This is a genomic window from Paracoccus sp. SM22M-07, from assembly GCF_001887735.1.
Taxonomy (GTDB): Bacteria; Pseudomonadota; Alphaproteobacteria; order Rhodobacterales; family Rhodobacteraceae; genus Paracoccus.
This window is the reverse complement of sequence record NZ_JPKW01000014.1, coordinates 1-53,939: the sequence shown is the minus strand read 5'-3', so window position 1 is coordinate 53,939 and position 53,939 is coordinate 1. Positions and strand designations below refer to the sequence as shown.

The window sequence follows — 53,939 nt, the reverse complement described above, 5'->3', positions numbered from 1 at the left end:
CGAGCTTCTTGACGGTAATGGCGCCATCGACCACCGCGACGACGATGCGACCATGGCGGCGCTTGCCCGCGCGATCCACGGCGATCAGGTCGCCGTCCAGGATGCCCTCGGCTTCAAGGCTGTCGCCCGACACCCGCCACCAGAAGGTCGCATGCTCATGCCGCACCACCCACTTGATCGGGTCGATCGTATCTTCAAGATCATCCGCGGCGGGTGACGGAAAACCGGCCGGAACCGGCATGGATGCCAAAGGCACATGCCTGTCGATGAGCGTGATTGTGATAGAACTGAGGTGCACGGTCATGATCATTAGAACAATACAGGAACACCCGCCATAACCCGAACACCCCCTGCGGCGTCAAGGACGGATCGAGAAAATTAGCTCCTAAAAACACCTTATATATCTCAGGTCTACTACATTAGCTCCGTCGCGGCTCCCGGCCAGGGGCTGCGGACGGGGCGGGATACAGCGCTGCACACCTTGTGGCCTGAATTGCCCCGCCCGAGGGCCGACCGAGAAAAGAGTGGGCTTTTCCGTCGAAATCGTAACTTTTGGGCACACCCGTGAGGGACGCATGAATGTGACAGCAGAAAATGTCACAAATGAGTGGCGCAACAGGCATTGTGACAGTATCAGGAATATAGCCACCCTAAAGTGACATTTCTACATGCCCAAGATCGGTTACGCCCGCGTCAGCTCAACAAGTCAGGATCTCGAAATCCAGAAAGCCAAACTGAAGGCGGCAGGCTGTGAAATTGTCCGCGCCGAAACCGGCTCTGGAGCATCCCGTGACGGTCGCACCGAACTGGCAACCGTCCTGGAGTTTTTGCGTGCAGGTGACGAGCTGGTCGTGCATCGCCTCGACCGCCTTGGGCGGTCAACCCGAGACGTTCTGAATCTGGTGCATGAGTTGGATGCGAAGGGCGCGTCGTTGCGTATCCTTGAACCCGAGGTGACGACGGCCGGCGACATGGGGCGCATGGTGATCACTGTCCTCGGCATGGTCGCTGACATGGAGCTGAAGTTCATTCGCGACCGCCAACGCGCAGGGATCAACGCCGCAAAGGGCAAGGGGATCTACAAGGGGCGGCAGAAGAAGGTCGATGACGCTGAAATTCAGAGACTGGCTGCAGCGGGCACATCCAAAGCCCAGATTGCCCGAGACCTGGGGGTTTCGCGCATGACCGTATATAGAGCGCTGGATACAGGAAGTGCCAAAGCGGACGCAGACCCGGATTAGGTCCGCTGGCTGCTATGCGGGACGAAGGGGCCGTTCAGAGGTCTGAATTCAACGGCCTCTTCAGATACCAACCTTTCGCTGATTTCTTAGGAATCTAGACAGTAAGTATGGCTCGGGTCTGCGAAGCCGCGGCCAAGCCTCCCCCATCGTTCGGCATTGTGATCGGCGACGGTTTGCTTCATATCAGCGGTTGCTGATACCTTATTCCTTCCAAGCATTGATGGCAGGCTATGAGTTCGAAGGATAACCAAGAACAGCGGCGCCGGAGCGGACGGCCGCTCATGATTTTGCCTATTCTTCTGTTTGGGTTGCTGGGCGTAGTCTTCTACTGGGGCCTCTGGAACAACGACGACCGGTTGCCCTCGACGCTGATCGGAAGACCAATCCCGGAATTCGCGCTCCCGCCCATCGAAGGGCGGCAGGACGGCCTAGCCTCGGCGAACCTGCTAGACCAGGTTTCTCTCGTCAACGTCTGGGCGTCGTGGTGCGTCCCCTGCCGCACGGAGAACCCGCTTCTCGTCAATCTTGCCGAAGCGGGCACCGTTCCGATCTACGGTATCAACTACAAGGACAATGCCGAGGAGGCGCTGGGTTTCCTCGAAGAGCTCGGCGATCCCTTCACCCGCATCGGCGCGGACCGATCAGGCCGCGTTGCGATAGACTGGGGCGTCTATGGAGTGCCGGAAACATACATAATCGACGCCGAGGGGCGCATTGCATACAAGCATGTCGGCCCCTTTGATCAGGCCTCGCTTGAGGAGGACATTCTGCCGGTCGTGCGCCGGTTGCAGGCTGAGAGCGACCCGTGAGGCGACGTGACGTCCTTGCCGGAGTCTTGGCGCTTGCGGCAAGCCCTGCCTCCGCCCGACCACCGATCCCTAATCACGGGACTCCGCGTGATCTCCTGTCGCCGCCTTTCGTGGATGGAGATGGACGGAATCTGACGCTGGCGGACTTCGAGGGACGTGTCGTGCTTCTGAACATTTGGGCGACCTGGTGCCCGCCTTGTCGCGAGGAGATGCCGACGCTCGACGCGCTGCAAGCGCGCCTCGGCGGATCGGATTTTCATGTTCTGCCGCTGTCGATCGATCGGGCCGGTCTCGAACCTGTGCGCCGCTTCTACCGAGAGACCGGCATTCGCAACCTCGATCTCTATATCGCGGAGGATACGCGCGCGATGCTGGCCTTGGCCGTGGTGGGCCTGCCGACAACGATTCTGATCGACCGCATTGGGCGCGAGCGCGGGTGCCTCGCAGGCCCGGCCGAATGGAACAGCCCCGAAGCCGTTGCGCAGATAAGCGCTCTTATTGACGAACGTAAGCAATAGGACATGGAAAAGCACGACGACCGCGCCAGCCGTTCCGCTCCGTGCGCACACGTGGTGGCGGTCTACCGATCAGTTTGGAGATGTGGATTTGATTGAACTTTCCGCTCTTGGACTAATGGCGGCATTGCTGGCCGGTGCCGTTTCCTTTCTGTCGCCCTGCGTGCTGCCGCTCGTGCCCGGCTACGTATCCTACGTTGCCGGACGTACGGTCACCGGCAGTGCAGCGCCTTCGAAGGGGCGGGCCGTCTGGCTCAGCTTCTGTTTCGTCCTTGGCTTCTCCACGATATTTATCGCGCTTGGGGCCTCTGCCACCGCGCTCGGTCAGGCGCTGCTGCAGTGGCGCTACGAACTCAACCTCGTCGGCGGCGCGATCGTGATCCTGTTCGGTCTGTTCATGATCGGGGCAGCGCGCCTGTCGGCCATGGAGCGCGACCTGCGTTTTCATCTCGACCTGCCGGGCGGGCAACCGGTCGCCTCCTACGTGCTCGGACTCGCCTTCGGTTTCGGCTGGACACCGTGCATCGGGCCGATCCTCGGCGCCATCCTAACCGCCAGCGCGACAAGCGCGACGATTGGCGAGGGCGTCGCATTGCTTGCCTTCTACTCGGCCGGCCTTGGGATCCCGTTTCTGGTCGTCGCGGGGTTCACCGACAGTATTGCCGGCAGGCTGCGCGGCATCGGTCGTTGGGGTCGCCGCCTGCATCAGGCTGCGGGCGGCGTCATGATCCTGATGGGCCTGGCGATGATGACCGGGCGGTTGAGCGCACTGGCCTACTGGCTGCTGGACACCTTCCCTGTCCTTGCGCGGATCGGGTGAACAGATGCGACTGTACGAGAAACATATCCTCCCTCGGCTGACGCATCTGGCGATGGGCCAGGATCAACTTCTTCCCTACCGGCGCCGCGCCGTCTCCGGGCTGCATGGACGTGTGCTGGAGATCGGGATCGGCTCGGGCCTGAACCTTGCGCTCTACCCTGAGGCCGTGCGTCAGATCATCGGTGTTGACCCGTCGCCCGAACTCCTCTCTCGGGCCGCGCAAACCTCCCATGGCCTGATGCCCGCGGCCGAGATGATCGAGGGCGTGGCCGAAGCATTGCCGCTGGAGGATCGCAGCGTCGACTGCGTCGTCGCCACCTGGGCGCTCTGCAGCGTGTCGGAGCCGGAGAAGGCGCTCGCCGAGATCCGGCGCGTTCTCAAGCCGGACGGCATCTTCCGCTTCGTCGAGCATGGTTTGGCGCCGGAGCCCGGTGTCCGGCGCTGGCAGCGCTGGCTCACGCCCGTCTGGAAACACTGCGCCGGGAACTGTCACCTTGACCGTCCAACGGCCGGCTTGATCGAGACAAGCGGCTTCCGAATGGAGCGGCTCGACACCGGCTACGCGACAGGTCCGAAGCCCTTGGTTTTCATGTATGAGGGGCAAGCTCGCCTCTACTAAGGAAGCTTGGAAAAAGAACAACATCGGCTTTCGATTCGTGGCGCAACACTAATGGCAAGGCAATCAATTCCCGCCTCGAACTTTTGCTGCAGGCTCCGCATTATGAGGTATTATGAGTAGTCAGAAAGATAACCGGCAGGCCAATCTGACGCGCGGCATCCGCGTCGAGATCGCCAGCCTCGTCTACAACATCATCGAGGTCGTCGTATCCGTCACCGTGGGACTTCTGACCGGCAGCGCGGCACTGGTAAGCTGGGGTCTCGACAGCACGGTCGAAGCCACCTCAGCCGCGACGCTGATCTGGCGCTTGAAGGGGGAGAAGGACGGTGCCGGCAAGCGCACGGTCCTGCACCGCAAGAAGGTCGCGCTCTACGTGGTTGCCTGTGCCTTCTGGATCGTCGTCGCGGCGATCCTCTACGAGGCGGTCTCCGCCTTCATTTCGCAGAAGGCGCCGGGCTTCAACTGGTGGGGTATCGCGATTCTGGGTGCTTCGCTCGTGGTCAACCCGTTCCTCGCCTGGGGCAAGTATCGCTATGGCAAACGGCTCGATGCGCCCGCCCTGAAGTACGATGCCAAGGACACCATGATCTGCCAGTATCAGACAATCGTGGTGTTGGGCGGGATCGGTCTGACGCAATGGATGGGCTGGTGGTGGGCCGACCCGGTCGCGGCGCTTCTGATCGTGCCCTACGTTGCGTGGGAAGCGTTTGAGGCCACCAAGGATGCGCGGTCGGTCGAGCCGGAGGAGGCCGACGCTACTGCCGACGCCTGACGTTGCGCATGATGAACCGGGATTTAGGCATGGGCGGCAGTTCTTCGGTTTCCAGATCCAGATCCTGATCTGGCACTTCGTAGTCGATGGCGTTCACGAAGAAACTGCAAAACGCCTTCATCTGGCTGATCGCGATCCACTCGCCCGGACAACGGTGGTTCCTGTGGTGATCACCACCGCCCTGCGGAATGAAGTCGTAGGGGGTGACCTCCCGATCGTGAAACCGCTCGGGCCGGAACTCTTGCGGCGCGTCCCACGAGCGAGCGTCGGTATTTGTGCCGTAGAGGTCGAGCAGAACCCTGTACCCTTTGGAAAAGCGATATCCGCGCCACTCGAAATCACTCTTCACCCGTGCCGCGACCGCGGGAAAGAACGGATACAGACGGCGGACCTCTTGCACGAAAGGTTCGAGCTGTCCCTCGTCGTCCTTCAGCTTTTGCCGCCACTCGGGATGCCGATGCAGGGCATGCGCCGCCTGGGCGATGAACGCAGAGACGGCGACGATCGGGCGTACTACGTTCAGAAGCTCCACGGCGGCAACCTTGGAGGTCAGCAGCTCCCCATTCAGATCGCGCCACGTCGCGACGACATGGGCGGCGCTTTCCTGTCCTGTCTGAAGGCTTCCGTCGCGCAGCCGTTCAATAATCCCGGCTATCCAACGCTCTGCGCGATGCCGCGCCAGACGCGCACCCCAGTGCTTCCAGCCGACCGCCCCGGCGTCTTGGAAGAGCGCCGTCATCTGCGCCGTCCGCGTCTCGACCTCCGCTTCGGGAAGCGGCACGCCCGACCAGGCGCAGGCAGCTCTGGTGAGGATTTCGCGCACTTCGTCGTAGAGAACGACCTTCTCCGCCGCTTGCCAGTCCCGTGCGTAGCGGTCCAACAGGTCCCGCGTCGTGTTTTCGAGAGCTTCGATCCGCTCCGACGCCATGAGTGACATAAACATCCGCTTCCGATGACGGTGGGCCTCGCCATCGAGCCCCTGGATGCCCTTTTCGCCGAGCAGGGTTCTCTGGATACGCTTCGGCATCGAGCCTGCGCGCACGAGCCCATCCTCGGAATAGAAGACCTCCGCAGCTGCGGCACCAGTCATGCAGATCGTCTTTTGAAAGAGGATGCGGGTCTCGAACAGGTCGCCCTCAAGATCGCGGCATGTGTCCGGAATGAACCCATATGGGTTGCGCAGCAGGGCAAGCGTGCTGTCGATGCCCTTTGCGGATGGAATGCTGGACATCGATTATTTCCCCGTAACGTTTTCTTCTCGGTGGTTACGTTCGGGCTTGTTCTGCGCCGAGCGGAAGCTGTCCCAGAACAGCAGGACTGCACCGCAGAAAATCGCCACATCCGCAAGATTGAAGGACGGCCAGTGGTATGTTCCGTAATGGAAATCCAGAAAGTCTGGGACGGCCCGATAACGCAGCCGGTCGAGGACATTGCCGAGCGCGCCGCCGATGATCAGACCGAGAGCGGCAGCCGTCAGCCTGTCCGGCGCGCGCCACAACCAGATCAGCAGCCATGCCACGATCACGCCAGCAAGCGCGATGAGACCCCACCAAGGCACGATCCCGCCCAGCATACCGAAGCTGACTCCATCGTTCAGAACCCGCACGAGATTGAGAAAGGGTAGAACCTCGACGCCGCGCTCAAGCGCCGGTGTGTTCAGCGCAAGCGCCTTGGTACCCTGATCGAGGCCGAACGCCGCGATCGCGCAGAGCCCGCCCAGAACGCGGCTGTTCATGCCGCTGCCTTCAGATCGGCCCGCGCATCGCGGATGATTGCCCAAGACGAGTGCAGGAACAGTCCGGCGATGCCGAAGGCGACGATGAGGTCCGGCCAGGCGCTGCCCAGCCACGCCACGAGACCGGCGGCAACGACAACCGCCGCATTGCCGATGGCGTCGTTGCGCGAGAATAGCCAGACGGCCCGCATGTTCGCGTCGCCCTTGCGGAACCGCAGCAGCGGCAGAACGGAGATGACGTTGACGACAAGGGCAATCATGCCAAGCAGGCCCATGAGACCCGCATCCGGCGTCGTCCGTTCGAAGATCCGGACGATGGTCGTGCCGAGGACGCCGAGACCGAGGAGCCCGAGGAAGATGCCCTGGATCAAGGCCGACCGTGCCCGCCAGGCGAGGCTCCAGCCGATGGCCAGCAGGCCAAGGAAGGTGATCGCGCCGTCGCCGATGAAATCGAGCGCATCGGCTTTCACGGCCTGTGACCCGGCGATGAACCCGCCGATCATTTCAACGACACCGTAACCCACGTTCAGGATCACGACGATCCAGAGCGCGCGTCGGTAGGCCGGGTCCTGATGGGCGGGATTCGGCGGAATGTCTCCATCGCCTTCGATCCGGTCGAAGCCGTAGCCGGTCACCGCAACGGCCTTTTCGATGTCCGGCAGGCGCGCTTCGGGGGCGCTCAGTGTCATGATGTGCGTCGCCGCCGACACCTTCACATCGTCAGCCGCGACTCCGGCCGACTGCGCCGCCCGCTCGATCTGCGCGGCATCCTTCGCGCAGTCCATACCGGAAACCCGGTAACGGACGGGCGGAACATCTGCCGTCGGTCCGGCACTTTCGGTGTTGGCCATGGTCGCGCTATTCCTGCTAGAATGAATTGAAGAAAAACGTATCAGCGAGGAGTGATATGGCCCAAATCGTCGATGACCGCAAGAGCGCGACCATCGAGCGACGGGCGAAGCTGTTCCGCGGCTTCGCGGACCCGAGCCGCCTGGCCATCCTCGGTGCACTTTGCAACGAGCCATTGGCCGTTCACGAGATCGTCGAGCGGACCGAACTATCGCAACCCAACGTCTCCAACCATCTGAGGTGCCTGCTGGACTGCGGGCTTGTCGCCAGCGACCGCGAAGGGCGCTTCATCCGTTACCGTATCAGCAACCCGCGCATCACGGTCCTTCTGAACGATGTGGACGCACTTCTCGACGTGGTCGCAAAGGGTGTTGAGGCGTGTGACAATTATCGTGAGGCGTGAGTCAGAACGGACGGCCGGTCGACTCGGCGCAGATCGGTTGGAAAGATGTTGTCCGTGTGCAGGGTCCGACCGGAATCCTGCTGAGGTTCGACAAGCTGGCTTCGGAAGAGACACCATTCATGTATCACTGCCACATCCTCGAACACGAGGATGCGGGCATGATGGGGCAGTTTACGGTCACATAACAGGACCCCACCCGCTCGACACCGGGCGTCGTCAAGAGCTTACGTCTTCTTGCGGCGTTCTATCAGGTGCCGGTGTCGCCTTGTTGAAACGCATTACGGAGTATGTCTAGACCCGAACGGAGAACACCTCGCTAAGCTGCGGGTCCGCCGAAGCGGCCGTCCAGTCGCTCGGCAGCATTCGTCAAAAAGGGCTCCCTCAAGCCGTTCGCTGCGATCTGCGCGAACGGCTGCTTCGACGCTGCGGCCGTTCACTGAACCGTCTGTGACAGGCTGCTGAACTTATTTGTGAAAAACGACACCATTGCTTCATCCATGATCTGCTTCCCAAAGGTGTCCGCAAGGGGAACGCTGAGCGGACGCCGTCTCGCCTCGGGCCCACACCTTATATTTAAGGGGAAAATCGATTCTCATTTAGTTGGTACGGTGATAGTATCATTTAACGGGCCTTTTTCGTTACAATTCTACATGGGTCCAGAATAATTTTTCCGAAGGACGCCCCCATGTCTGAAACTCGTATTGGATACGCCCGATGCTCGACCGATAAACAGGACCTTGCCGCTCAGAAGGCAACCCTCCTGCATCTCGGTGTGGCTGAGGACCGCATCTATACTGACCATGGCTTGACCGGAACGAACCGCGAGCGGCCAGGACTGGCGCAGGCCTTGGCCGCCGTAAGAGCCGGCGACACACTGGTGGTCCCAAAACTCGACCGGCTGGCAAGGTCGGTTCCGGACGCTCGCTCTATCGCAGACGAGTTGGCAAAGCGCGGGGTTAGGCTTGCCTTGGGGGCGTCGGTCTATGATCCGCACGATCCGATGGGAAAGATGTTCTTTAACATTCTTGCCACCTTCGCCGAGTTCGAGGCTGACCTGATCCGCATGCGCACCAAAGAGGGCATGGCAGTCGCCCGCGCTAAGGGGAAGCTGAAGGGCAAGAAGCCCAAGCTGTCGGATCGCCGCCAGACAGAGTTGCGGCGCATGTATGACACGGGCGACTACTCCATCAGCGATCTGGCAGAACTGTTCGATGTTTCGCGGCCGACAGTCTATCGCGTCCTACAACGGACGCCGAGCGCCGAAGTATCCATCGAAGCGCGCTAGCTGACCTTCGCCGCGCTCTACATCAACAACTGCTCTGCGGACGAAGCAGACCCCTAGCTTACAATGATGAATGGTTGTTTTTGGACAATTTCAATCCGAGAATTAATTGCCGATGCATGTCACATGACAATTGTAAACCTTCTGTTATGTTGCAGAGATGACATCTGTTGCAGACACACACAGCCTGACTTGGCAGGTTTCACCCGACCTACTGGGTATCGTCAATCAGTCGGGGGTTTTCGTGGAAACCAATCCGGCTTGGCAAGCTGTTCTCGGTTGGTCTGAGGCCGAAATAAGAAGCATGGTCTTCACCGACTTTCTTCATCCCGACGACCTGGATCGTACGCTGGCGTTGTTCTCCAAGATGAAGAAGGGTGAACCTGCTCTGCACTTTGAGAACCGATACAGACGCAAGGATGGCGACTACCGATGGCTGTCATGGGTGGCCGTCCCTGAAGGGGACATCTTCGTGTGCAGTGCACGAGATGTGACACGGGACAAGGCGAACGCCCGCGCCCTACAATCCTCCGAGGATGAAGCACTCTTGCGCGAACAGTTCATCGCTATCCTGGGACACGACTTGCGCAATCCTCTGGCGGCCATTGGGTCGGCTGTTCGCATAGCTTCACGCCAACCCCATGACGAAAAGATCGCCGCGATGTTTGCAGCCATAGATGGAAGTGCGGGGCGGATGGCAAAGCTGATCGACAGCATCATGGACTTTGCGAGGGCTCGCCTTGGCGGCGGTATCCCTGTCGATTTGAAACGGGTGGAGAACCTTAATGACGGCTTCGAGAATGTGATCGACGAAATCCGCCTCGCACATCCCGAAAGGCTCATTCAAGTATTATTCGCTTTCGAAAATGTGTTGATCTGTGACGCTGCGCGACTGGATCAGCTTCTTTCGAATTTGCTTGCCAATGCCGTGACTCATGGTTCGAGGGACAAACCCATTACTGTCGCAACATTTGAGGAGGATGGTTATTTCGTTTTGTCAGTAACAAATTCTGGGAAGGTGATCTCCCAGGATACACTTGTGAACCTTTTCAAGCCATTTGAACGCGCGGACGAAAGTGACTCTCTCCAAGGTCTGGGTCTTGGGCTTTATATCGCAGACCAGATCGCGAAAGCCCATTCCGGCAAGATCGCTGCGACGTCGAATGAAGCGGCCACTGTTTTCCGACTGGACATCCCACTGGAACAAAATAGCTGACTTTCGTGCATGCTCGCAGCATCGTTCGAATTGGGCTCAAACCGGACTTTTGCCGCGCAAAGCGCGGATGACAGCTACGCTGCTTCCAGCACCAGCCTACGCCACTTGGCCATAAAGAAAGTGCGCCAAACATCGCGGAAGATCACAGGCGGTCGACCCGAGACGTTCTGAATCTAGTGCATGAGTTGGATGCGAAGGGTGCGTCGTTACGGATCCTTGAGCCCGATGTGACGACGGCAGGCGACATGGGGCGCATGGTGATCACCGTCCTCGGCATGGTTGCCGACATGGAGTTGAAATTCATCCGGGACCGCCAACGCGCAGGGATCGACGCCGCGAAGGACAAAGGGATCTACAAGGGGCGGCAGAAGAAGGTCGATGACGCTGAAATTCAGAGGCTGGCCGCAGCGGGCCTATCTAAGGCCCAGATCGCCCGAGACCTGAGGGTTTCGCGCATGACCGTGTATAGAGCGCTGGATACGGGAAGTGCCAAAGCGGACGCAGACCCAGAGTAGGTTAGCTGGCTGCTATGCGGGACCAAGCAGTTGTTCGCTTCACCTGCAGTATCGGATTCATGGTCTGTGTTCGAATGGCGCCGAAGGGCGGGAAGAAGACCTTCGCCGCACGTGTTATGGACGTCCGCTTCCGGACTACCCGTGCTTGGGCTAGGCAGCCCACAGGTTTACAGACTGGGTCACGGTTTTCAGCGCTCGTCGCCAGGACTAAAGGTCACCACGTCAATCAACATGCAGCGTTGAGTCCTGCGCCAAACTCACTATTTTGAGGTGATGGTCTTTAGGATTCTTTGTCTATCAGGGGGCGGCTACAAGGGCCTCTATACCGCGCAGTTCCTTGCGGGGCTCGAAGCAGAGAACAATGATATTCCACTGCATCGGCGGTTCGACTTAATTGCTGGGACGTCTATCGGTGGAATCCTCGCCCTCGCGATTTCGTCGGGCCAAGCAACCATGCGAGAAATAGTCGAAGCTATGTCGTCTCGCGGTACGGAGATTTTCGGAACAAAAGCACCGCCCTCATCACAGCTCGGCATCATATGGGACCTTATCGCGCATCGTTCGAAAGCGCGGTATTCAGCTGAACCTCTACGTAAACTTATCTGCGAGATCGTCGGTGACGACGCCTTCGTTGGCGATCTAAAACAAAAGACAATCGTTCCAGCAGTCAACGTCACCAAGGGTAGTCCGCAAGTCTTTAAGACACCGCACCATGCGAGCTTTCAAAGGGACTGGAAGGTACCCGTCGCAGATGTAGCGTTGGCGACTTCCGCAGCGCCTACATTTTTTCCACTTCACACCATCGGCAGTGAACGCTTCGCCGATGGTGGCGTATACACAAATAGCCCTGATGAGATTGCGGTTCACGAGGCGCTTCATTTTCTTGGACAAAAGATCGCCGACCTCGAAATTCTTAGTATCGGCACGACAACCGCAAAATTCAGCTTCCCCGGCAAGCTCGCCAGTAATATGGGCCTCAAAGATTGGCTAACAGACCAACGGTTGATTTCAGTGATGATCGCGGCGCAACAGATGAACACCGATTTCATAATGCGGCATCGCTTTGGCGAAAGATATCTGCGGGTAGATTCTTCGCCTTCGGCAAGTCAGCTTCCGGATATGCGTTTGGACAATGCCAGCAAAAGTGTGAGCGATGACCTCAAGGGTCTCGCAGATGCTGCCTTGCGTGAACACCTTCCTAGGCTCAAGGCGTCTGGCTTTTTCGACCACGACGCTGGGGAAGAGGATTTCATGCAAAAGGAAGAAGTTGCTAGATTTTTTCACGAGTTGAGAGGTAACAATGGGCATAGCGGCTAAGCTTTTCCACAATCCAGAAGATCGTGAGAACTCGTTGGCGTATCGCGTCCGACCATCGGACGAGCAAGTCGAGGAACAAAGAGAGCGATGGAATGATCTTGCCGAAGTCTTGAAGGAGGGCTTGCGCGATGTCTTCGACAAGCCCGTCACCTCTTGGCTGCAAGGTTCATATAAGTTCGGTACGCAAATTAGACCCGCGCGCATGGGCGAGGAATTTGATATCGATCTGGGTGTCTACCTCGAATGGCAGGGTAGTGCCGAGTCTGGTGATGTGGAGCCTTTGGAGTTCAAAGACAGAGTTCAATTGATCCTTGAAGACTATGCGGCTGCCGAAGCGAACGACGCTATCGGTACGGCTGACCCGAAGGCACGATGTAATCGGATCCACTTCTCTGGCGACTTCCACATCGACGTGCCTTGTTATCACCTAGACCGCGCTGCCGATGCGCGCGACTTAGCCACACAAGACGATGAATGGGAGAACAGTGATCCTAAGGCCATCTATGTGTGGTGGAAGGGACAGTTCGAGGGTGGCGAACGCGATAGAGCGCGCCGAATGGTACGCTATCTCAAAATGTGGGCCGCTCTGACGTTCGAAAATTCATCCCGTCCGTCCTCTATCCTTCTCTCAGTGTTGGCCGCAAAGGCCATAAAAGCTATCGACACTGAAGGTCTGGCTGGCGACGACGAGTACTTCCGCGCAGTTGTTGATGACTTGGAACGGAGATTGCGGCGAACAGTGGTGGTTCGGAATCCGGTCAACACTTCCGAGAACCTCAATCGACTGACAGAAGATGATTGCGCCGCTGTCATTGACAAACTTTCAGACCTTCTGAGCGTCGCAGACCGCGCACTAGACGCGGCCGACGAGTACGAGAGTGCAGATATTTGGTCGGAGGCTTTCAAGCATTTCTTCCCGTTTCCAGAAGAAGAGGAAGAGGCCGTCGCCAAGGCAACGGCGGATACCGCACGGAACGTGCTCGCAGTTATTCGTCATGACCCTGATGTGCATATTGTCGCTACGTCTGGAAAACGACGTTGGGAAGGTCTCAACGCCATAGGGCCGATTCCGAAGGGATGTGACATTCGGTTCACGATCGTTGATCCAAAGGCGCTTCCGGAAGGAGCGAAGGTCAACTGGACCGTGCGGAACGAAGGCGCTGAGGCTGAGTGGACAAACGATCTCGGACACGTTGCGGGATCCGGTCTATCTAATTGTGAAAGCAGCGCCTATCGGGGAAGCCACTTTATGGACGTTGTCGTGAAACTCAATGGTAGAATAATCGGACAGCGAAGAGTGAAAGTTCAAGTTTCAGCACTCGGGATTCCAAAGCGGAACTCTGCCAGGCCAGCTTGGACAAGGCTGCGCTGAAGGCAGTGAAGGGCCCAGGGAGAGATAGTGCATCCGACCTGTTCTGCCGAGCTTTGGCCACCAGAAGTTATGCAATTGCGGCGAAAGTCCGCTTCCACGGGCCACAGCGCGTCTTGACCGACTATGGGCGAAAGGCAGGTTTGGGCCGTTCGTTGCAGTTTGCGCGAACAGCTGCAGCCGGTCACTGAACCAGCTGTCACAGGCTTCTGAACTTCTCTGTAAAAAAGCAACAGCGGGCATAGGCAAAAACGTGGCTTTATTCTGACATTGGACGCCCTGCTATGTTGAAAAACTCTGTCCAGAAGTAAGAGGTCGTTCAAAAATTAAAACACTGGTTTTTGGACAGATCATTTACAGGCGTGCAAAAATGACCCTTTTTGAACATGGGGCAGGGAGGTCATTGATCCGTCGAGCAGCTACTTTTTGACGGCACTAAGTAGCTGAGGAAAGCTACGATGCCATTTTGGCTGATATGATAGACTTACTGGCTAACTGTTTTGGAAAAATGGAACATCTTCTTCTATCCCCAGAAATGTCCACGAAATATGTGGATAACTTTGGGTTGCGGCGAAGCGATGACAATGACCAAAAACTGCAAGTTGTTACATAACATAGCTTATTGAGGTGTCTGATCTAGAAGGTGGAGTCTACGAACGTTTTCGGGGACAGACAGAAATATAACGACAAATTGAGATACTTGATATAATAAATTCACTGGAAGACGCACCAGTGAGCAGTACTCATCCAAAGGGCAACTCTTGGAAGCTCAGGTCGCAGACCCGAACATTCTCATCCCCTGCGGCGGGAGCCGCAAAGGCTGCGCGCGTCGTGCAGCGCGCCTATGAGATCTTCCCCGCCCAATTGGTGCGCAATCCTTGTCGCGTGATCAAGACGATGGGTTCCAGGAGCCTACCCGGCGAGCTTGTGCGCAGCGATGTTGAATGCGAAAGATATGCTCACAAGGCGAACGCGCACGAGGACACAGAAATGAACAATAGATCCTTCATGGTCTTGGCAGCTGTTTTGATCACCGCCGGTTGTGGAAACATGACAGCCCGGACAGCAGCGCCGGAAACCGATATCCAAAATCTTCCGCCAACCCTCATAGCTCTCGTCGCGCCGGGGCAGGACGTTGCCACGGCGCGGCTTCTCCCGGATGATAACTGCTATTGGTACGAACATCGCGGACAGGTCGAAACAACCCTGCTTCCGCTGACTACAGCTGAGGGTCGTCCGATTTGCATGCAATCACAGGGTTCAACCTGATCGGGTTGTGTCAGGGTCGGATTTCGCAACCGAGGCTACTCTAGCTCCGTGTCGCTACGCTCTCCGCAGCCGAATAAAGAAATGCGGTAGAGTTGATTTCGACATTCGAATAGAGATCGTTAATGTGCGCCATGACCATCCGGACGCAACCAGAACTGGCACTTGTGCCAATGCTTCTGGGAAACGGGGTTCCGTGGATGCGCAAGTAGGTATCTCTTTCACCGACATAGAGGTAAAGAGCTCGTGAGCCGAGTGCATTTTCAGGGCCGGGTTCCACCCCACCTTCAAATTGAGCGTAAATCTCTGGCTCTCGGGCAATCATGCTTTGCGTGGGTGTCCAATGTGGCCATTCGACCTTTCGCTTAATCGTATAAACTCCAGGCTCATACAGATCGCCCCTGCCGATGGCCACGCCGTACCGCATCGCGGTTCCGCCTGCTTCGATGTGGTAAAGATACTTTGCCACAGCATCTACGTGGATATCACCCGGCACCAGGCCCTCGTTGGCCTGCACTCTTTGCGGTAAGAAACGCGGGTGCAAGCCCCACGGGTTGGACGTTGCTGCATTATAGCCGGGAGGGGTAACCTGTGCGTCCCATGCTGCCTTCTGACTAACAGTCGGCCATGATTCCGCAAACAGTGGACTGGAAACGGACGCTGAAAACAGCGCAGTGGTGGTTTGAATAAAGTGTCGCCGTGTCAACATGTTGTGTGCTCCTGTACTGCGTTTTACATCGTCACAGCATGTGCTTTGATGCAACCGGCCCAACACAAAAAATAAAGCCCCCGGATCAAGTTCGCTTGTGCTAACGGCTGATTTTTGGCGTCATCAGGTTCTGATGATCTAGTTGCCCCTGATTTGCCTCACCCGGTAGGTCTCGATCATGACGAAAGTCTGATCGTTTTAGATTATCAGTCAGGCCAAGCGATCATATTGTCGTGCGTGTTGCGAACATCTCACGTCGGCGCAAATTATTGCCCACTTGGGCTAGGTTGGTGTCCGGTGGTTGGCTATTGTCTGATCTGAGGTGCCAAGGGCGAACACGAGAGGCGGAAATGGTCAATTATCCCACGTTCAGTGATCGGAGGACTTTTCTTCGGGGACTGGCGGCGGCCGGGGTAATTGTCCCCGCGACATCGGCGTTTGGTCAGGGTCTCGATCCCTATACCGGGCAGCCTATCTATGAAAGTACGCCGGCACCCGTCCCGGCCGCGACCAGCAGCGCGCCGGAGCGCAATCTGTCGTCATTCCGGGCACGGCATTGGAGCGAATTCTATCCCACAATCGGGAAAGGTGTCATTCTGGCGGACGTCACATCCCGAGCGGTGCATTACTGGTCGGCCGACGAAAGCGTCCAGTTTATCTTTCCCTGCTCGATCCCGATGACTGAAGATCTGACTCGACGGGGTCAGGCAGAAATCGTCCGGAAGGTGAAGAACCCGCCCTGGACACCAACGGCCAGCATGCGCGAGAAAGATCCCAATCTTCCGCAGCGGGTGGCAGGCGGCGATCCCTTAAATCCCCTTGGAGCTTACGGGCTCTATCTGTCCTGGCCAGCCTATCTCGTGCATGGCACCGCAGATACGCGCAAGATCGGGCGGAAGTCGTCGTCCGGGTGCTATGGGCTTTATAACGAACATGTCACCCAACTCTTCGAGGTCGCCGAGATAGGCACCCAAGTCACGGTGTTCTGACAGCGAAATACCCCTTGCGCCGTTGGAATAGGCTGCGTTGCAATTTTATGTTTCGGCCTTGACTTGTTCGTCTCCTGCTACGGGTAGAGCATCACTGGCACACCGGGCTGCAACATCGCGTAGACGTCTTCGATTTCCTGATCGGTCAACGCCAGACAGCCTGCAGTCCAGTCCCGGTTCTTTGGTGCGAAGACATTGCCTTCGGGGCCGCGGCCATGGAACATGATATCGCTGCCCGCACTCCGGCCGAATTGCGCTGCATAAGCTTTATCCTGTTCGTTTGGATAGGATATGCCCACCGATAGGTGATATCGGCTCCGCGGGTTGAAACGATCGATATAGTATAGCCCCTCTGGTGTTTTTCCATCGCCCTCGAATTGCTTCGCTCCAACGGGCTGGTTGCCAAGGCCAAAATCATATGATCTCAGAACCGTCTGCCCGTTTAGTAGAAACATCCGCCGCTCACCCTTGTTGACCACGACCTGAGTGACAGGAGGACCTGAGTACCGTTTGAACTGAGGTATCGCTCCTCGTTCCGGGGTCGTCGACCGCCCGGACTTTCCACAGGCAGCGAGAAGGGCAAGCAAAGCTAGCGAGGCATGGCGCCGGGAAAAGTTTGTCATCGATGTGTTTCCTGCTCGGATGTTTTTTTTATGTTGCTTCAGGATAGCGGGTAAACACTTCACTGGTACCGTCCCGGCGCACAAGCAGAACATCGTATGCGTCGCGCTTTGTTTCCGGGCCCATGCCGGGACTTCCGTAAGGCATTCCTGGAACAGTCAGGCCGAGAGCTTCAGGGCGCTCTTGGAGCAAGCGCCGGATATCGTCAGCAGGGACATGTCCTTCCAGGAAGTAGCCATCAACGCTGCCGGTATGACAGGAAGTCAGTTCGATCGGTACGCCCAGATCAATCTTGTGCTGCATCAGCAAGGTGCCAAACCGCTCTTCACTCGTGACCTGAAAACCGTTCTCCCGCAGGTAATTGGTCCACTGTTTGCAGCATTCGCAGCCGCTGCCCTCCACGACATGGATGGCAGGGCGGCTTTCAGCCCAGGATAGAGACGGCAGACCGCTTGCTGCGGCTGCCATCATCATGGCGCGTCGTGTCAGTTTGATCATTTTATGCCTCTCGATCCGGCCGATGAAGATGTTTGAATGCCATCAGCTTTCCGCTTCCGAGTAGTCGCGAAGAAAGTAGCCGGTGGAGAGACGCGCAACTGTCAGCATGACGCGGTCAGTCGGTTTGGCGATCGCTGTTCGGGGCGCCGGTGTTTTCTTGATGGGATCCGTTGGCTTGCCGTCGATGCGAACTTCGTAATGAAGGTTAGGTCCACTGACGAGGCCGGTTGCGCCCACGTCACCGATCCTGGCCCCGGCGTTTAACTCGACCCCGGGAGCGATTCCTGCCGCAAAACGCGAAAGATGCGCATAGCGCGTCAAAACGCCCCCGCCGTGATCGACATCGATCGTCCAACCATATCCCCGCATGGTTCCTGCAAATACGACCGTTCCTGCTCCGGTAACGCTGACGGGTGTTCCAGTCCGTGCGGCGTAATCGACCCCCGTGTGCATTCGTTGCGTGCCAAGCACGGGGTGCCGGCGTTTACCGAAGACCGAAGAAAGACGGGCCCCTGCGACAGGGCGCGCAGACTGCTGGACCTGCGCACCATTCCGAAACAGAATGAAGGGCTGTTCGACCGATCCGGCCACGACCTCAAAAGTGTCCGTGTCTTTTTCTACCCGCGCATACGCAAGCTGCGGTTCGCCTACGACTGTCCCATCGGGCAAGGTATTTTCGCTCCACATCAATGCCATCCGCTCGGTTCCTTCAAGGTTCCGAAAGTCGATATGGCTCGCCAGGAGCGCCGCGAGATCAACCGCGAAACTTTCAGGTGCATCGCGGCTCGCCAGCATCTCAAAGAGCGAATTGTCAAGAGTAAAGGTCTCACGCCGATCTCGAGGCCGGATCTTTGCCTCGATTACGGATGCTTCAAGGGGTTTGGAGAAATCCAGAACAATGTCTGTCCCATTTCGCGTCAGCAGAGACAGGTGCTCAAGTTGGGACGGATCATCGGAAGACACATTCCATCGGAGTATTTCACCAGGGGTGAGAGCCGATAGGTCAAAGACATCAGAAATTGCCAGCGCCGCCTCTGTTCGGAAAGGTGCTCCAATGCCCGAACGCGCCAGAATAGCATCCAACGTATCTCCTGGAACGACCTCATGCCGTGACATGGGGGCAGCCGTCTCAGCAAAGTGCGAAGGTTCGACCGTGGTTTCGGCGTGCGATGATGTCGTGACGGCAATAGCGCCGGCAGTCAGCAAGGCTTGCAAGATCATCAGATTAGGTTTCCCATAAGACAGTAATTCCAGCATTGGGGAGCAGGCCCCCTCGCAGCATTGATAAGTTGTCTACACTTCAAAGAGGCGTGCGATGCAGACACCGGTAATTGTTCCTACCAAGCCAAAGGCGATGGCGAAGCCACCCGCATATTGAACCCTGTCCAGCCGGGTACCCCCAAGTGCGCGGGCACGCCGAAATCCACGGACCCCGCCAATCAAGGCCGCAATGATCGTCAGCATCGGATTTGTTGCAGCTCCTGTTGGTTCATGTCTTCTCTCGTCATCGATATGCGCGTTTTGCGACCTAAAGCAGCTAGAGGTTCAAGGCAAAATGCTTCCTGATCACGGTCTTGTTAGGGCACTAACCAACCTGACGTAATACTCGCTGAACCTGGGACTTTTGCGCGCCAAAGCCAATTTCAGACGTCCCTGGCCGGTCCCTGACCGGCATCGTCCATCGTAGGGTGGTTCGTGACACACAGCGAATGATCGCCCAAGACCTCGATGACCCGGCAATCGGATATCCGGTCACCTGCGCATTGGACCACCATGCGCTCAAGTTCGGTCTTCAGGGCTGTCAGGCGGGCCAAGCGGCTTTCGACTTCGGCAAGCTGCGCCTTGGCGATGGCGTCGGCTGCGGCGCAGGGCTGATCAGGATCGTCCGACAGACTGAGAAGGTCGCGGATGGCCTCAAGGGAAAAGCCAAGCTCGCGGGCGTGTCGGATGAACGCTAGCCGCTCATGGGCCTTGTGGGTATAGAGCCGCTGATTTCCGGCGCTGCGCTCGGCTTCGGGCAGCAGGCCGATTTGCTCATAGTAGCGGATCGTCGGCACCTTGACCCCTGTCGACGTTCCCAGCTTTCCGATCGTCAGCATAATATTCTCCTTGAACCTATAGCTGCTAGAGGAAGTAAACCTCCGAATCGATGATGGCAACGGCCCTGCTTTCTGCAGAGGAGAGAATGATGACGATCACGAATGAACCCGGCATGACCCTGTGCGACTGGACGGTGTCCGGAATGGATTGCGCCTCCTGCGCGACCAAGGTGCGCGGCGCGGTGTCCCGCTTGCCTGGCGTCAGGGATGTGGAGATCGGCATCATGTCCGAACGCCTGCGCCTGACCGTTGATGAACGCCTGACCGACACGGACAAGATCGAGAAAACCGTGCGTGCCCTTGGATACGGCATTCAGACCCGTGCGCCAGGAAAGAAGGATTTCGTGATCCCGGGGAATGCGCCGGAGAGCCATCATGGCCACAGTCACGCCGATCACCCCGCTGTGGCCAAGACCGACCACTCCGGCCACGGCAGTCCCGGTCACGTCCATGACGACCCTGCCGACCGCGGCAAGGCATGGTACCAGACTGGCAAGGGCAGGCTGGTCATCCTGACCGGGCTCTTGTTGGCGGCGGCTTGGGCGATGGAGCTGATCGCCCCGCAGATCGGGAGCTGGGCCTTCGTGGCGGCCTGCCTTATCGGTGTCGCCCCCGTCGCGCGTCGGGCTTTTGTCGCTGCCCGGTTGGGTCAGATCTTCACGATCGAGGGATTGATGACCATCGCTGCATTGGGCGCGCTGTTCATCAATGCCGCCGAAGAGGCTGCCTTGGTGGTCTTTCTCTTTGCCGTAGGCGAGGTCCTGGAGGGTGTTGCGGCAGGCAAAGCAAGAGACGGCATCCGGGCCTTGGCGAACCTGGTCCCGAAAACGGCGCTCTTGGAGGTGGACGGCGTGACCCGGGAGGTTGCCGCGTCTAGCCTGACGATCGGTCAGACGGTACTGGTCCGTCCCGGCGACCGGATCCCCGCAGACGGAGAGATTTCAGACGGCACGTCCGGGATCGATGAAAGCCCGGTGACCGGAGAGAGCATTCCCCGGACCCGCGGCCCGGGTGACGGTGTTTTTGCCGGCTCGATCAACACGGAAGCTGCCTTGCGGGTGACCGTGACGAAGGCAGCCGAGGACAACACCATTTCCCGGATCATCCGCCTGGTTGAGGAAGCGGAAGAGGCCCGTGCGCCCACGGAGCGTTTCATCGACCGGTTCAGCCGGTGGTACATGCCTGCCATCGTTGCGGTCGCGGCTCTTGTCATTGTGATCCCGCCGCTGATGTTTGGTCAGTCATGGGATACCTGGATTTATCGTGGACTGGCACTTCTGCTGATCGGCTGCCCTTGTGCGCTGGTCATCTCTGTTCCGGCCTCGATCGCATCGAGCCTGTCAACCGGCGCGCGCCGGGGAATGCTGATGAAGGGCGGCGCGGTAATCGAGGCCGCGGCCAAGGTTTCCCATGTCGCCTTTGACAAGACCGGGACCCTGACCCACGGACGTCCGCAGGTCACCGACCTGGTGACGTTCGGAACCACGACTGAGGCGCAGTTGCTGGAGGTCGCCGCAGGCGTCGAGAGCGGATCGAGCCATCCCCTCGCCGTGGCGATTCTGGACAGGGCCAAGACGGCGGGCGTCACTCCCCTGCCCGCCCGCGATGCGCGCGCCCTGACCGGACGAGGGGTCGAGGCGACCGTGGGAGATGCCCTGGCATGGGTGAGTTCACCCCGGCATGCTTCGGAGAACGATGGCCTGGATGATCTTGGCCTGCGTCAGGCGACCATCTTCGAGGATGAGGGCAAGACCGCCGTCGCCGTCTATCGCAAAGGCGTCCCGCTCGGTCTCATCGCCATGCGTGACGAGCTGCGGCCCGATGCGGCGGAGGCTGTGCGCCAGCTGGCCGAAATGGGCATCTCCTCGGTCATGCTGACCGGCGACAACCCCCGCACTGCTGCCGCCATCGCCGAAGGGCTTAACGTCCGGTTCGAGGCCGAGATGATGCCCGAAGACAAGCTGGCCGCCATTCGCGACATGAACGCTCAAGGTGGCGTCATGATGATCGGGGATGGCATCAATGACGCCCCTGCCCTGAAACAGGCCAGCATCGGTGTCGCGATGGGTTCCGGCACGGATGTCGCATTGGAGACGGCCGATGCGGCCATCCTGCGCGACAGGGTGACCGACATTCCGGCCCAGATCCGGCTAGCGCGGGCCACGATGGCCAATATCCGTCAGAACGTCAGTATCGCCCTTGGGCTGAAAGCTATTTTTCTGGTCACCACCGTTTTTGGCATGACCGGTCTGTGGATCGCGATCCTGGCTGACACGGGCGCGACGGTTCTGGTGACTCTGAACGCCCTGCGCCTTCTGCGCTACAATCCCGAACAGAAGCGCTGAGGCGATGTTGACTGGAATGGGCAGTGCAGCGCTGGCTCTTCTTGGCGCCTATCTGGCCCTGTTCTTTTTGGGGTCTGCGATCAATGCCCGGGAGGCGCATCGTCCGGTCTGGTTGTTCCGTCACGCCACGGGCGGCGACCGTCTTGCAGCGCTAGGCTTCCGCGCTGCGTTCGCTCTGGCCCTCCTTGGGTCGTTGGCATGGCGTCTCATGCCGAGCATGGGCGATCTTGACCCCCTGCGGTCCTTCCAAAATCCTGTGTGGATCGGTCTGGCGGGACTGCTCATGGCCAGCCTGGGTGCGATGCTGGCATTCGCGGCCCAGATGTCGATGGCTGCGTCATGGCGGATCGGTGTGGCCGAGGGCGCGACCGGCGCACTTGTCACGGGCGGATTGTTTGGTTTCAGCCGCAACCCGGTTTTTGTGGGTCAGCTCATGTTGCTGCTCGGAACCGCTCTGGCAGTGCCCTCCATCCCGACAATTTTTGGGATCCTGCTATTCGCAGGCTCGGCGCTTGTTCAGGTCCGCTCAGAAGAACGTGAATTGCGGCGGACGCTTGGCCCTGCATACGACACCTATTGCCAGTCCGTTCCACGCTGGATCGGCATCCGGGAAAGGTCACTGCAATGAAGACGCTCCTGATCCTGGCGATGATCGCCGCTACTGCTGTTGCCGATCAGATCACCAAGCTCGCGGTCCTGCGCAGCTTGTCTCCCGGGGAGGTTCATGCCGTCTCTCCCGGCTTCAATCTGACGCTTGGTTTCAACGAAGGGGCGAGTTTCGGCATGATGTCGGACCTTATGGCAGGTCGTCCCTTGTTGATGGTTGCCCTGACAGGCGCTCTGGCGATCATCTTTGCGGGAATGGCCTTCCGGGCGGACACGAAGCGCGAATGCACAGGCCTCGCGCTGATCGTGGGTGGCGCTGTGGGCAATATCATCGACCGCCTGCGGCAAGGTGCCGTGACCGATTTTCTGGATGTCTACTGGCGTGATTGGCACTGGCCGACCTTTAACGGGGCCGACATCGCGATCAGCCTCGGCGCCTTGCTTGTGCTGACAGCCATGCTCCGTCCCTCCCGCTCGAAGGAACTCTCTTTTGACCGCACCTGACCCCCGGGGCCTGTCCCGGAACGATATCGCAATATCAACCGCTTTTCTGGTCGCACTCGTGGCTACGCTTGGCGCGCTGTTCATCGGCGAGATACTGGGCCAGATGCCCTGCACCCTGTGCTGGTATCAGAGGATCGCCATGTTTCCGTTAGTGCCTGTCCTAGCAATCTCGCTGTGGCGCGGTGACGGTTTGGCACGTCTCTACGGATTGCCGCTGGCGCTGGCCGGACTGGTCCTTTCCGGCTGGCATTCGGGACTTTACGCGGGACTGATCCCGCAGAGCATCGCGCCTTGCACCAAGGATGGCCCGTCCTGCACCGACCAGGCGCAGACGATCCTGAGCCTGCCCATCCCCTATCTTGCATTTGCCGCATTTGCAGCCGTTCTGGCCTGCCTCATCTTGTCGAAAGGAAAACGCCCATGAACCGCCGCACCGTACTCATCGGAACATCTGCCATCGGGATTGCCGCCTTTGCCGGCGGCGCGCTCGTGCTGACGCGCAATCGTCAGGCCGAAGCGGACGCTCTGGCCGCTGCTGCCCCGGCTGTGGAAACAGACATGCTGGTCCGCGGTCACGCGCCCAGCTTTGGACCAGAAGACGCCCCGGTCACGCTGGTCGAGTTCTTTGATCCATCTTGTGAGGCTTGCCGCGCCTTTCATCCGGTCGTTCAGGACATCCGCGAGCGGTTTCCCGATCAGGTCCGCATCGTGATGCGCTATGCGGTGTTTCACGACGGGTCCGACGAGGCGGTCCGCATCCTGGAGACTGCGCGCATGCAGGACAAGTTCGAGCCTGTCCTCGATGCGCTGTTGGAACGGCAGCCGGAATGGGCTGTCCATGGCGCACCGCGAATGGACCTTGCATGGCAAATTGCGGCTGCGGCCGGTCTGGATATGGAAAAGGCGCAGACAGCCCGTCTGTCCCCCGATATCGTCGGCATCCTCAATCAGGATGCAGCCGATATCGGGGCGATCGGCATACGCCAGACACCGACCTTCTTTCTCAATGGTCGTCAGATGACGGATATCAGCATGGACAGCCTGCTCGCGGATGTGCGCAGTGCCGTGGAGGCATCCTGACCGGGCGGCCTAAGCCCGATCGGCGTAGGCCGCGAACAAGGCCAGTGTGCGCTCACTGACGTGATGCTCGATCCCTTCGGCATCTCGTTCCGCCGTTTCGGCATCCAAGCCGAGGCGGATCAGGAACCGCAGCACAATGGCATGGCGGCGGCGGCATTCCAGTGCCAGTCGTCGTCCCTCTTCTGTCAGAAAGACGGACCTGTATCGCTCGCGGGTGATCAGCCCCTCACGGGCCAAGCGATCCAGGGCCTTGGTGACCGTCGGCGCGCGCACCCCCAATCGTGCCGCGATATCTACCGGCCGGGCTTCACCCTGTTCATGGATCAGCTCTGCGATCAGTTCGACGTAGTCTTCGGCCAACTCGTTGCGCCGGGCAGCACGGACGCCATGAAAGGCCTCTGCCCGATTGTCCGGGTGCACAGTATCGCTGGCGGTTGCGGTGGCATGATTGTCTGCGGTCATCTCGCAAGTGTCGCACTTATCGATTGACGGGTAAAGCCAACGGGTAGATTGTTAGCCGCAGCTAACTTTTCCTCTCGAAGAAGGTCGCGCTGAATGTCTCGTTCTGCCTGGCGCCATGAGCGCGACACCCCGTCCCTATCCGAGGTCTTCCGTACGATCGCCGTGGGCGGCGGCACGACCCGCTTCCGGCGCTTTTTGTCGTTTATCGGTCCCGGCTATCTGGTCGCCGTCGGATATATGGACCCCGGCAACTGGGCGACCTCGTTGGCGGGCGGCGCCGCATTTGGCTACACGCTGCTGTTCGTAGCCCTCCTGTCGAACATCATGGCGATCCTGCTGCAATCGCTTTGCGCCCGCCTTGCGGTCGCCTCGGGGCGCGATCTGGCGCAAGCGTGCCGCGATGCCTATCCCCGGTGGGTGTCGATCCCACTGTGGATCTTTGCCGAACTGGCCATCATCGCCACCGATCTGGCCGAGGTCATCGGCACCGCCATCGGCCTAAATCTCCTCTTCGGCATCCCCCTCGAAATCGGGATATTCATCACCGCTGCTGACGTGTTCCTGATCCTGTGGCTTCAGAACAAGGGCTTCCGGTGGGTCGAGGCCTTCATCATCGCTTTGCTGGGAACGATCACTGTCTGCTTCGGGGTGCTGATCGCGCAGGCCGACCCCGAATGGGGTGCGGTGATCGCGGGCTTTGCACCAAGCCGGGAGATCATCGGCAATCCCGACATGCTGTATCTGGCGCTTGGCATCATCGGGGCCACCGTGATGCCGCATAACCTCTATCTGCATTCCGGGATCGTGCAGACGCGTGCCTACGGGCTGGACCTGCCCTCCAAACGGGAGGCCCTGCGATTGGCAACCTGGGATTCGACCATTGCGCTGATGTTCGCGCTGCTGATCAATTGCGCGATCCTCATCCTGGCCGCCGCTGCCTTTTATACGGTTGGGGAAAACAACGTGACCGAGATCGACAAGGCGCACCTGCTTCTGGAGCCGCTTCTGGGATCGTCCATCGCTCCGGTCCTGTTTGGAATTGCACTGCTGTGTTCGGGTCTCAACTCGACCGTGACCGCCACAATGGCCGGTCAGATCGTCATGGAGGGTTTTGTCCGGCTGAAGCTGCAACCCTGGCTACGGCGCCTGATCACCCGGGGGTTCGCAATCCTGCCCGCGACCGTGGTGATCCTGATCTACGGCACAGAGGGTACAGGACAATTGCTGATCCTTAGTCAGGTCGTGCTGTCCTTCCAGCTGCCCTTTGCGATCGTGCCCCTGGTGATGTTTACCGCTAGCCGCGCCAAGATGGGGCCGATGGTATCCCCGCGCTGGCTGACCGGCCTGTGCGCCCTGATCGCCGTCACCATCATCGTGCTGAACGTGAACCTGTTGGCGACAATTCTGGGCTGACTTTGGTGTCACCAATGCGTGACGGCAGGCTTTCTCGCTTGAAGCTCATGTGGCTAGAGGCTTTAGGCCTCGGGAAACGATCACGGATGCGGGCAACATGCGGCTGACCACGCTTCAAAAATTTCTCTGGGCGGCTGTTGCCGTGGCGCTGGTGGCTGTTGGCGCGGCCTTTCTGCTCGTCGACCGCAGCCCCGAACCGATCGCTCAGGCGGCGTTTCGTCCGACCTTCAGCCTACCCGACGCGGGAGGACGCCTGCGCACCCCGGCCGATTTCGAGGGCAAGCATCTTCTGGTATTTTTCGGGTTCACGAACTGCCCTGATATCTGCCCGACCACCTTGGCCGAGGTGGCTCAGGTCATGGACGATCTGGGTGATCAGGCAGGCGAGGTGCAGCCGCTGTTCATTTCGATCGACCCCGAGCGCGACCGGGAGATGGGTCTTGCCGAGTATACCGAGGCGTTTCATCCCTCAATCCTGGGCCTTGCCGGAGATGCGGCACAAACCCGCGCTGCGGCGGACAGTTTTCGCATCTATTACGAGCGTGAAGCCAATTTGGAGGCTCTTGATGGGTATGCCATGTCCCACAGCCCTGGCCTTTACCTGATCAGCCCCGAGGGGGACTGGCTTGGCCAGTTCACCTACGGCACGCCCGCATCCGAAATCGTCGCCGACCTTCAAGCCAGATTGTGACCCACATGAAATGCATCTTCGCCACCCTCGCCCTGATCGCCGCCGCGGGCCCTGCCCTGGCCTGCGAAACCGTAACGGTCGGTCCCCTGGAGGTCTCTCGGGCATGGTCCCGTGCCTCCATTGGCACAGCGCGGCCCGGCGTGGTCTATCTGACCATCCGAAATTCCGGCACGGCAGATGATGCACTGATGTCCATCACCACACCTGCGGCAGATATGCCCATGCTGCACCAGACAGTCATGACCGACGGTGTCGCGTCGATGCCCCATGCGATGGAGGTTCCGGTCCCCGCAGGGGGCCAGGTCGCGCTGGAACCGGGGGGTTATCACGCCATGCTGATGGATTTGACCCAAGTTCTGGAAGAGGGCGAGACCTTTCCCGTGACCCTGACGTTTCGCGATGCCGGCGAGGTGACCATTCCCGTCACCGTCCAGAATATCGGCGCAAGCGAGCCGACCTGCCTCTCGCCTGACGAATGAGGTCTGCGACCCTGCTGCGCGGCAGCGCCATGGCTGCAGCTGCAGTCCTGTTCATGCTCGCACTCGGCTGGTGGCAGACCCAAGACAGGGATCAGCAGGCCGCAAGCGTCCTCCCACTGCCAATTGACCGCATGTCCTTTTCCCTGACGGATCAGTCAGGCGACACGGTTCGGCCCCAGGATTGGCTCGGCCGTCCGACGATGGTGTTCTTCGGCTTTACCTGGTGCCCCGACATCTGCCCAACCACGTTGAGCGATATCTCGATCTGGCTGGAAGAGATCGGTCCCGAGGCCGACCGGATGAACACGGTGCTGATTTCGGTCGATCCCGAACGCGATACGCCTGAAGTTCTTGGCGATTACCTGTCGAACTTCGATCCGCGGATTGATGGCCTGACCGGTCCCCTGCCCCAGATTGAGCAGGCCGTCGCCGGGTTTCGAGCGTCATTCAGGAAAGTGCCCCGGGATGGTGGTGATTACACGATGGATCACACGGCGGGTGTGTTCCTGTTCGATGCTGATGGACGCTTTGTCAGCATCATCGATTATCATGAGGACTCCCGCTATGCGGTGCCGAAGATCCGCCGCGCGTTGGAATAGCAGGATCTCGCATTGGATAGATCGGATATGGGTCCCTGTCCCGATAAATTCTGAATGTTTTTAGATTTGCGCTTGGTCAGAATACGGACAGCAATGACATCGACAACAGCCTTGGAGATGAAACATGCCACATGGGGAGGGTCACACGCATCTCGATGCCTCCAGCGGCGATCGCCGCGTATCGCTGGCGATCTGGGCCAATGCCCTCCTGACAGTTGCTCAGATCATCGGCGGCCTTCTGTCGGGCAGCCTGGCACTGATTGCCGATGCGCTTCACAACTTCTCGGACATGGCGTCGCTGGTCATCGCCTTCGCCGCTCGCAAGATCGCCCGCCGTCCGGCAGATCCTGCCATGACCTTCGGGTATGGCAGGATCGAAATCGTCGCCGCCTTGATCAACTACACGACGCTGATCCTGATCGGGGTCTACCTGCTCTACGAAGGCGGCATGCGGTTGATCGACCCGCCGCAGGTTGCTGGTTGGACCGTCGTGATCCTCGGTGGCGTGGCGCTGGTCATCGATACGCTGACGGCCTTTTTGACCTGGTCGATGCAAAAAGGCAGCGTCAACATTCGCGCACTGTTTCTGCATAACCTGTCCGACGCTCTTGCATCAGTTGCAGTCATAGTCGGTGGCACATTGATCCTGCTCTACGACCTGCGGTGGGTCGATCCGGCCATCACGATCGGGATTGCTCTTTATATTCTTTATCTGGCGGCGACCGAAATTGGCGATCCGATCCGGACGCTGATGCTGGGCAGCCCCCCGGACATGGATGGAGATGCCGTTGTCCGCACACTTCGCGAAACAGAGGGCGTCCAGGATGTCCACCATGTCCATCTCTGGCAGATGCAGGAACACGATGCTGCGCTCGACTGCCACGTGATCCTGACCGACCAGGGATGGCGCAGCATCGAGGCTGTGAAGGCAGCGATCAAACACCGCCTGAGTGAGCAGTTTGCCATCTCGCATTCGACCCTCGAGTTCGAAAGGCCAGATCACGCGCATCAGGGCGCTCAGCTGTTTGGACATGAGAAAGGTGACTTGTCGTCGTGACCATGACGATCTGATGCTGAAGGATGCCAAAGGCCCTCGCTGAATGAACGGGCTATAGTCTCTTCGCGTCGGTGCTGTTCTACAGCTGTGAAACAGTTTGCCCAAGAGATGTGACTATAGCTAGAACCGTAATTGCCGATCCCGAAGACAGCCTGCGAGTGTCAAGCAAAAACGCCATTTTGACCTTTTGCCCGACCAAAAGGTCATACTGCTTTCTCAGGCGGGCAAACGCATTCACAAGCGGCAGTTCCAAAGCTGTAACGCGGATCACTGAATGCCCGCCTCTCCTGCACCTATCTCACAGTGTTCAAAAACGACCGTTTTTGCACTAGGGCTGTGTTGGCAAGCTCCGCTCGGCATAGATATGGCTGACCCGCCGAGCGGAGTAACCGGCCTCAATCGCCGTAGTGCGGTCCGTCAACAGTGACGCCAGACAGATCGAGCGTATCTCGCGTCATGACCAGATCGAACCGCTTGAAGAAGGAAAAGAATTTCGGTCCAGTCATCTGAATGTCAACTGCACGGACAACTTTTTCGGGGTCGTCAAATGCTCCTTTTTGCAGATAGACTAAGACCCCAGGTTCGTATTCACGACCGTGATTTCCGCTGAAACAAATGCGGTAGCCGATCACGATCTCTTCTTTGGTGGCAAGGCCCGCATCAACCAGATATTTGTCTATACTCTCAGTATCGGACCTATCTGCGGCGACAGTTCCCCTAAAATCGTTATATTGAACAGATGCGGTGAAGTAGGACATGAAATACCTCCATTTGCCTATGGATTTACTTGGTAGGTATCTCACTGAGCCTTTGTTCGCACAACCTGCCTCAATGCCACCTTCTATGAGAACAGGCTGCTCAACTGCATCAAGAAGCCCATACCGGCAAGAGAGACCAAGATAGGCCACAGACTGCCGCCAGTGTCCTTGTCGGCCACGGGCTCTTGAGCCTGGAATACCATCATCCCACCACAGACCGCGCAGTGTCCGTGCATGTGCGATTGATGCCCACAGAGCATACAGCAATACATCACAAATGCTCCTTCTCAAATCTCTCCAAAGTAGTTGCCGCTCGGCCTGAAACTGGTTGCCGCTACTGCTGCCTCTTGTTGATCCAATAGTGCTATTAGATGCCGCTATCGTTAAGCATCTTTTATTCTAAGCATATGCTACCATTTCGGTTGCATCCTGACTTTGCGTTTTTGACATGGTGTCACGTCTTTGCCTGCTCTTTATATAGGATAGATTGGTATTCTGACCGCTTAGCAGACTCGCGTTGATCGATAGCCTTTCCTAAGCTTTTCAAGGCAAGTCCAAGGGGCGAGTTACCAAGTTGAAACTCCGCGAACTGGTCAAGTGCCAACCCTGCGACATGCTCTGCTTCGATCTCGCCCGCTTGCTCGATGCGGGTTACTTCATCATCAGGCAATGCAGGCTTACCGGCCCAACGCCCCAGCAAAGCTAAAGCTCTCTTGGGAGCTGAGAGACGGTAGGCGTTGCTTGCCTGTCTAACTTGCGGTCCCTTGCCTTCAATCGAACTTGGTTCGTAGCGCCGCACCCAATCGAGAAAACCGTGGAGCTTAAGAGCCTTCAGTGCGCGCACCACGGCATCTTTCGATCTGCGAAGCTTGCCCATGATCCATTCAAGTGATGGCTCCAGGCGACCTGTTCTGAATGATACCACGTTCGTAAGCAGTGATAGAACTTCTAGGGCTATGCCGCCTAGGGGACCGTTCCTCTTGCCTTTCTCCCGATACTCGATTTCGTAGCGTTGTGCAGCTCGCAAGATACGGCTGACCTCCTTCCGGCTAGTGGGCTTCCAGAAAGCCCCTTCGAAAGATCCTGCCTTATACGATCCACGGCGGACTGGCCTTCTTGCTCGGCTCTGTCCCGAAAATAACGCTGTTCCTACACGCTGAAAGCACGACACGCTGTCGTGTGCGTTGCTGGTTGTCACTGTCTCTGCTCCTTAAACTCAAGAAGCGGGGTCCGGTCGGCAAAACTAGTCTGTTCGCACAGATGCGTTTTTTGCTCTTGATTTTCGGGGGTGGAGAAGTAACTATAGCTAGTGAAACAAGCTGCTAATTCAGGTCGCCAAACCTGTGTTACCGATCTCAGCCCCCCTCGTGCGGACCCCGCGCGGGGGGTTTCATTTATCCGGGGTTGGGTGTTTGATTCTGCTTATCCTTCCGTTTTTGGTGTATTGCTGGAAAGCCTACGTCAGAGGACGGCTTACGGCAATTGATTGCGTGTAGCTCTTGATCTGACACAAAATTCAGTAGCTCACCCAAGTCGTGTCTTCTTCCTCTTTGTAGTCTGTCGTCTTCAAGAGGATGCCCCTGAGTTGTCCCATACGGCTTGAACCTAGCTGAACTCCGGTATGGTCTGCGACGGCGGCTCGAACCCAGAAGGGGATGGCGCTATCCGATACAGACGCGCCGCGGAAGGCACCGGTCTCATCATAGAAGTAGCGAACTACAGATTGGTTGATTTCCCGTCCGCCGCTGCTGTTGTAGGATTGACGGCTGATCTGCCAGACCTCGATCCCGTCTCGATACTGGCGAATGGTTGGGTCTATGCGACTGCCCCCGCCACCAGGAAGGGGAATAGCACTGCCGCCCAAGGGGCAGTTCCAAAGTTGCAAAGGGGGTTCGATTGGCCACGGCGTCACTCGCCTTATCACCTCAACCTTGGCTGCACTACATTCGGTCGAAGCAGGGAAACCTCCAGCCATGCAGAGCAATATCGCGCAGTCGATGGCATAGGCATCTGCCTTGTGAGGCGCGGAGATCGCCAGTGCACCGCAAAGCCCTGCACTCCATAGCTTTAGCTTGATGCTCATGCTGTCTCCCGGTCTAGTCTACTCAGCCACTATCCCACAATAACTGAATGAGTGGAACAGTTCATTATTTCTTTTGCATCGGCCAAGGATCAGCTTGTTGCCGACAGGCTTCTGCCTGTCGGCGGCCGATGTAGCCCTGGAATGCACAAACTTGACTAAGGACGCGGGCCGGGCCTTTTCTGTCTCCAATGACAGCACAGGGAAAGAAGAACCCGCAAAATGGCTAAATAGCCAGTCTTTTTGGACAAAATCACGTTTCCCCTTGACACTTCGGGAAAACGAACAAGCCCGGTCAGATTAGGTTCATTCTGACAGCACGGCTTACCGCGCTAGTCGAATTTCGAACTCCCAACTTCTTCTGAGCCCCGTCTAATCTAGCCTTTAGGCCCGAGATGCTGATGCCCAAGTGGGTCGCTGCTTCGCTTTGCTTTAGCCCCAGGTGAAGGGCTTTCAGAACTTGCAGCTCATTCTCTGTGAGGGCGATCTTGGCGCGAACAAATAGGCTGGCCCAGGTCCTAATCTTCTCCATAAGCGCCGTCATTTCATCATCATTCAGCTCACGGTCGTATCGAGCTACTGAGAGAAAGGATCGCTTACCCGCGATCACCGTCACGAAAGTTGCGCCATAGTGGAGGCCAAATTTCTGGGCCTCGGTCATAACCCCTCGAATGTCGGGGAAGCCGCAATCTGACCACCGCATTGAGCCTTCGCGGGCGATAGTCCACGCCGCGACCGGGTCGCCGAAGAAGTAGTTTTTCTCTTCGTAGAGGTCTGTCCATTCTTTGGGGTAGCGGTTCAAGAAGAAGTCTGGTTGGCCGAAGCGAAGCCCGAAGCCCATGACAAATCCTGAGTTTGCAATGGCTTTGATCTCCTCCAACTGCTCTTGGTAGTTTGGGATTGCAATTTCTAGCATGGTCGTTCTGTCAAGCATTTTTTGAAAACTGTCCTTTAGACCTGTCCAAATAGACAGGTGGGTGTCAACCCGCATTCGATCCCGTAAGGCTTGCCCCAGTGCAATCGGCGGGAAGCCGCAAGGGGGTTTGGGATGAAGGATGTTAGCAAGCTGGTGCGCCCGAAGGCGGTAACTATAGCTGCCGAGGCCAACTTTACCTGCGACATGGCCCAAAATCTCCTGTCGATGTTCGACCACCTAGAAAAGGAACAAGAGATCACCGTAAAGCTTTCCAATGCTGGAGTGTGGGCCGTGACCCCAGATGGGATCAGGTTGTTCATTGGTTCGACCGAGGTATTCGAAGTTCAAGATGGCGCAAAACATCCGGTGAAATCAAAGGTTCAATAAGATGCCAGATTCAGAATGCTTGGTCGAGATTATCAGATGCCCCGAAGACTTGGATCGGTGGCATTTGGTGAACGACTATCTGAAGCTTCGAAAGCAAGTATTTGTCGATCGCATGGACTGGCCGCTGTTCCATGCAGAAGATCTTGAGTTCGAGCAATACGACAGCTTCAATACTGTCTATGTGGTGGCGAGCCAGAACGGGACAGTCGTTGGAGGTGCAAGATTGCGGCGCACCGACCAGATCAGCGGCACCGGGGCTATCCAGTATAGCTACATGATCCGGGACGCGTGCTTGGGCGTCCTGCCAGGTCTTCCAAGAGAGCTATGCAGCAGCCTGCCTCCAAAGGATGAGCGAACCTGGGAAATTACACGGATGGTCGTTAACGGGCCTCGCAGCCTGTTTCGGATGATCTTGGCTAAAGTGAACCTTTATCTTTCCGAGGAAGGAGCGCGGACTGTGCTGTTCCTAGGGTCTCCCGCATTCAAGCGGATGGCCGGCTCATTTGACTGGCCCGTGAGGCAGCTCGGCCCTGTAGCTTCGAACTCTGAAGGTTCGTTCCAAGTGTTCGAGTGTCCGGTTCAAAGCTTCGCATGATGGAGAAAAATAAATGAATCGTTACAGCGATTCATTTATTGTTGTGTCATTCAGAAATATAAGATAGACACTAACTGAACTGGTCGAGAGAACTAGTGCGAGTAATCCAACAAAGTGCAATAAGGCACCTGTCATGAGCAGGAGCCAACAGTGAGTCACATCATACCGAACACGATCCAGAGCGAAGAGGTAGCGCAGGTCGTAAACGAGGGCGGGTCTTTAATTGTTGTTTGCTTGGAAAGTGTTGTTCGAAATGGAACAAATCTTTCCGGAAAATGGGTCTTCGAGATTGTTAGGCCCGATAAAAAAACCCGGCAATTGCTGATCTATAAAATGAAAAAAGAACCTGAAACGGCGCTGACAGTTAATGGCGTCGTCTCAAAAATTATGTCTTGGGGTCTTCCTGCTGCGATTTTCCCATTCAAAAAGGGCCAAGCTTTTGAGCTATTTAAGGACGGTAGCTATCGCGTTGATAGGAGGTGTGACACTTAACGCAAGTGCCTGCCTCGGAAATGGAATGGTCCTCATTCCAGGTTCTGATGGAACTTTTCAGTATCGCGAACAAAGCGATAGTTTTGCCCGCCATTATGGCTCTGGCGGGCAGCCTATAATCCCTGATGGACAACGCGCTAGAAGCCCCGAAAAGTCGATGGCGCTTCTGCCCCCTTCTGGTGAAGCTAGGGCACCGCGCACTGCGCATGCCCGCCCCGAAGTCCTCAATGCAATTGACCAGACGGCGATGCGATACGGCGGGCACTTGGCCCTTCGTAAAGCCGGAATGTCCGTGTCTGAATGGCGCTCGTTCTTTCGGGCCAATATTGAGATCGAGAGCGCCTACAACCCACGGGCGCGCAGCCACGTTGGGGCTATTGGGCTAGGGCAGCTCATGCCCGCGACCGCCGCGAAACTCGGCGTCGATCCTCATGATATGCATCAGAACCTTGATGGTTCTGCACGATACCTTCTCCTTCTTCTGGACCGCTTTGGTTCAAAGGAGTTGGCGCTGGCTGGCTATAACGCTGGCCCCGGAGCCGTCACGCAGCACGGCGGCATCCCCCCTTACCGCGAAACTCAAGGCCACGTCCGCAAAGTGATGGCCGTTTATTCCCGATTGATTGGAGACACACTATGAACAAAGCGATGCCAATTTCGGCAACCGACCTGGCGCTTTTCTTCCTTCTTGCGCTTGGCCTGCTGGCGCTGATGACTTCCCCGGCCTTGGCTCAAGGGACAATCAACCTCAGTCCAGTGACGAACATTCTGACGGGGATTGCCAGCACGCTCACCGGCGCCCTCGGCCGCGCTATGGCTACGCTCGCAGTCATCGGTATCGGTGTCGCCTGGCTCATGGGCTACGTTGACTTCCGCACTGTGGTCTATGTCGTCGCTGGTATCGCCATCGTCGCCGGTGCAAGCGCCATCGTGAACTCGGTCTGGGGCACCTAAGAGCATGGTCGAACGGTCCCCATTGTTCCTTGGCTTGATCCGGCCCGCGCGCGTCCTTGGCTTGCCGATGTTCTACGCGGTGATGTGGATGGTCGGTACCGTTCTCGCCTTCGTGTGGGTCCAGAGCTTCTGGACCCTCGCAATCTCGGCGCTTTCCTATCCCGCATTCTGGATTGCTGCGGAATGGGACCCTCATTTCTTCGACGTCCTTACGGTCGTCAGCAAGAAAACTCCCCGCACCAAGAACCGCGATCAATGGGGCGCAGATTCTTATGAACCATGACAAATACCTGGGGCCTGCGGCTATGACGTCGCTGCCCAAATGGGCTGACCGGGAAACCTCCGCTGCTCGAATGCTGCCATATCTTTCGCTGGTGGATGACAGGACGATCCGAACGACAGGCAATGAATTTTTTCAGTGCATCCGGGTTCGAGGCTTGAACAGCCTCACCGTCGCTGACGAGGCACTGGACCGCATGAAGCGCATTTTCGCCAGCGTCATTGCTCAGACAGGGGATCAGTTCGCCTATACTGTCCATAAGGTGTCCCGGCGTATCGACACGGCGCTTCCGGAGGTTCCTGGAGACAGCTTTGCCGCAAAGATCGACCGCCGTTGGCAGGCGGCAATGGCTGCGGCGAATTTGCGGGAACACAGCATTACGATCACTGTCATCAAGCGGCCTGACGTGCTGACCAAGCTTCCCTTCTTTCAATGGCGCAGCAAAGAGCTTCTGGACCGTCAAATTGATGGGCAGGTATCGAAGCTCAATGAAGTCGTCAGCTTCATGTTGTCCGCATTGTCGAGCCTAGATCCTCGGACCCTCACGGCGTCCAGCGGCGATTTGCTGGGATTTCTGGAAAGCATTGGGACCGGCATCGAGGTTCCTACCTTCCCTAGCAACTTGGATCGCACCGTATCGGAGACAGTTAGCAATCACCGCGTAACCTTCAAAGGCGACCGCATCTACCTGTCGAACGGCACCCTTCCGGACAGGGTTGGAACGATCTTCAGCATCAAGGAATTTCCGCGCGAGTCTTTCGTGACCATGTTCGATGAACTCGACCTGCCAGTTGATATGGTGGTCTCGAACTATTTCGTGCCGACCAATAGCGGGCTGATGGAAGAGCGTATCGCGCGTGAGCTTCGCCGCCGCGCCGCGATCAACGACAAGGCAACGAACCTGATCGACGCCCTGGGCCAAGCTCAAAACAAGCTTGCATCAGGAGAAGTGTCGTTCGGGCAGCATCAGATGGCTGTTGCCGTCTATGCGGACAACGAAAGTATCCTGGAAAAAGTTGGCTCGATGATCCGCAATATTGCGGTCACGGCTGGCGTCAAACTGATCTCTCAACCTTATACGACACGAACCATCTACTTCGGCCAGCACCCCTGCAATCGTGCCTATCGCATTCGCGAAGGCTCGATCACCAATGAGCAATTCGCTGATTTTGCGGCGCTTCATGGGGCAAGCATGGGGAAGGATGGCAACAATGTCCCTTGGGCTACGCCCGTGACGTGGTTTCCGACCGTTTCCCGCAGCGGCTACAGATTCAATTTCCATGAAGCCGGAGACCCGAGGAAAGAGCCTAGCAACGGGCACACCCTCATCCTCGGGCGGATGGGATCGGGCAAGTCTGTTCAAGCTGCGTTTCTGGCGGCACAAGCCCAGAGGGCTGGGGCGCGTGTGTTTGTCTTCGACTACCGGCGCGGAATGGAAATGGCCGTTCGTGCCCTCGGCGGCAGCTACTCTGAGCTGACCGCAGGCGAAAGAACCGGCCTCAACCCCCTTTGGGCAGAAACCGATACCAGCGGTCAAGAATGGCTCAGCGATTGGCTGATCCACCTGATGGAAGAGGGATATAGCCCTCTACAGCCAGAGCAATCACGCTCGATCCGTGATGCCGTCAGGCAGAATGCGGAAGCCAGAAACCCGAACCTCCGGACGTGGCCGCAGTTTGCGCAGCTCGTCGCCTCGACGCATGACGGCGGAACCTTGGCTGACCGGATGAACGAATGGACCCCCGGCAATCGGTTTGGCTGGATCTTCGGCCATGAGGTCGAAGACAATTTTTCGCTGGATGGCCAAGTCGTCGGATTTGACCTCACGGACATTCTCGATACCGAAAATGACAAAGCGCGCATGGCCGTTCTGTCTTATGTCTTCCGCCGGATTGAGCGAAAAATCGAAGACAAGCGCCCGACCATCATCATCATTGATGAAGCGTGGAAGGCCCTGAACAATACCTACTTTGCAGGCCGCATCGAGAACTGGCTGGTCACGGCACGAAAGCAGAACACTGTCGTCGTGATGATGACGCAGTTTGCGCACCAGCTCAGCGCGACCTCGCATGGCAGAACGCTTCTGCAAGCACTGCCGACGAAAATGCTTCTGCCCAACAAAGAGGCCGGTCAACAGGACTACGATGGCCTGGGCCTCAACCCCAAAGAACTAGAAATTCTCATGGGGGTCATGCCCGGCTCGCGTGTCGCCCTGCTTCGGGCTGATGACGGTTCTCATGTCATCGATACGGACCTGTCCGCTCTGGGACCGCTTTTGACGATCCTTGGCGGGATGAAAGCGGGCGAAGCACTGGTTGGCTCCGATTACCGCACCCGTCCCGATTTCTGGAAAGGCCATTCTCATGCGTAAGCCTCTTATCTCTGCCTGCTTCCTGGCGCTGACCCTTTCTGCCTGCGCCGGAACGCAGTCCGAGCCGCTTAACAGCAAATGCTTCACAGCCCGCGGTGATCTGAAATGCGATCTTCGCCCCCTACCCGAGCTTTGGGGTAAAGCGCGCCAAGATGCGGTTGAGCAAGTGGGCTACTACGAAGGCGCCGTCGAGGATGGACCTTATGGAAACCCGTAAGGCACTGATCCAGGGGGCCTGTGTTACGGCGCTTCTGCTGATGCAGACACCTGCTTTGGCTCAGGGTGTGCCTGTAGTGGATGCCGCGAAGAATGCTCGGGAGGCTTCCATCACAGCGCAAATGGAAGCCGACCTCGAATTGCAGGCTGACAAAGCGGAGCAAGAGCGTCTTCGGCTAGAGGCGTCCGAAGAGCAATCCGATGCGCTCGATGCCGTTCGTGAAAGCATGACGCTACCTGACGGCGGCGCGGGTGCTGAAAGCATGATTGCCGAACTCGATGATGCAGGAGGTTCTGCGGATGCTGTCTATGCAGAGGAAGATAGCCCTGCCGCTGGAAGACTTTTCGGAACGGGTCGTGAAAATGTGGAACGCATCATCATTCGAGCGGCGCGGGACACTCATCACCTTCAGCGCGCGGGGCTGAGCCCTCTTCAATGGCGCTGCTGGCTGCAAGCACTGATCTGGCAAGAGAGCCGCTTCAATCCTTATGCAGAGTCACCTGTGGGGGCTTACGGATTGACGCAGATCATGCCCGCAACCGCAGGTGATCTCGGCATTCGCGCTACCTATAGAACCGATCCCTACGTCCAGGCGGAAGGTGGTGCCCGTTACCTCGCTCAGCGGCTCAATGAGTTTGACGGTGACATGATACTCGCCTTGGCGGCTTACAATGCCGGGGCGGGAAACGTCCGGCGTTATGGCGGGGTGCCGCCGTTCGCGGAGACGCAGAAATACGTCCAGCTCATTCCGAACAAGTATCGCGAGTATATGGCGGCGATGGGGGCCGCAGATGAGCTTGGGTCGATTGAGCCTAGCCTGATGGCAAATGCCGAGAAGGCGATGATTGGGGGCGCGACGGCCGAGTATGCCCAAGAGACCGCGCAGGGCATGGAACATGCCCTTGCCCGTCTTGAAGAAGCAATGTCGCGCATTCCCGAGACAGTTAATGCCGCCGAGGCAATGGCGCTGAACACCTATGTCAGAACTGAGTTTGCGCGCCTTCTCGTCGTGAGAACGCGGTTGGTATCGGCTCGTGTGAAGCCCCTGACGGCAGATCAAGTCGCAGCGGCTTCGGCATTTATTCAAGAACGCAATTTCATGAAATTCAGTGGGGGATTATAGGATGCGGGCAGCAACTTTCAGCTTGCTTGTAGGGGCGGCACTTGCCCTCCCTATTGGGACGCCTTCGCCGCTTTTGGCCCAAGGGGTGCCGACCGTCGATACCCAGAGTATCGCACAACAGATCACGCAAATTCGCCGGATGCTCGAAGACTATGGCATTCAGAGCGACATGCTGGACCAGCTTGTTGAGCAGCTAGCGGAGCTACAGCGCCAGACGACCGAGTTGCAGGAAATCTATGCTGTCCTGACAGGCGATGGCGACCTCGACGGCCTCCTGATGGGCGGGGCACTCGATTCAGTCCTCGACCCGAAAATGACCAGTATCGTTGAGGCTGCAAGCGCGGCAGCTTCTGGTGACTGGACTGGGCTTTCGTCGGCCTACCGGACGGAAATTCAGGAAGCTGCGCAAGCTTCGATGAGCGGTGCCGGCCTCGACCCATCTCGCGTCGAAGAAATGGGACGAACGGGCAACGTGGCTGAGCGGAGAGCAGCCGCACAGGCCACTACGGGGGCGATGGTTGCAGCGGCGGCGGACACTGCGCAGCGCGAAAGTCGCGTGAGCATGCAGCGCCTGGACAGGCTTGTTGACCAGATACCTGAGCAAGACGGGCTGAAGGCAGCCATTGATCTGAACACTCGCATGATGGGTGAGGCTGTCCGAGAGCTGATTACCAGCAATCAGATGCTCGCTGTGCAGAGCTATGGCCTCGGCATGTCCGATGTATCGCAGGCCAGTGCCTGGGCGCAGGAACAGCAGATGCTCGATTTCAACATGCCGGACTTGGAGTGATTCATATGCTGAAAAAGAAGACAAACAAGGCTCCTGTTCGGGTCAGCGAGATCGAGGAAGAGCTGATCTATGGGGAGCGTCGTCGCAGCGCATTTTGGCAGAAGTTTGGCTTGGCAGGATGGTGCTTTGGCGCGGCAGGCTGCCTGATAGCGGGCGTTGTCGCTGCAAGTCACGAAACGCCGCTGCCGGTGCTTGTTCCATTTGACCCAGCAAGCGGCATGGCTTTGCCGATGGTCAATCTGGAAGCTATCTCGATCAAGAACCGTGAGGCCGTGGTTCAGTCTCTTGTCCATTCCTACGTTCGCGACCGAGAAACCTACAGCCTTCTGGATAATGATGTTCGGGTCCGTTCGGTCCTTACCAGGTCCTCGGGTGCGGCAGAAAGGTCGATGCGTGAACTCTGGTCGTCGGATAGCCCCGATTACCCTGAACGCAAGTATGGCTCGAATGCGCGCATGGACGTGGAAATTCTCTCCGTCACCCTCATTACCAACGATCGCGCCCAAGTGCGCCTTCGCAAGCGCCTGCAAGATGCGAGCGGCGAAACCGAAGGCATGTTCACCGTAACGCTGGCGTTCCGCTACGAGACTTCGGAAGAGCGTCCGCTTGATGACGTGTGGACCAATCCGTTTGGCTTCGCGGTCTACGAATACGCGATCACGTCTGACAGACTGGAGGCCCAGTAATGCGCCGTTTTTCACAAGCTATTGCTCTTCTGTCTCTCTGCATGAGCGGCGTTTCGGCCAATGCAGAAGTGACGCCCCGTGCAGGAAACCTCGATGCGCGTGTGCGATATGCCCAATGGGTCGATGGTCAGGTCTACAGGGTCCAAACGCAGGTTGGCCGCGTTACGTCCGTTGAGTTTGGGCCGGATGAGCAGATCACCTCAGTCGTTGCTGGCGACACCGCTAGCTTCAATTTCGATGCGGTTCCCGGTGGAAGCGCCTTCGTCATGAAGCCGACGACCAACGGCGCACGCACGAACATCAATGTCTACACGAACAAGCGCCAATACTACTTCGAGGTATCGGAGTCTTCTGCCGCGCAGTTTTCTGTCGTCCGCTTCACCTACCCAGGGGGGTCGAACCGAACGCCAGCAAACCGCCAGGTCGCGCGTGGGCCTGCAAACTACGATTACGGCGGGAATATCGTGAACGGGACCACGCCCACGCAAGTCTGGGACGATGGCTCATTCACATACTTCAAATTCAGGAGAAACGGGGAGCTGCCAGCAATCTTCAAGGTGACGGCTGGCCGAGAAATCACGGTGAACTCTCAAACCATGCCTGATGGCGTGGTTCGAGTGACCGGCACGAGTCCGTTCTGGGTGCTTCGACTTGGGGAAGTTGAATCGACTGTCGGGATGATGAAAGCAGTGAGGCTGGTTCAATGAGCGAACAGGATCTTCGGAAGCGCCTCGCGGGCTTGAACGAGGAAGAAGAACAGGCCACCGGCAAGAAGCCTGCTATCGGCCCTGCCAAAGCCGCAGGCTTGATGGGTGTCGGTATCTTGCTCGCTGGTGCGGTCTATTTCGTCTCTCAGCCAGAAGCCGAAACCGACCTGGATGTTCGGAGGGCCAGCGAGTTTCAGACAGAAGGGGGCGGGTTTGGTGACTTGTCTCGCCCGCGACCTCCCGAACCGAAGCCGGAACCCGCACCTGTGGAAACGGCAGAACCCCCGCAGTCATCGGACAATCAGCAGGTTGTCGAACTAATCCGCAACCTTCAGGACCAGATCGACAAGCTTGCTCAAGCGCCAAATCCCGATGAAGCCGCGCCTGCCCCGGAAAGCTCAGATGCTCTCGATGAGCTTCGCGATGAACTGACACAGCTTCGCGCTGATGCAGAGGCAAGAGAGCAAGAGCTTCGCGACGATCTTGAAAGCCGCGACCTTGAGATAGCCGGGCTAAACAATGATCTGGACATGATGCGGCTTCGGAGCGGGGATAATCTGCTTCCTGGTTCGGGAGGCATGACTACCGAAGGACCGAACGAAGCGGAGAAGCAGGAAGCGGAACGGCGCCAATCCTCGATGATCGCTATCGGTGGCGGAAGCAGCGGCGCGGTGAACGCCGCCGTGAATGCCGCTGGCTTTGGCGATGGTGCCGCAGCTCAAGACGCGGCTCGACTTAGCGATGATGCTCGCTTTGTTCGCGATGCAGGCCGTCCGGCTTCGGTGCAGCGCGCGGAAATTATCGTGAACCCTGCAAACACGGTGACGCAGGGAACGATGATTCAAGCTGTGTTGGAAACGGCTATCGTATCTACGCTGGAAGGCCCGATCCGGGGCCTCGTGACAACTGATGTTGTGAGCTATGACGGGTCGCGGATTTTGATACCGCGCGGATCGCGCCTGATCGGCAGCTACTCGGCAGATGTGGAAACCGGCCAGAACAGACTTCTGGTGGCTTGGGAGCGCATCATCATGCCCGACAATCAGTCGGTGCAGATCAGCTCTTTCGGGGGTGATGCTCTTGGTCGTTCCGGCACAACCGGCAAGGTCAACAATCACTTCTTCCGCCGGTTTGGCGCTGCTGCGCTCATCTCCACAATTTCCGCGCTACCCAACATTATCGAAGATGAGGGGTCAGATGGAGGTGTGACGATTTCTACGGGCGGCAGCGAAGCTACGTCCGGCGTGACGGACGCGCTTGGCGGGGCAACTGAGTCTGCGATTGGAAAGTATGTCTCGATGCCGCCGACAATCAGCGTCAGTCAAGGAACGCGCATATCGGTCATGGTTGATCGAGACCTGGAGATATTCTGAACATGAACGACATGAACCATAGCAGCTATCTTGATGAGGCGTTGGCGCAGGTCGGGCCGGTGATCGACAGTCCATCCCTTGTTGAGATCGCTATCAATCCTGACGGGAAAGTATGGGCGCTGCTTCAAGGTGATCCCTGCATGAAGCTGGTGGACAGACCATCCATGACCCACTTGGAAATTAACGACCTAGGGCGGCGAATTGCCAGCGCCGGTCAGCTTACCCTTGGAAAGTCAGCCCCCATTATTTCCACGTCCGTCCATTACAAGGCTCGACCTGTCCGCGCGCAAGTCGTGGCTGCGCCCGCGGTCGCCTCGGGCGCAGCTATCTCGTTGCGCTTCTTTCCTTCTATTCCGTTGGACCAGATTGAAATTCACTTCCTGCACGGGAAGCAGTTTTCTGTGAACGATGCGCGCCGCGAGCTGAAGCAAGACCTCCGGAAAATTGCCGCTTCCGGTGACATGCAAGAAGCCATGAGGTTCATTGTCGTCAACAAGATGAACGCTTTGATTTCCGGCGCCACCGATAGCGGCAAGACAGTGTTTGCGCGGAAAATGCTGAGCTTCGTCGATGCGTCTGAAAGGCTTATCACGATTGAGGACTCGGCTGAAATTGTCCCTGAGCAACCCAACGTGGTGACTCTTCTGGCTGATCGAGCTTCAGGTTCCTGTCGCACCCCGGATCTCTTGCTGACTTCGTGCCTCCGCATGCGGCCGGATCGTCTCGTCGTGGGCGAAGTCCGAGGTAAAGAGGCCATGACCTTCATCGAAGCCATCAACACGGGGCATGGGGGGTCGATGACGACCATCCATGCTGAAACCCCGACTTTGGCCCTTACAAAGCTCGCGATCATGGCGCTCAAGGCAGAGCTACCCCTGACCTATGCCGACACCCTGAATTACATCCGAAGCACGATTGACGTGGTTATCCAGACTGGACGGTTGAACGGTTCCCGAGGCGTCCTGGAGTTCTTCGTGCCCGATGATCTTGGCGATGAGGAAGCTGCTCATGGCTAAGGTGAGAAAGAGGACTGTTGCCGCCACTCTCTTCGCGCTGGTCGGCTTTGGCGGTGTTGGCACATTTGCCGCAATGAAATCCGGTGAAGCGCATCAGAACCATCCCGTTTCGGAACAGGAAGGAGGTTCGGTGAACTTTATGATGCCAGACCTATCCGCACCGAAAGAGCATGCGGTGAACACTCAGCGCGGCTGTTCGAAACCGGACATGCCTCTATGGGCGCAAGAGGCCAAACCTGACCAGGCTAGACAGGTCATGCTGCTGCGCGGGCTGTATGATCTTTTCCGCTATCAGGAAATTCTGGATCGCGCCGATTGTTCTTGTGAAGTCGAATATCCATCCTGGAACGATGCTGATGCAAGGTATCAGGCTCTCGCGCCTGATCTGGATCACGCAGAGCTGTTCAGGGCCAGTCGCCAGATTACGCTGGAAGTCGGAAGGATTCAGAAGTCGGCTTTGTCAATCTGCCGCACGGAAAAGAGGGGCTGATATGGCCGTCATCCAACCAATCGTTGAATCCGCAGAAAGCTTCATGACAAATGCGGCTCGCTCGACCTTCCTGGGGCTTGTTGAAGCTTCCGGGACGCTGGTGGGCTATATGGCTGTATTGGCTGTAGCACTCGTCGGGGTGAACATGCTGACGCAAGCTCGACCTATGGCCGTAGTTGACGCCCTGGCCTTATCGCTGAAGCTTGCCCTTATCGGGATTTTTGCTTGGAATTGGACGAAATTCTGGGCAGTGGCCGATGCAATACTGAGGTCGATTGATTCCGTAGCTGGCGGCATTCTTCTTTCAAGTGGAAATGGCCTGGCGGGTGATACAATCGCAGATGGCTTTGGTGCAGCCATAGACGACATGATGGCTCAGTTTACTCTCGCATCCACAAGCATTGCCGAAGAGATGGGGGGGCTGTTCACCACCGCGATCATCTCAGGAATATGCTTCCTGTTGATTGGCACCGTCTCAGCTATCGCTGCCATTCTCATACTTTTCCCGAAGATCGTGATAACGGTCCTGCTCGGGCTGGCTCCAATCGCTATTGCCATGACCATCTTCTCTGGAACCAAAGGATATTTTGAACGCTGGCTTTCGTCCTGCATCACATGGTCATTATATCCCTTATTCATCGCTTCCATCTTCTCGATCATGGTTTCGATGGGAACGGATATGATCAATCGTATCGGAACGGATGGATATGGTAGCGTCGGTGACTTCATTCCATTCGTTGTCCTTATGATCCTTATTCTCATATCAATGGCTCTCCTGCCCACTCTGGTCAGCTCGATCTCGGGCAGCTTCCATACTGCGGGCATAGCTCGGACTGTTGGAATGGCAGCCTCGAATATCGGGACGCTGAAGAGAGCCGGAAGCTCAACTGTTGCCGGAGCCTCGGCCCTCGCACGGACGCCCGGTCAGACACTTCGGGGGGAAAATGCCGTTGGGCGGGCAGGTCAGGCTTTCGCAGCTCACCCTGCCGTGTCTCGGGCAACGACCGGCGTTGCAGCTTCGATAACTCGCATGCAGGACAAGGCCAAAGCGTTGTCCAAACGCTGACCCATCCCCATCAACTAAGCTAAGGATACCGATAAATGACTATCGACTTGGATAAGCTGTCCTCGAAGGAACTGCGCGAATTGCAGAAGAACGTCGCCCGTCAGCTTGAAGATCAACAAAAGAGGGAGCGACACCTTGCCCTCACAGCGGCGCAGGACGCCGCTGCTGAATATGGCTTCTCGCTCGAAGACCTCATGGGGATCGAAGGCAAGGCAAAGATGCCTGTTCTGCCGAAATACGCTGATCTGACGAACGCCGCACAGACCTGGAGTGGTCGCGGCCGGAAACCCAAATGGGTCCAGAAGCACTTGGATGATGGCGGCTCCCTTGATGATCTTCTCATCAAGTAGCCCCTACCAAGATACGAAAGGGGGGCGGTCTTGACCGCCCCCCTTTTCTATTGTGCTGCGACCGTTTCCTGATCGCCGTCAGTATCTGGCTGAATAGCGTTCACTTTAGCCGTGGCCGCGTTCAGCTCTTCAACCGCCAGCTTGGCAATCCGTGGATCGTCAATCTTGATCTGCATCCCCTCCAAGCCAGGTTTCTTTCGCTTCCTCACCAGCTTCGGCGCTTCCTCAGCTTGCGGTGCCGCAGGCAACTCTGCCCGCTGCTCTTTGAGGAAATCGGGTATGGAAAGAGCCTGCTTTGCACGGCTGCGATGCAATCCGGCTTTGCGCTTTCCAAGCTCGGTGCTCAAGACTTCTATCTGGCTCGTATGTTTAGCCAGATCCTCACGAAGCTCTCGCAATGCATGCTCCTTAGCGTCCAGCTCGGGAAGCGGACCTTCTTGAGCCTCGAAAATCGGGCGAAGCGTCCGGTCCTCGTAATACTTGATGCGCTTTGCCTTGATAGGATGCTGACCGTTTGCCAGCACGACGACCGTATCCGGCGAAAGCCTGCCTGCTTCGTCTTCGGTCAGAAGGTCTCGTTCCTCGTTTCGTTCGGAGACGTTCACGCCAGAGAAGGGCCCCTTCCCAACTGTCTTCGACTTCGACGTGACGCGATGCGTCGTCTTGCCGACTGCCGAGGACAGCTCGGACTTTGTTCGCTGTTCCGAGGGGGCCAGGTAAATCTTCACCCCTGCCCCGCCCTGCAACGAAAGCCGCGTGTCCTCGCCGTATATCTTGTCGAGGGCCGGGATCGTCTGCGTGACGATTGCCAGATTGCCGCCATAGGCTCTGAGGGTCTTGATGCTATCGGTGACGCTCGGCATCTTCCCCAGCATGTCAAACTCATCGAGCATAATCATCACCGGCCAAGGCTCGTCCTTCCCCGGCAAATGGCTGTGCAAGCTCGACAGCAAGTCCGAGAAGAACAGACGCACCAAAGGCGCGACGGCGCGGATTTTGTCGTGTGGCGGCGCGACAAAATATGCTGTCTGAGGCGTGCGCCTAAAGTCACGGAAATTGAAATCGCTGGTCGATGTAGCACGATCAATTGCAGGGTTTGACCAGAGACCCAGGCCAGAGGTCATCAACAGCGAAAGATAGGACGTAAGGGTTTTGTCGTTTGTCGAAGCCAACCGCTCAAACATCAGTTTTGCAGCTTTGTTCTGCACCTTCTCTGCATAGGAAAGGTATTGCTTCTGTTTGTCTCCACCCGATGCCGCCAAGCGGTAAATTTCACCAAGCGTCGGCGTGCCTCTTTCAATGGCAAAGAGTCCGCAAGCCACGAAAAGGTCGATACCGCCTTCCAGAAGACCTTTCGCGCTTTCATCGTCTGCTTGCAGGAAAAGTTCGGCAAGCAATTTAATTTCCATCTGCTGCTGGTCGGCGTTGTCCAGTTCATAGATGCGCTCAAGAGGATTGTAGCGATGACTTTTCCCGCTCCAATCTAGTGGGGCAAAGCGCCATATCTTGTCCCCCATCTTCTGACGGTGCCGACTGGTGAAGTCGAAGTTTTCACCTTTCACGTCGAGGACTACGGCGCTGCCTTTGAACAGCAATAGGTTTGGAATAACAAAGCCAACACCTTTACCGGCACCAGTCGGCGCAACTAGAAGGCAATGGGGAAAGCTTGCCGAGCAAAGGAATTTCGCTTTTCCCTTTGGGCTTCCCATCTTTCCAACTACAAATCCTTTACCTGGCATTGCAAAAAACTTGTTTGCCTTTAGCTCTCTGCGACTTTGCCAATGCGCTTTGCCGAAAGTAGTAAGCCCTTCGGTCAAAACCTTGGCCGAGAACAAAAGGGAAAGAACAATGAAGCCACCCCAAATCAGGTTGACGACCTTGAAGGCTTGGGGGTTGGCTGTTCGCAAAGGCAGGTAGTCCTTAGCCAACATCGTCCAGTCGATGTATTCCACGCTGCCGGTATAGATATAGGTCAGCCAGCCAGTAGCTGCGACATATGCCAAGGCGGTTCCGATCAGTGCGAAAAGAAGCACGCCCCCTAGAAGGTGAAGCTTAGCCATGACCCGGACCCTCGTGTCCTCGCGCTTCGCGGGCCTGCGCTCTTTCGACGGCCAGCTCTTCCGTGACCCGCTCTATCGCGTGGCTGGCTTCGGACTCCCCGCTTGCTCGTAGATAGTCCCTAGCCATAGAAAGCTGGTCCTCGCGGTCTCCAACGCCTCGCAGCGCCGAAACATCACCATCCTTCAACGCCGCCAGCTCTTCGCGGGTTAGCGTTCGCTCGATAGCCTCTCGAAGTTTCTTTTCGTCTTCCGGGCCGACCGGATGCGCGAACGCGCGCAGCTCATCGTATGCCGGCCGGTTTCCATCCTGAGAACCAATCGACGCAGTAGGCGCCCGTTCGGCAGCTTCAGCCGCCCGAATACGCTCGATCTGCGAGATTGTGTCATGCCCGCTTTGAGAAACATCGAGACTGGTTGATCGAACCGACGCTGCACGCTGATCGATTGCATCATCAACACCGTAAGAGGCAGCAACCTTGTCATAGGCGGCATCAACAACCTCGATAGCGGAAGCCAGTTCCTTCTCGTTCTTGAGGTCGAAGCCACGCAGCTCTGCCACGGTATGAATGTCTTGCTGCACCCACCGCGTTTCCAAGGCGGCAGATGCTGCGGAGACACGCATTCTCGCTTCAACTTCCACCGGGTCGATCCCGGTTCCATCCAAGGCGTCGGCAAGGGGTTGGCGACCTTCGATGGCGAAGCGGGTATTCACCTCGCTCAAGTTCTGAGACGAATAGATGCCCTCTTCGCTGGCGACTTCACGAAGATCACGGGACCGCGCACCTAGAGGCTGCATATGCTCGACAGAGGACAAGGCATCGGCCAATTGCCGTTCCATTGCTGGCCGCTGGTTGGGCGCGGCCTCGGCAATACGCGCCTCGGCATGGTCAACGGCTTGGCGCAGCGCATCCGCAGCTTTGTCAAAATCATCTTCAACTGACATGTAGGGTTCTCCCTTTGAAATGATGGCTCCGCCCTCCGCCAGAACGGAGGACGCCTTCTCAAATGCGGTAGCCAAATCCTGCAAATTCTGCTGCGAAGCGAAGCTCGCAAGTTCGCGATAGCGCAGGGACCAATCGCGAATTTCCTCGGTAGCACGCGCCAGCGCAGCCCCTACGCGGGGTGTTCCAGCGGGGGCTTCAAATGCGGTGCCCGTCTTGATGGCATGCTCCTTAGCCTTCAGCCATTCACCATCGGTAGGCGGATAATTCACCAGTCCGCGCTGAAGCCTGGTAGTTGCTTCAAGCTGAATGCCATAGCGGGCTGCATGCTCAACCATAGCCTCCTTGAAGGTTTCGTAGCTGTATTCGGTGCCCCGGCGCAGCGTGAAGTAATCACCACTCTCTCCGCGGCGGTTGACGATGATATGGGCATGGGGGTTCTTGTTCGGGCTGTCAGTGTGGACAGCCACCATGTAATCGAAGCGCCCCCCAAGCTTTTCACGGCAGATTTCACCAGCAATCAAGCTGACGTGCTTCGGCTTGGCTCCCTTCGGGAAAGACATGACCATGTGGCTAGTGCGGGCTGCGTTCAAGCGCCCCCGCCATTCATCGGCCCAACGGTTAGCGGCAGTATCTACCTGCTCTGGGCTAAGCCTCTTTTTACCGTCGAAAAGCCCCTGAGAGTCATGCACATCGACACTTTTGCTAAACAGGTAGTTGAACTGCGCGGTGAGCTGGCTCTTGGAAGCGCACCCCCCTGTGCGGATCATCTTGAAGAAAGCGGGGGACGCACCTTGTGCAGCTCGTGCCATGTGCCGGGACGACCCACCGCGAACGCTGCCCCGGTTCTCTTCCCAGCCTTCCGAGAACAACCGGCCATGCTTGTAAGCTGCCCCTGCCCTACTCATCAGCTTGGCCCTTCATCGAGGCAACATAACGCTGGAAACTCGAGGAAGCTCGCTTTCCTTCCAGCGTCCGGACCTGAACCGAAACCTGTTCGATCTCTTGCAGGAGCTTGCTGAGCAACTGCTCCTGGTCAGGAGTAATTTTGAGCTTTTGGCCCTTCCTACGCTCAAAATTCTTCGTGGCTACAAGCTGGTTGACGTTGGTTCCGATAGCTTTGAGCTGGAAAGACAGATCGCGAACAGCTTCGGCAAGATGCTCGTCAGGCTCCAGGAACCCCGAAGGAACTCGACATACTCGGCGCAAAGCGTCAGCGCGACTGCGCAAATTCAGTCGTCCCACGAAGGCGTCAAAAGCATTCAGGCTCTTCTTATCGACCGTGAATGAGACAGATGCCGTGCCTGCTCGAACGATCTGCGCCTTCTCGTGGTGGCTGTTTATTGCTGCGTAGATCGTCGGGCGAGTGACCCCATAGGCTTTGGCAAGCGTCGCCACAGAAGCCCCAGACCGTGCTGTTTCAACGATCTTTTCAACGTCTTGAGGGGTGAGCTTTCGCGATCTTCCTGCCATGCCGAAAGTGTAAAAAATTACATTCCTATTTCTTGCCAACTTCACATCAGAGGATGGTTCGGAAACTGCTGACTGTCAAGGAAAGCAGGGGCCGAACCATCCTCTGATTCAATTTGAGCGCCTTGGCGCTCCGCATCACGCAGGGATGCCGGGAATGCCCCTCAGAGCCGCGCAGCGGCTCGCTGAGGGGCATTTCGGCTTTTTTGGCACCCTGGACCACAAAACGGGACTGACGGGCCTCTACGGGCAAAAATTGGGGGTCTTTATACTGCTTCGGCTGTATCGCCTCCCGCGCCTCGCTGTGGTGCTGCATTGTGGCCGGACGTTGTGGCGTTGTGTTATGGCTCTGCGTTATGGCGATGAGTTATGGTATTGCGTTATGGCATAGTGTTATGGTGCTAAGTTATGTCCGTGTGTTATGGCGGTACGGTATGGCCATGTGTTATGCCGTTGCGTTATGGCGATGTGTTATGCCGTTGCGTTATGGCCATTTATTATGCTGTTGCGTTATGGCGTTGTGTTATGGTGCTATGTTATGTTGCAATGTTATGGTGGTACGTTATGGCGATGCGTTATGGTATTGTGGTATGGCGTTGTGTTATGCTAACGCTACTTCAAACCAAGAATTTTCACCGAGGGCACCGATGGCAAAAATTCTGAGCTTGATGCACAAGAAGGGTGGGGCCGGGAAATCGACGGTCGCCAAGTTGATGGCGTCAGCTTTCCTGTTCAAGGACGCCAAAGTCCTGTTGATCGACATGGACGAAAATGGTGACTACCTGGGCTGGTGGCAAAGAGCCGTAGAAAATGGTCTTTCAAGCGACAAGCTTTCTGCGAGATTTGCAGAAGACTCCAAGGCACTCTTCGAGATCATCAACAACAATGAAGATGACTTCGACATTATCATTGTGGACACGAAGGGCGAAGCCATTGGGTATGCAGATGATCTAGCCGGGGCCTCTGACGCTCTGATTATGCCGTGCATGAACTCGAAGGCAGATCGGGAACGTGCCGCTGAAACTCTTAAATGGCATGATGATCTGCGTGCCCGCGCATCGGACCCTTCAGACATTCCTCCAATATTCGTCGTCATGACTCGGGTTGCGGCACCTCTATTCACGCACATCGAAGGGACACCGAAGCCTGCCAAGATAGCTAGCCGGGAGTTCGAGCGACACTATGAAATCATCAATCAGTTTGATCCGCTGAAAACGATGATCCCGGAAAATCCTCGTTATCGCGAAATGGATGAACAAGGCACCTTGGGTGCAATTATTCAGAAGTTGCGAAATTCAGATAACCCGTCTGACAGAATGTCATTGGTTCATTGGGAAACCGCAATGGCCCATAGCATCAACCTCATCAACAATATCTACAGCGGTGAGAGACTACGGGCAAAGAAGGGTGAAAGGGCGACGTGATGAGGAAACCGCTTGAAGTAACCAGGGAAGATGCAACCGGCTTCAAGAAGAAGTCTCTTCTCGATAGCATCAGCACTTCGGCCATAGATGAGAGCTGGAAGCCCGCGAAGAAATCTCGGGAGCCAGTTCGCAAAACTGAACAGCCCGCGACCACTTCACCTGAACCTGCATCCACGCCGGAAAAGGTCGGTGTAGTTTCCGATGACTCTGCGGAAAAGCAACCCGGCGAGCCGGTAGATAAATCGCCAGCCGAACCTGCTACATCGACCAGCTCGCCCATCAAAAAATTAGTTCGCTATGTGGGACCGCCTAGCCCTCAGAAATCGAACAATGTCACCGTGTCCATTACGCTGCGCGTTCTCAAACGGCATGCTGACCAGTTGGACCAGCTTGCGCAGGGCAACAGTGATCCAGATGAAATCCTTGCTGACGCCCTAGGCTCGATGGTTCGACCTACATACAAGCCTGTTTTTCAGCCCCAAGTATTGGAACCCTCAGGTCCGGGAAAATACAGCCGCAGAACATCGGCCAGAATTTCCAAAGACACACTCGATGCTATCATTTCCCACGTCGAAGATGGTGATCGTTTGCCGCGCGCCTCGCTTATTGTGGGTCAATTGGAAGTCGAATGGTTCAAGGCACTTGAGCAAGCAATCAAGAGGGCATCGTCATGAACCGTTGCGCTGGCAGTCTTGCAGTCATTCTGAGCCTAGCCGCTCATGCTGCACTCGCTTGGGAAGCATCCGAAGATTTCCGGGGGCTACAGCTCTATAGTTTGGCTGATGGCCCGATCACCCTCAACCTTGTCTGCGATCCGAATGGTGCTTTTCAGCCCCCCTCCAATCACCTCGCCATCAAGAAAGGTGATGCGGGCCTCGATGGACCATACCGGCTGACTTCCGAGGCAGCGTCCTACGAGGGCATTCTGGTAGGCGGAACCGACATTTCGACCGGAAACAAGCACTGGCCCGATCTTATTGCGGTTCTGAAAAGTGGCCGAACGCTTACGCTTTCCCTGAACGGTCAGGACTTCGACCTTGATACGGCACGTGCGTTTTCCGCAACCTGCGGCTCCGAATAACGGCATCGTTGGGCGCCACGGCATGTTATCCAGCCCGCCGACCAGGACGGCGGGCCTTGCATTTTGAGAGCGGGACGCGCCTTCAAATAGCGAAGGATGGCGAGCAAACTGTGGGTAACATGCCCACATTCTTTGAATGGAATGACGCGGCTTTGCCGTGTCTCCGTTTAGGTGCGCCGCTTGGCGGCGCAGCCAGGGCCGGGATCGGCGGCGCAGCCGACGATCCCGGCCCAAAATATATGTCAGCCCGCTTTAGGCGGGCCGTCCTTTTATCGTCAAAGCTCGATGCCGGGGCGCAAATTCCCGTCGCGGTCGAGCCATTGCCGCGCCTCGGCGCAATCCTGACAGATGCATGTTCCTTCCGCCTCGATCACCACAGGGGCAAGATAGACCATCGGGTTAGTCCTGCCGCATTTGCGGCAGGACAGGCGGGGCAGGGTGAGCGGCGCGCTCATGCTGCAACCTTTTCAGCGTTGCGGATCTCGCCCTTAACCAAAAGGTCGCTTGCCTTCTGGGCTTCACTGGCGGCCTTGAAAATAAGCCGCTTGTCATCTTTCAACGCGCGCAGCCAGCCCTGGATATAGGCGCCAGACTGTCCAAAGTCGGGCGTCAGGCCAAGGCGGGCGCAAACCATGCAATTGCCGATCTCGGCAATCAGTTCCTCGAACGCATAAGCCTTGCGGTCGGTGAAGCGGGAAAAGCGATCAAGGCGGGACTTGTGGCCGGTCCAGTGGGTCGCCTCGTGGGCAAGCACGGCATAATAGCCTGCCGCGTCGTGGAAAGTCGCAATCGGCGGCATGTGAATGTAGTCCTCGCTCGGCATGTAATAGGCTTGCGGCTCGTCGGTGGTGCGAATTTCCGCGCCGGTCGCGGCAAAGAAGGCGTCCAGCTCGGGGTTGGCTTCCGTGCCAAGGTCGCGGGCCTCTTCGGCGGGGGTGCCGTAATACTCGGCGGGCAGGCCGTCGATCTGCTCGGCGTTGAAAACCCGATATGCCTTCAGATAGGGAAGGCGGCGCTCTTCGCCGGTCGCCTCGTCCTCGCGCTCGAAAGTGCCATACTTGACCACGGTAGACGACTTTTCGCCCTTGCGGACCTGTCCGCCAGCTTCCTTCGCTTGGCGGTAGGTAAACCAGCGGGGGGCGCGGTAGCCTTTGGCGTCGGCGGCAAGCCACAACATCAGCACGTTGATGCCCGAATAGGGTTCGCCATTGCTACGCAGCGGGAACGGTGCGCCGCCCTTTTCGCCGGTCCACGGCTTGCGCCATGCGGGGGTGCCTGCCTCGATGCTGGCAATGATGCTGTCGGTGACGTGGGCGCAAAGATCGAATTTGTCAGCCATGTCTGGCCTCCTTTGTGGTGAGGGCGTGGGGCTTGGTGCCTCCTTCCGCCGATGGGCTGCGCCTCGGCCAATCTGTGACCGAATACGCATGTA

General features: G+C 57.5%; 65 protein-coding genes (1 of these 65 running past the window's edge). 45 read left to right on the top strand and 20 right to left on the bottom strand.

The features are described from left to right. A protein-coding gene (locus tag IE00_RS16590; RefSeq protein ID WP_240493965.1) for a LexA family transcriptional regulator crosses the window boundary here: on the bottom strand, positions 1–310 show its 5' portion. 131 nt of this gene lie to the left of the window's left edge; only the first 310 of its 441 coding nucleotides appear in the window; the start codon lies at positions 308–310; its stop codon lies beyond the left edge, outside the window. A gap of 358 nt (positions 311–668) precedes the next feature. Here IE00_RS16590 and IE00_RS16585 point away from each other — a divergent pair, with 358 nt between their 5' ends. From IE00_RS16585 to IE00_RS16560, 6 genes are all read left to right on the top strand, one after another. Beyond that, positions 669–1,241 carry a recombinase family protein gene (locus IE00_RS16585; RefSeq protein WP_047998169.1) on the top strand — a complete coding sequence of 191 codons (573 nt, stop codon included), beginning with the start codon at positions 669–671 and terminating at the stop codon, positions 1,239–1,241. A 230-nt stretch (positions 1,242–1,471) separates the two neighbouring features. Beyond that, positions 1,472–2,050 (top strand): DsbE family thiol:disulfide interchange protein, encoded by a 579-nt coding sequence (locus IE00_RS16580; protein WP_240493963.1) that lies wholly within the window; start codon positions 1,472–1,474, stop codon positions 2,048–2,050. After that, complete coding sequence (locus tag IE00_RS16575) at positions 2,047–2,568, top strand: TlpA disulfide reductase family protein (RefSeq protein ID WP_072298300.1); 522 nt, start codon at positions 2,047–2,049, stop codon at positions 2,566–2,568. Before IE00_RS16580 ends, IE00_RS16575 begins: the two co-directional genes overlap by 4 nt. 115 nt (positions 2,569–2,683) lie before the next feature. Next, positions 2,684–3,385, top strand: a complete 702-nt coding sequence (locus tag IE00_RS16570; RefSeq protein ID WP_369796074.1) for a cytochrome c biogenesis CcdA family protein — start codon at positions 2,684–2,686, stop codon at positions 3,383–3,385. Between the two features lie 4 nt (positions 3,386–3,389). Next, the gene (locus IE00_RS16565; protein WP_035746435.1) at positions 3,390–4,004 is read left to right on the top strand and encodes a class I SAM-dependent methyltransferase; all 615 of its coding nucleotides are present in this window, start codon (positions 3,390–3,392) and stop codon (positions 4,002–4,004) included. A gap of 112 nt (positions 4,005–4,116) precedes the next feature. Next, positions 4,117–4,776, top strand: a complete 660-nt coding sequence (locus tag IE00_RS16560) for a cation diffusion facilitator family transporter (protein ID WP_170864190.1) — start codon at positions 4,117–4,119, stop codon at positions 4,774–4,776. On the opposite strand, the gene IE00_RS16555 is transcribed toward IE00_RS16560, so the two are convergent. Genes IE00_RS16555 through IE00_RS16545 form a run of 3 tightly spaced genes read right to left on the bottom strand, consistent with a single transcriptional unit; the run spans position 4,760 to position 7,362 of the window. Next, on the bottom strand, positions 4,760–6,007 hold the full coding sequence (locus IE00_RS16555; protein WP_072298299.1) for a cytochrome P450: 1,248 nt from the start codon (positions 6,005–6,007) through the stop codon (positions 4,760–4,762). The genes IE00_RS16560 and IE00_RS16555 overlap by 17 nt on opposite strands. A gap of 3 nt (positions 6,008–6,010) precedes the next feature. Beyond that, positions 6,011–6,511, bottom strand: coding sequence for a signal peptidase II (gene lspA / locus IE00_RS16550; RefSeq protein ID WP_072298298.1), 501 nt, complete (start codon positions 6,509–6,511; stop codon positions 6,011–6,013). Beyond that, on the bottom strand, positions 6,508–7,362 hold the full coding sequence (locus IE00_RS16545; protein ID WP_072298297.1) for a cation transporter: 855 nt from the start codon (positions 7,360–7,362) through the stop codon (positions 6,508–6,510). The genes lspA (IE00_RS16550) and IE00_RS16545 overlap by 4 nt, the downstream gene beginning before the upstream one ends. Before the next feature lie 56 nt (positions 7,363–7,418). Here IE00_RS16545 and IE00_RS16540 point away from each other — a divergent pair, with 56 nt between their 5' ends. From IE00_RS16540 to IE00_RS20675, 8 genes are all read left to right on the top strand, one after another. Next, positions 7,419–7,763 (top strand): helix-turn-helix transcriptional regulator, encoded by a 345-nt coding sequence (locus IE00_RS16540; protein ID WP_036708219.1) that lies wholly within the window; start codon positions 7,419–7,421, stop codon positions 7,761–7,763. Then, positions 7,760–7,948, top strand: a complete 189-nt coding sequence (locus IE00_RS16535) for a multicopper oxidase domain-containing protein (RefSeq protein WP_035746442.1) — start codon at positions 7,760–7,762, stop codon at positions 7,946–7,948. Before IE00_RS16540 ends, IE00_RS16535 begins: the two co-directional genes overlap by 4 nt. A 500-nt stretch (positions 7,949–8,448) precedes the next feature. Then, on the top strand, positions 8,449–9,048 hold the full coding sequence (locus IE00_RS16530) for a recombinase family protein (protein ID WP_025031067.1): 600 nt from the start codon (positions 8,449–8,451) through the stop codon (positions 9,046–9,048). Positions 9,049–9,205: 157 nt separating this feature from the next. Then, the gene (locus tag IE00_RS16525) at positions 9,206–10,261 is read left to right on the top strand and encodes a PAS domain-containing sensor histidine kinase (protein WP_072298296.1); all 1,056 of its coding nucleotides are present in this window, start codon (positions 9,206–9,208) and stop codon (positions 10,259–10,261) included. Between the two features lie 131 nt (positions 10,262–10,392). Beyond that, the gene (locus IE00_RS16520) at positions 10,393–10,776 is read left to right on the top strand and encodes a recombinase family protein (protein WP_371328453.1); all 384 of its coding nucleotides are present in this window, start codon (positions 10,393–10,395) and stop codon (positions 10,774–10,776) included. Positions 10,777–11,049: 273 nt separating this feature from the next. After that, entirely contained in the window at positions 11,050–12,093 is a 1,044-nt protein-coding gene (locus tag IE00_RS16515; protein ID WP_072298295.1) for a CBASS cGAMP-activated phospholipase, read from the top strand. Then, entirely contained in the window at positions 12,077–13,465 is a 1,389-nt protein-coding gene (locus tag IE00_RS16510) for a cyclic GMP-AMP synthase DncV-like nucleotidyltransferase (protein WP_072298294.1), read from the top strand. The genes IE00_RS16515 and IE00_RS16510 overlap by 17 nt, the downstream gene beginning before the upstream one ends. Before the next feature lie 828 nt (positions 13,466–14,293). After that, positions 14,294–14,731 (top strand): hypothetical protein, encoded by a 438-nt coding sequence (locus IE00_RS20675; protein WP_240493960.1) that lies wholly within the window; start codon positions 14,294–14,296, stop codon positions 14,729–14,731. Positions 14,732–14,771: 40 nt separating this feature from the next. Here the strand turns inward: IE00_RS20675 and IE00_RS16500 are convergent, their stop codons facing one another. Next, positions 14,772–15,437 carry a L,D-transpeptidase gene (locus IE00_RS16500; RefSeq protein WP_072298293.1) on the bottom strand — a complete coding sequence of 222 codons (666 nt, stop codon included), beginning with the start codon at positions 15,435–15,437 and terminating at the stop codon, positions 14,772–14,774. Positions 15,438–15,787: 350 nt separating this feature from the next. Between IE00_RS16500 and IE00_RS16495 the strand changes: the two genes are divergently transcribed. Then, positions 15,788–16,426: a L,D-transpeptidase gene (locus IE00_RS16495; RefSeq protein WP_083554479.1), complete on the top strand. Its 639-nt coding sequence runs from the start codon at positions 15,788–15,790 to the stop codon at positions 16,424–16,426. A gap of 77 nt (positions 16,427–16,503) precedes the next feature. Here the strand turns inward: IE00_RS16495 and IE00_RS16490 are convergent, their stop codons facing one another. The 5 genes from IE00_RS16490 to IE00_RS16475 form a co-directional block, all read right to left on the bottom strand. Further along, complete coding sequence (locus tag IE00_RS16490; RefSeq protein ID WP_072298292.1) at positions 16,504–17,049, bottom strand: murein L,D-transpeptidase family protein; 546 nt, start codon at positions 17,047–17,049, stop codon at positions 16,504–16,506. A gap of 28 nt (positions 17,050–17,077) precedes the next feature. After that, positions 17,078–17,545 (bottom strand): DUF411 domain-containing protein, encoded by a 468-nt coding sequence (locus IE00_RS16485; protein ID WP_072298291.1) that lies wholly within the window; start codon positions 17,543–17,545, stop codon positions 17,078–17,080. 42 nt (positions 17,546–17,587) lie between these two features. After that, positions 17,588–18,802, bottom strand: coding sequence for a M23 family metallopeptidase (locus IE00_RS16480; RefSeq protein WP_083554478.1), 1,215 nt, complete (start codon positions 18,800–18,802; stop codon positions 17,588–17,590). 36 nt (positions 18,803–18,838) lie between these two features. Beyond that, positions 18,839–19,009: a hypothetical protein gene (locus IE00_RS20240; protein WP_170864188.1), complete on the bottom strand. Its 171-nt coding sequence runs from the start codon at positions 19,007–19,009 to the stop codon at positions 18,839–18,841. 179 nt (positions 19,010–19,188) lie between these two features. Continuing rightward, a complete protein-coding gene (locus tag IE00_RS16475) occupies positions 19,189–19,644 on the bottom strand; it encodes a helix-turn-helix domain-containing protein (protein ID WP_072298289.1) in 456 nt (151 codons plus the stop codon). An 89-nt stretch (positions 19,645–19,733) separates the two neighbouring features. Here IE00_RS16475 and IE00_RS16470 point away from each other — a divergent pair, with 89 nt between their 5' ends. From IE00_RS16470 to IE00_RS16450, 5 genes are read left to right on the top strand one after another with little or no spacing between them, the layout of a single operon-like run. Continuing rightward, positions 19,734–21,989 carry a heavy metal translocating P-type ATPase gene (locus IE00_RS16470; protein ID WP_139291507.1) on the top strand — a complete coding sequence of 752 codons (2,256 nt, stop codon included), beginning with the start codon at positions 19,734–19,736 and terminating at the stop codon, positions 21,987–21,989. 16 nt (positions 21,990–22,005) lie between these two features. After that, the gene (locus IE00_RS16465) at positions 22,006–22,617 is read left to right on the top strand and encodes an isoprenylcysteine carboxylmethyltransferase family protein (protein ID WP_170864187.1); all 612 of its coding nucleotides are present in this window, start codon (positions 22,006–22,008) and stop codon (positions 22,615–22,617) included. Then, positions 22,614–23,099, top strand: a complete 486-nt coding sequence (gene lspA / locus IE00_RS16460; protein ID WP_072298288.1) for a signal peptidase II — start codon at positions 22,614–22,616, stop codon at positions 23,097–23,099. The genes IE00_RS16465 and lspA (IE00_RS16460) overlap by 4 nt, the downstream gene beginning before the upstream one ends. Beyond that, complete coding sequence (locus IE00_RS16455) at positions 23,086–23,523, top strand: disulfide bond formation protein B (RefSeq protein WP_371328452.1); 438 nt, start codon at positions 23,086–23,088, stop codon at positions 23,521–23,523. Before lspA (IE00_RS16460) ends, IE00_RS16455 begins: the two co-directional genes overlap by 14 nt. Continuing rightward, positions 23,520–24,179: a thioredoxin domain-containing protein gene (locus IE00_RS16450; protein ID WP_072298287.1), complete on the top strand. Its 660-nt coding sequence runs from the start codon at positions 23,520–23,522 to the stop codon at positions 24,177–24,179. Before IE00_RS16455 ends, IE00_RS16450 begins: the two co-directional genes overlap by 4 nt. A 9-nt stretch (positions 24,180–24,188) precedes the next feature. Here the strand turns inward: IE00_RS16450 and mntR are convergent, their stop codons facing one another. Beyond that, complete coding sequence (gene mntR / locus IE00_RS16445; protein ID WP_042252241.1) at positions 24,189–24,641, bottom strand: manganese-binding transcriptional regulator MntR; 453 nt, start codon at positions 24,639–24,641, stop codon at positions 24,189–24,191. A 93-nt stretch (positions 24,642–24,734) separates the two neighbouring features. Between mntR and IE00_RS16440 the strand changes: the two genes are divergently transcribed. The 5 genes from IE00_RS16440 (at position 24,735) to IE00_RS16420 (ending at position 28,880) form a co-directional block, all read left to right on the top strand. After that, on the top strand, positions 24,735–26,054 hold the full coding sequence (locus IE00_RS16440) for an Nramp family divalent metal transporter (protein WP_072298286.1): 1,320 nt from the start codon (positions 24,735–24,737) through the stop codon (positions 26,052–26,054). A 97-nt stretch (positions 26,055–26,151) separates the two neighbouring features. Next, entirely contained in the window at positions 26,152–26,745 is a 594-nt protein-coding gene (locus IE00_RS16435) for an SCO family protein (RefSeq protein WP_072298285.1), read from the top strand. A 5-nt stretch (positions 26,746–26,750) separates the two neighbouring features. Next, the gene (locus IE00_RS16430; RefSeq protein WP_072298284.1) at positions 26,751–27,224 is read left to right on the top strand and encodes a copper chaperone PCu(A)C; all 474 of its coding nucleotides are present in this window, start codon (positions 26,751–26,753) and stop codon (positions 27,222–27,224) included. Beyond that, the gene (locus IE00_RS16425; protein WP_072298283.1) at positions 27,221–27,823 is read left to right on the top strand and encodes an SCO family protein; all 603 of its coding nucleotides are present in this window, start codon (positions 27,221–27,223) and stop codon (positions 27,821–27,823) included. The genes IE00_RS16430 and IE00_RS16425 overlap by 4 nt, the downstream gene beginning before the upstream one ends. 124 nt (positions 27,824–27,947) lie before the next feature. Beyond that, positions 27,948–28,880, top strand: a complete 933-nt coding sequence (locus tag IE00_RS16420; RefSeq protein ID WP_072298282.1) for a cation diffusion facilitator family transporter — start codon at positions 27,948–27,950, stop codon at positions 28,878–28,880. Between the two features lie 395 nt (positions 28,881–29,275). On the opposite strand, the gene IE00_RS16415 is transcribed toward IE00_RS16420, so the two are convergent. From IE00_RS16415 to IE00_RS16400, 4 genes are all read right to left on the bottom strand, one after another. Then, complete coding sequence (locus IE00_RS16415) at positions 29,276–29,638, bottom strand: hypothetical protein (protein WP_072298281.1); 363 nt, start codon at positions 29,636–29,638, stop codon at positions 29,276–29,278. Positions 29,639–30,092: 454 nt separating this feature from the next. Beyond that, entirely contained in the window at positions 30,093–30,515 is a 423-nt protein-coding gene (locus tag IE00_RS20410) for a hypothetical protein (protein WP_205949698.1), read from the bottom strand. Between the two features lie 639 nt (positions 30,516–31,154). Then, positions 31,155–31,721 (bottom strand): hypothetical protein, encoded by a 567-nt coding sequence (locus IE00_RS19895; protein WP_139291506.1) that lies wholly within the window; start codon positions 31,719–31,721, stop codon positions 31,155–31,157. A gap of 292 nt (positions 31,722–32,013) precedes the next feature. After that, positions 32,014–32,709 (bottom strand): autoinducer binding domain-containing protein, encoded by a 696-nt coding sequence (locus IE00_RS16400; RefSeq protein WP_083554476.1) that lies wholly within the window; start codon positions 32,707–32,709, stop codon positions 32,014–32,016. Positions 32,710–32,766: 57 nt separating this feature from the next. On the opposite strand from IE00_RS16400, the gene IE00_RS16395 reads away from it, so the two are divergent. The 17 genes from IE00_RS16395 (at position 32,767) to IE00_RS16325 (ending at position 45,531) form a co-directional block, all read left to right on the top strand. Further along, positions 32,767–33,021: a hypothetical protein gene (locus IE00_RS16395; protein WP_072298278.1), complete on the top strand. Its 255-nt coding sequence runs from the start codon at positions 32,767–32,769 to the stop codon at positions 33,019–33,021. Positions 33,022–33,088: 67 nt separating this feature from the next. After that, positions 33,089–33,616 (top strand): acyl-homoserine-lactone synthase, encoded by a 528-nt coding sequence (locus IE00_RS16390; RefSeq protein ID WP_170864186.1) that lies wholly within the window; start codon positions 33,089–33,091, stop codon positions 33,614–33,616. A 150-nt stretch (positions 33,617–33,766) separates the two neighbouring features. Beyond that, positions 33,767–34,108 carry a hypothetical protein gene (locus IE00_RS19890; RefSeq protein ID WP_139291505.1) on the top strand — a complete coding sequence of 114 codons (342 nt, stop codon included), beginning with the start codon at positions 33,767–33,769 and terminating at the stop codon, positions 34,106–34,108. A 25-nt stretch (positions 34,109–34,133) separates the two neighbouring features. Beyond that, complete coding sequence (locus IE00_RS16385) at positions 34,134–34,748, top strand: lytic transglycosylase domain-containing protein (protein ID WP_072298276.1); 615 nt, start codon at positions 34,134–34,136, stop codon at positions 34,746–34,748. Next, a complete protein-coding gene (locus IE00_RS16380; RefSeq protein WP_083554475.1) occupies positions 34,745–35,062 on the top strand; it encodes a TrbC/VirB2 family protein in 318 nt (105 codons plus the stop codon). The genes IE00_RS16385 and IE00_RS16380 overlap by 4 nt, the downstream gene beginning before the upstream one ends. A 4-nt stretch (positions 35,063–35,066) precedes the next feature. Further along, positions 35,067–35,345 (top strand): type IV secretion system protein VirB3, encoded by a 279-nt coding sequence (locus IE00_RS16375; RefSeq protein ID WP_072298275.1) that lies wholly within the window; start codon positions 35,067–35,069, stop codon positions 35,343–35,345. Positions 35,346–35,367: 22 nt separating this feature from the next. After that, entirely contained in the window at positions 35,368–37,713 is a 2,346-nt protein-coding gene (locus IE00_RS16370; protein WP_240493956.1) for an ATP-binding protein, read from the top strand. Next, a complete protein-coding gene (locus tag IE00_RS19885) occupies positions 37,706–37,930 on the top strand; it encodes a hypothetical protein (RefSeq protein WP_139291504.1) in 225 nt (74 codons plus the stop codon). The genes IE00_RS16370 and IE00_RS19885 overlap by 8 nt, the downstream gene beginning before the upstream one ends. Next, positions 37,917–39,053, top strand: a complete 1,137-nt coding sequence (locus IE00_RS16365; RefSeq protein WP_240493955.1) for a lytic transglycosylase domain-containing protein — start codon at positions 37,917–37,919, stop codon at positions 39,051–39,053. Before IE00_RS19885 ends, IE00_RS16365 begins: the two co-directional genes overlap by 14 nt. Before the next feature lie 85 nt (positions 39,054–39,138). After that, entirely contained in the window at positions 39,139–39,843 is a 705-nt protein-coding gene (locus IE00_RS16360) for a type IV secretion system protein (protein ID WP_170864185.1), read from the top strand. 5 nt (positions 39,844–39,848) lie between these two features. After that, positions 39,849–40,529, top strand: coding sequence for a virB8 family protein (locus tag IE00_RS16355; protein WP_072298272.1), 681 nt, complete (start codon positions 39,849–39,851; stop codon positions 40,527–40,529). After that, complete coding sequence (locus tag IE00_RS16350) at positions 40,529–41,236, top strand: TrbG/VirB9 family P-type conjugative transfer protein (protein WP_072298271.1); 708 nt, start codon at positions 40,529–40,531, stop codon at positions 41,234–41,236. Before IE00_RS16355 ends, IE00_RS16350 begins: the two co-directional genes overlap by 1 nt. Continuing rightward, entirely contained in the window at positions 41,233–42,609 is a 1,377-nt protein-coding gene (locus tag IE00_RS16345) for a TrbI/VirB10 family protein (RefSeq protein WP_072298270.1), read from the top strand. The genes IE00_RS16350 and IE00_RS16345 overlap by 4 nt, the downstream gene beginning before the upstream one ends. Positions 42,610–42,611: 2 nt before the next feature. Continuing rightward, positions 42,612–43,625, top strand: a complete 1,014-nt coding sequence (locus IE00_RS16340; protein WP_240493953.1) for a CpaF/VirB11 family protein — start codon at positions 42,612–42,614, stop codon at positions 43,623–43,625. Then, on the top strand, positions 43,618–44,115 hold the full coding sequence (locus IE00_RS20235) for a CTAG/PCC1 family protein (protein ID WP_170864184.1): 498 nt from the start codon (positions 43,618–43,620) through the stop codon (positions 44,113–44,115). Before IE00_RS16340 ends, IE00_RS20235 begins: the two co-directional genes overlap by 8 nt. Before the next feature lies 1 nt (position 44,116). Further along, positions 44,117–45,181: a type IV secretion system protein gene (locus tag IE00_RS16330; protein WP_072298267.1), complete on the top strand. Its 1,065-nt coding sequence runs from the start codon at positions 44,117–44,119 to the stop codon at positions 45,179–45,181. A gap of 35 nt (positions 45,182–45,216) precedes the next feature. After that, complete coding sequence (locus tag IE00_RS16325) at positions 45,217–45,531, top strand: H-NS family nucleoid-associated regulatory protein (RefSeq protein ID WP_072298266.1); 315 nt, start codon at positions 45,217–45,219, stop codon at positions 45,529–45,531. A gap of 47 nt (positions 45,532–45,578) precedes the next feature. On the opposite strand, the gene IE00_RS16320 is transcribed toward IE00_RS16325, so the two are convergent. From IE00_RS16320 to IE00_RS16310, 3 genes are read right to left on the bottom strand one after another with little or no spacing between them, the layout of a single operon-like run. Further along, positions 45,579–47,591 carry a type IV secretory system conjugative DNA transfer family protein gene (locus IE00_RS16320; RefSeq protein ID WP_072298265.1) on the bottom strand — a complete coding sequence of 671 codons (2,013 nt, stop codon included), beginning with the start codon at positions 47,589–47,591 and terminating at the stop codon, positions 45,579–45,581. Next, positions 47,584–49,440: a relaxase/mobilization nuclease domain-containing protein gene (locus IE00_RS16315; RefSeq protein WP_072298264.1), complete on the bottom strand. Its 1,857-nt coding sequence runs from the start codon at positions 49,438–49,440 to the stop codon at positions 47,584–47,586. Before IE00_RS16315 ends, IE00_RS16320 begins: the two co-directional genes overlap by 8 nt. Further along, positions 49,433–50,005 carry a hypothetical protein gene (locus IE00_RS16310; protein WP_139291503.1) on the bottom strand — a complete coding sequence of 191 codons (573 nt, stop codon included), beginning with the start codon at positions 50,003–50,005 and terminating at the stop codon, positions 49,433–49,435. Before IE00_RS16310 ends, IE00_RS16315 begins: the two co-directional genes overlap by 8 nt. A 644-nt stretch (positions 50,006–50,649) precedes the next feature. Here IE00_RS16310 and IE00_RS16300 point away from each other — a divergent pair. The 3 genes from IE00_RS16300 to IE00_RS19875 are packed head-to-tail and all read left to right on the top strand — an operon-like array spanning position 50,650 to position 52,507. Next, positions 50,650–51,426, top strand: a complete 777-nt coding sequence (locus IE00_RS16300) for a ParA family protein (protein WP_072298261.1) — start codon at positions 50,650–50,652, stop codon at positions 51,424–51,426. Next, a complete protein-coding gene (locus IE00_RS19880; RefSeq protein WP_139291502.1) occupies positions 51,426–52,100 on the top strand; it encodes a hypothetical protein in 675 nt (224 codons plus the stop codon). Before IE00_RS16300 ends, IE00_RS19880 begins: the two co-directional genes overlap by 1 nt. Further along, positions 52,097–52,507 (top strand): hypothetical protein, encoded by a 411-nt coding sequence (locus IE00_RS19875; RefSeq protein WP_139291501.1) that lies wholly within the window; start codon positions 52,097–52,099, stop codon positions 52,505–52,507. Before IE00_RS19880 ends, IE00_RS19875 begins: the two co-directional genes overlap by 4 nt. A gap of 275 nt (positions 52,508–52,782) precedes the next feature. On the opposite strand, the gene IE00_RS19870 is transcribed toward IE00_RS19875, so the two are convergent. Next, positions 52,783–52,962, bottom strand: a complete 180-nt coding sequence (locus tag IE00_RS19870; protein WP_139291500.1) for a hypothetical protein — start codon at positions 52,960–52,962, stop codon at positions 52,783–52,785. Continuing rightward, complete coding sequence (locus IE00_RS16295) at positions 52,959–53,846, bottom strand: ArdC family protein (RefSeq protein ID WP_072298260.1); 888 nt, start codon at positions 53,844–53,846, stop codon at positions 52,959–52,961. Before IE00_RS16295 ends, IE00_RS19870 begins: the two co-directional genes overlap by 4 nt. Positions 53,847–53,939 lie beyond the last annotated feature (93 nt).

What these genes read in the sequence shown, in the direction of transcription:
- IE00_RS16480 (WP_083554478.1), bottom strand. Translation starts at nt 18,802, where the DNA reads ATGCTGGAATTACTGTCTTATGGGAAACCTAATCTGATGATCTTGCAA.
- IE00_RS19880 (WP_139291502.1), top strand. Translation starts at nt 51,426, where the DNA reads ATGAGGAAACCGCTTGAAGTAACCAGGGAAGATGCAACCGGCTTCAAG.
- IE00_RS16475 (WP_072298289.1), bottom strand. Translation starts at nt 19,644, where the DNA reads ATGCTGACGATCGGAAAGCTGGGAACGTCGACAGGGGTCAAGGTGCCG.
- IE00_RS16395 (WP_072298278.1), top strand. Translation starts at nt 32,767, where the DNA reads ATGAAGGATGTTAGCAAGCTGGTGCGCCCGAAGGCGGTAACTATAGCT.
- IE00_RS16375 (WP_072298275.1), top strand. Translation starts at nt 35,067, where the DNA reads ATGGTCGAACGGTCCCCATTGTTCCTTGGCTTGATCCGGCCCGCGCGC.
- IE00_RS16415 (WP_072298281.1), bottom strand. Translation starts at nt 29,638, where the DNA reads ATGTCCTACTTCACCGCATCTGTTCAATATAACGATTTTAGGGGAACT.
- IE00_RS16300 (WP_072298261.1), top strand. Translation starts at nt 50,650, where the DNA reads ATGGCAAAAATTCTGAGCTTGATGCACAAGAAGGGTGGGGCCGGGAAA.
- lspA (WP_072298298.1), bottom strand. Translation starts at nt 6,511, where the DNA reads ATGAACAGCCGCGTTCTGGGCGGGCTCTGCGCGATCGCGGCGTTCGGC.
- IE00_RS16440 (WP_072298286.1), top strand. Translation starts at nt 24,735, where the DNA reads ATGTCTCGTTCTGCCTGGCGCCATGAGCGCGACACCCCGTCCCTATCC.
- IE00_RS16565 (WP_035746435.1), top strand. Translation starts at nt 3,390, where the DNA reads ATGCGACTGTACGAGAAACATATCCTCCCTCGGCTGACGCATCTGGCG.
- IE00_RS16330 (WP_072298267.1), top strand. Translation starts at nt 44,117, where the DNA reads ATGGCCGTCATCCAACCAATCGTTGAATCCGCAGAAAGCTTCATGACA.
- IE00_RS16385 (WP_072298276.1), top strand. Translation starts at nt 34,134, where the DNA reads ATGGTCCTCATTCCAGGTTCTGATGGAACTTTTCAGTATCGCGAACAA.
- IE00_RS16490 (WP_072298292.1), bottom strand. Translation starts at nt 17,049, where the DNA reads ATGACAAACTTTTCCCGGCGCCATGCCTCGCTAGCTTTGCTTGCCCTT.
- IE00_RS16515 (WP_072298295.1), top strand. Translation starts at nt 11,050, where the DNA reads ATGGTCTTTAGGATTCTTTGTCTATCAGGGGGCGGCTACAAGGGCCTC.
- IE00_RS16365 (WP_240493955.1), top strand. Translation starts at nt 37,917, where the DNA reads ATGGAAACCCGTAAGGCACTGATCCAGGGGGCCTGTGTTACGGCGCTT.
- IE00_RS20240 (WP_170864188.1), bottom strand. Translation starts at nt 19,009, where the DNA reads ATGCTGACGATCATTGCGGCCTTGATTGGCGGGGTCCGTGGATTTCGG.
- IE00_RS16555 (WP_072298299.1), bottom strand. Translation starts at nt 6,007, where the DNA reads ATGTCCAGCATTCCATCCGCAAAGGGCATCGACAGCACGCTTGCCCTG.
- IE00_RS16530 (WP_025031067.1), top strand. Translation starts at nt 8,449, where the DNA reads ATGTCTGAAACTCGTATTGGATACGCCCGATGCTCGACCGATAAACAG.
- IE00_RS16540 (WP_036708219.1), top strand. Translation starts at nt 7,419, where the DNA reads ATGGCCCAAATCGTCGATGACCGCAAGAGCGCGACCATCGAGCGACGG.
- IE00_RS16400 (WP_083554476.1), bottom strand. Translation starts at nt 32,709, where the DNA reads ATGCGGGTTGACACCCACCTGTCTATTTGGACAGGTCTAAAGGACAGT.
- IE00_RS16320 (WP_072298265.1), bottom strand. Translation starts at nt 47,591, where the DNA reads ATGGCTAAGCTTCACCTTCTAGGGGGCGTGCTTCTTTTCGCACTGATC.
- mntR (WP_042252241.1), bottom strand. Translation starts at nt 24,641, where the DNA reads ATGACCGCAGACAATCATGCCACCGCAACCGCCAGCGATACTGTGCAC.
- IE00_RS16425 (WP_072298283.1), top strand. Translation starts at nt 27,221, where the DNA reads ATGAGGTCTGCGACCCTGCTGCGCGGCAGCGCCATGGCTGCAGCTGCA.
- IE00_RS16325 (WP_072298266.1), top strand. Translation starts at nt 45,217, where the DNA reads ATGACTATCGACTTGGATAAGCTGTCCTCGAAGGAACTGCGCGAATTG.
- IE00_RS19885 (WP_139291504.1), top strand. Translation starts at nt 37,706, where the DNA reads ATGCGTAAGCCTCTTATCTCTGCCTGCTTCCTGGCGCTGACCCTTTCT.
- IE00_RS16420 (WP_072298282.1), top strand. Translation starts at nt 27,948, where the DNA reads ATGCCACATGGGGAGGGTCACACGCATCTCGATGCCTCCAGCGGCGAT.
- IE00_RS16510 (WP_072298294.1), top strand. Translation starts at nt 12,077, where the DNA reads ATGGGCATAGCGGCTAAGCTTTTCCACAATCCAGAAGATCGTGAGAAC.
- IE00_RS16545 (WP_072298297.1), bottom strand. Translation starts at nt 7,362, where the DNA reads ATGGCCAACACCGAAAGTGCCGGACCGACGGCAGATGTTCCGCCCGTC.
- IE00_RS16495 (WP_083554479.1), top strand. Translation starts at nt 15,788, where the DNA reads ATGGTCAATTATCCCACGTTCAGTGATCGGAGGACTTTTCTTCGGGGA.
- IE00_RS16340 (WP_240493953.1), top strand. Translation starts at nt 42,612, where the DNA reads ATGAACGACATGAACCATAGCAGCTATCTTGATGAGGCGTTGGCGCAG.
- IE00_RS16370 (WP_240493956.1), top strand. Translation starts at nt 35,368, where the DNA reads ATGACGTCGCTGCCCAAATGGGCTGACCGGGAAACCTCCGCTGCTCGA.
- IE00_RS16525 (WP_072298296.1), top strand. Translation starts at nt 9,206, where the DNA reads ATGACATCTGTTGCAGACACACACAGCCTGACTTGGCAGGTTTCACCC.
- IE00_RS16435 (WP_072298285.1), top strand. Translation starts at nt 26,152, where the DNA reads ATGCGGCTGACCACGCTTCAAAAATTTCTCTGGGCGGCTGTTGCCGTG.
- IE00_RS16450 (WP_072298287.1), top strand. Translation starts at nt 23,520, where the DNA reads ATGAACCGCCGCACCGTACTCATCGGAACATCTGCCATCGGGATTGCC.
- IE00_RS16310 (WP_139291503.1), bottom strand. Translation starts at nt 50,005, where the DNA reads ATGGCAGGAAGATCGCGAAAGCTCACCCCTCAAGACGTTGAAAAGATC.
- IE00_RS16350 (WP_072298271.1), top strand. Translation starts at nt 40,529, where the DNA reads ATGCGCCGTTTTTCACAAGCTATTGCTCTTCTGTCTCTCTGCATGAGC.
- IE00_RS16500 (WP_072298293.1), bottom strand. Translation starts at nt 15,437, where the DNA reads ATGTTGACACGGCGACACTTTATTCAAACCACCACTGCGCTGTTTTCA.
- IE00_RS16315 (WP_072298264.1), bottom strand. Translation starts at nt 49,440, where the DNA reads ATGAGTAGGGCAGGGGCAGCTTACAAGCATGGCCGGTTGTTCTCGGAA.
- IE00_RS19875 (WP_139291501.1), top strand. Translation starts at nt 52,097, where the DNA reads ATGAACCGTTGCGCTGGCAGTCTTGCAGTCATTCTGAGCCTAGCCGCT.
- IE00_RS16295 (WP_072298260.1), bottom strand. Translation starts at nt 53,846, where the DNA reads ATGGCTGACAAATTCGATCTTTGCGCCCACGTCACCGACAGCATCATT.
- IE00_RS16580 (WP_240493963.1), top strand. Translation starts at nt 1,472, where the DNA reads ATGAGTTCGAAGGATAACCAAGAACAGCGGCGCCGGAGCGGACGGCCG.
- lspA (WP_072298288.1), top strand. Translation starts at nt 22,614, where the DNA reads ATGAAGACGCTCCTGATCCTGGCGATGATCGCCGCTACTGCTGTTGCC.
- IE00_RS20410 (WP_205949698.1), bottom strand. Translation starts at nt 30,515, where the DNA reads ATGGGCAAGCTTCGCAGATCGAAAGATGCCGTGGTGCGCGCACTGAAG.
- IE00_RS16470 (WP_139291507.1), top strand. Translation starts at nt 19,734, where the DNA reads ATGACGATCACGAATGAACCCGGCATGACCCTGTGCGACTGGACGGTG.
- IE00_RS16465 (WP_170864187.1), top strand. Translation starts at nt 22,006, where the DNA reads ATGGGCAGTGCAGCGCTGGCTCTTCTTGGCGCCTATCTGGCCCTGTTC.
- IE00_RS19870 (WP_139291500.1), bottom strand. Translation starts at nt 52,962, where the DNA reads ATGAGCGCGCCGCTCACCCTGCCCCGCCTGTCCTGCCGCAAATGCGGC.
- IE00_RS20235 (WP_170864184.1), top strand. Translation starts at nt 43,618, where the DNA reads ATGGCTAAGGTGAGAAAGAGGACTGTTGCCGCCACTCTCTTCGCGCTG.
- IE00_RS16585 (WP_047998169.1), top strand. Translation starts at nt 669, where the DNA reads ATGCCCAAGATCGGTTACGCCCGCGTCAGCTCAACAAGTCAGGATCTC.
- IE00_RS19895 (WP_139291506.1), bottom strand. Translation starts at nt 31,721, where the DNA reads ATGAGCATCAAGCTAAAGCTATGGAGTGCAGGGCTTTGCGGTGCACTG.
- IE00_RS16430 (WP_072298284.1), top strand. Translation starts at nt 26,751, where the DNA reads ATGAAATGCATCTTCGCCACCCTCGCCCTGATCGCCGCCGCGGGCCCT.
- IE00_RS16570 (WP_369796074.1), top strand. Translation starts at nt 2,684, where the DNA reads ATGGCGGCATTGCTGGCCGGTGCCGTTTCCTTTCTGTCGCCCTGCGTG.
- IE00_RS16345 (WP_072298270.1), top strand. Translation starts at nt 41,233, where the DNA reads ATGAGCGAACAGGATCTTCGGAAGCGCCTCGCGGGCTTGAACGAGGAA.
- IE00_RS16380 (WP_083554475.1), top strand. Translation starts at nt 34,745, where the DNA reads ATGAACAAAGCGATGCCAATTTCGGCAACCGACCTGGCGCTTTTCTTC.
- IE00_RS16485 (WP_072298291.1), bottom strand. Translation starts at nt 17,545, where the DNA reads ATGATCAAACTGACACGACGCGCCATGATGATGGCAGCCGCAGCAAGC.
- IE00_RS16560 (WP_170864190.1), top strand. Translation starts at nt 4,117, where the DNA reads ATGAGTAGTCAGAAAGATAACCGGCAGGCCAATCTGACGCGCGGCATC.
- IE00_RS16355 (WP_072298272.1), top strand. Translation starts at nt 39,849, where the DNA reads ATGCTGAAAAAGAAGACAAACAAGGCTCCTGTTCGGGTCAGCGAGATC.